The sequence below is a fragment of the Tardiphaga sp. genome (genome assembly GCF_028290785.1).
Lineage (GTDB): Bacteria > Pseudomonadota > Alphaproteobacteria > Rhizobiales > Xanthobacteraceae > Tardiphaga.
Map to the genome: position 1 here is coordinate 1 of NZ_JAQGJD010000001.1, position 40433 is coordinate 40433.

28 protein-coding genes and 1 pseudogene are annotated in these 40433 nt (G+C 62.9%); 20 read left to right on the plus strand and 9 right to left on the minus strand.

Translation table 11 applies throughout. The features are described 5' to 3' along the window. The 11 genes from JWR89_RS00005 to JWR89_RS00055 all read left to right on the plus strand — a co-directional run. On the plus strand, window positions 1-648 hold a 648-nt coding region (locus tag JWR89_RS00005; protein WP_299710164.1), incomplete at its 5' end, for an SPASM domain-containing protein. Then, window positions 638-1636, plus strand: a complete 999-nt coding sequence (pip, locus tag JWR89_RS00010) for a prolyl aminopeptidase (RefSeq protein ID WP_299710167.1) — start codon at window positions 638-640, stop codon at window positions 1634-1636. The genes JWR89_RS00005 and pip, both read left to right, overlap by 11 nt. A 1-nt stretch (window position 1637) precedes the next feature. Continuing rightward, the gene (locus JWR89_RS00015) at window positions 1638-2306 is read left to right on the plus strand and encodes a DUF4286 family protein (RefSeq protein ID WP_299710169.1); all 669 of its coding nucleotides are present in this window, start codon (window positions 1638-1640) and stop codon (window positions 2304-2306) included. A 122-nt stretch (window positions 2307-2428) separates the two neighbouring features. Beyond that, on the plus strand, window positions 2429-3055 hold the full coding sequence (locus JWR89_RS00020) for a hypothetical protein (RefSeq protein WP_299710172.1): 627 nt from the start codon (window positions 2429-2431) through the stop codon (window positions 3053-3055). An 11-nt stretch (window positions 3056-3066) separates the two neighbouring features. Continuing rightward, on the plus strand, window positions 3067-3519 hold the full coding sequence (locus JWR89_RS00025) for a DsrE family protein (protein ID WP_299710174.1): 453 nt from the start codon (window positions 3067-3069) through the stop codon (window positions 3517-3519). Window positions 3520-3765: 246 nt separating this feature from the next. Then, on the plus strand, window positions 3766-6618 hold the full coding sequence (locus JWR89_RS00030; protein ID WP_299710176.1) for a bifunctional transaldolase/phosoglucose isomerase: 2853 nt from the start codon (window positions 3766-3768) through the stop codon (window positions 6616-6618). 17 nt (window positions 6619-6635) lie between these two features. Continuing rightward, window positions 6636-7664, plus strand: coding sequence for a phosphogluconate dehydrogenase (NAD(+)-dependent, decarboxylating) (gene gnd / locus JWR89_RS00035; protein WP_299710179.1), 1029 nt, complete (start codon window positions 6636-6638; stop codon window positions 7662-7664). A gap of 6 nt (window positions 7665-7670) precedes the next feature. After that, a complete protein-coding gene (zwf, locus tag JWR89_RS00040) occupies window positions 7671-9182 on the plus strand; it encodes a glucose-6-phosphate dehydrogenase (RefSeq protein ID WP_299710181.1) in 1512 nt (503 codons plus the stop codon). A gap of 2 nt (window positions 9183-9184) precedes the next feature. Then, window positions 9185-9925 (plus strand): 6-phosphogluconolactonase, encoded by a 741-nt coding sequence (gene pgl / locus JWR89_RS00045; RefSeq protein WP_299710184.1) that lies wholly within the window; start codon window positions 9185-9187, stop codon window positions 9923-9925. A gap of 19 nt (window positions 9926-9944) precedes the next feature. Then, the gene (locus tag JWR89_RS00050; protein ID WP_299710232.1) at window positions 9945-10436 is read left to right on the plus strand and encodes a gluconokinase; all 492 of its coding nucleotides are present in this window, start codon (window positions 9945-9947) and stop codon (window positions 10434-10436) included. Further along, the gene (locus JWR89_RS00055; protein ID WP_299710186.1) at window positions 10433-11245 is read left to right on the plus strand and encodes an HAD family hydrolase; all 813 of its coding nucleotides are present in this window, start codon (window positions 10433-10435) and stop codon (window positions 11243-11245) included. Before JWR89_RS00050 ends, JWR89_RS00055 begins: the two co-directional genes overlap by 4 nt. 42 nt (window positions 11246-11287) lie before the next feature. Here the strand turns inward: JWR89_RS00055 and JWR89_RS00060 are convergent, their stop codons facing one another. Together JWR89_RS00060 and malQ are read right to left on the minus strand one after the other, a co-directional pair. Further along, window positions 11288-13090 (minus strand): glycoside hydrolase family 15 protein, encoded by a 1803-nt coding sequence (locus JWR89_RS00060; RefSeq protein ID WP_299710189.1) that lies wholly within the window; start codon window positions 13088-13090, stop codon window positions 11288-11290. 3 nt (window positions 13091-13093) lie between these two features. After that, on the minus strand, window positions 13094-15040 hold the full coding sequence (malQ, locus tag JWR89_RS00065) for a 4-alpha-glucanotransferase (RefSeq protein ID WP_299710191.1): 1947 nt from the start codon (window positions 15038-15040) through the stop codon (window positions 13094-13096). Window positions 15041-15241: 201 nt separating this feature from the next. Here malQ and JWR89_RS00070 point away from each other — a divergent pair, with 201 nt between their 5' ends. Genes JWR89_RS00070 through treY form a run of 6 tightly spaced genes read left to right on the plus strand, consistent with a single transcriptional unit; the run spans window position 15242 to window position 29288 of the window. Continuing rightward, window positions 15242-17191, plus strand: coding sequence for an alpha-1,4-glucan--maltose-1-phosphate maltosyltransferase (locus JWR89_RS00070; protein ID WP_299710194.1), 1950 nt, complete (start codon window positions 15242-15244; stop codon window positions 17189-17191). Between the two features lie 11 nt (window positions 17192-17202). Continuing rightward, on the plus strand, window positions 17203-20505 hold the full coding sequence (gene treS, locus JWR89_RS00075; RefSeq protein WP_299710196.1) for a maltose alpha-D-glucosyltransferase: 3303 nt from the start codon (window positions 17203-17205) through the stop codon (window positions 20503-20505). Continuing rightward, window positions 20502-22649: a 1,4-alpha-glucan branching protein GlgB gene (glgB, locus tag JWR89_RS00080; RefSeq protein ID WP_299710199.1), complete on the plus strand. Its 2148-nt coding sequence runs from the start codon at window positions 20502-20504 to the stop codon at window positions 22647-22649. The genes treS and glgB overlap by 4 nt, the downstream gene beginning before the upstream one ends. 2 nt (window positions 22650-22651) lie before the next feature. Continuing rightward, on the plus strand, window positions 22652-24730 hold the full coding sequence (gene glgX / locus JWR89_RS00085; protein ID WP_299710202.1) for a glycogen debranching protein GlgX: 2079 nt from the start codon (window positions 22652-22654) through the stop codon (window positions 24728-24730). After that, entirely contained in the window at window positions 24727-26496 is a 1770-nt protein-coding gene (treZ, locus tag JWR89_RS00090; protein ID WP_299710204.1) for a malto-oligosyltrehalose trehalohydrolase, read from the plus strand. The genes glgX and treZ overlap by 4 nt, the downstream gene beginning before the upstream one ends. Next, window positions 26493-29288 carry a malto-oligosyltrehalose synthase gene (treY, locus tag JWR89_RS00095; protein ID WP_299710206.1) on the plus strand — a complete coding sequence of 932 codons (2796 nt, stop codon included), beginning with the start codon at window positions 26493-26495 and terminating at the stop codon, window positions 29286-29288. The genes treZ and treY overlap by 4 nt, the downstream gene beginning before the upstream one ends. Before the next feature lie 253 nt (window positions 29289-29541). Here treY and JWR89_RS00100 read toward each other — a convergent pair whose 3' ends face one another. Then, on the minus strand, window positions 29542-29853 hold the full coding sequence (locus JWR89_RS00100) for a polyhydroxyalkanoic acid system family protein (protein WP_299710207.1): 312 nt from the start codon (window positions 29851-29853) through the stop codon (window positions 29542-29544). Between the two features lie 165 nt (window positions 29854-30018). On the opposite strand from JWR89_RS00100, the gene JWR89_RS00105 reads away from it, so the two are divergent. Continuing rightward, complete coding sequence (locus JWR89_RS00105; protein WP_299710209.1) at window positions 30019-30183, plus strand: DUF3309 family protein; 165 nt, start codon at window positions 30019-30021, stop codon at window positions 30181-30183. Window positions 30184-30288: 105 nt separating this feature from the next. Here the strand turns inward: JWR89_RS00105 and ligD are convergent, their stop codons facing one another. Further along, complete coding sequence (gene ligD, locus JWR89_RS00110) at window positions 30289-32994, minus strand: DNA ligase D (RefSeq protein WP_299710211.1); 2706 nt, start codon at window positions 32992-32994, stop codon at window positions 30289-30291. Window positions 32995-33136: 142 nt separating this feature from the next. On the opposite strand from ligD, the gene JWR89_RS00115 reads away from it, so the two are divergent. Further along, the gene (locus tag JWR89_RS00115) at window positions 33137-34024 is read left to right on the plus strand and encodes a Ku protein (RefSeq protein ID WP_299710214.1); all 888 of its coding nucleotides are present in this window, start codon (window positions 33137-33139) and stop codon (window positions 34022-34024) included. Window position 34025: 1 nt separating this feature from the next. After that, entirely contained in the window at window positions 34026-34280 is a 255-nt protein-coding gene (locus tag JWR89_RS00120; protein WP_299710217.1) for a hypothetical protein, read from the plus strand. Between the two features lie 56 nt (window positions 34281-34336). On the opposite strand, the pseudogene JWR89_RS00125 reads toward JWR89_RS00120, so the two are convergent. The 5 genes and pseudogenes from JWR89_RS00125 to kdpB form a co-directional block, all read right to left on the minus strand. Next, window positions 34337-34585: pseudogene (locus JWR89_RS00125) on the minus strand (DUF6496 domain-containing protein); the annotation flags it as partial. A gap of 108 nt (window positions 34586-34693) precedes the next feature. Next, window positions 34694-35383: a response regulator transcription factor gene (locus JWR89_RS00130; protein WP_299710222.1), complete on the minus strand. Its 690-nt coding sequence runs from the start codon at window positions 35381-35383 to the stop codon at window positions 34694-34696. Next, window positions 35380-38100 carry a sensor histidine kinase KdpD gene (locus JWR89_RS00135; protein WP_299710224.1) on the minus strand — a complete coding sequence of 907 codons (2721 nt, stop codon included), beginning with the start codon at window positions 38098-38100 and terminating at the stop codon, window positions 35380-35382. The genes JWR89_RS00130 and JWR89_RS00135 overlap by 4 nt, the downstream gene beginning before the upstream one ends. A 160-nt stretch (window positions 38101-38260) precedes the next feature. Further along, a complete protein-coding gene (locus tag JWR89_RS00140; RefSeq protein WP_299710227.1) occupies window positions 38261-38866 on the minus strand; it encodes a K(+)-transporting ATPase subunit C in 606 nt (201 codons plus the stop codon). A gap of 11 nt (window positions 38867-38877) precedes the next feature. Continuing rightward, window positions 38878-40433, minus strand: a 1556-nt coding sequence (kdpB, locus tag JWR89_RS00145; protein WP_299710229.1) for a potassium-transporting ATPase subunit KdpB, incomplete at its 5' end; no start/stop codon positions are given.

A 40433-nucleotide genomic window follows, 5' to 3' on the forward strand; every position in this document is an offset into this window, starting at 1 on the left:
AACCTGCACCAGCTTGCCGACATCATCCAGATGGCGGTCGATCTCGATGCCGACCGGCTCGAAGTCGCCAATGTGCAGTATTACGGCTGGGCACTGAAGAACCGCGCCGCCCTGATGCCGACCATCGAGCAGATCGAGGAGACCAGCCGCATCGTCGAGGACGCTACCGTGCGCCTGAAGGGCATTCTCGACATCGACTACGTGGTGCCGGATTACTATGCGCTGCGGCCGAAGAAATGCATGGGCGGCTGGGGCCGGCAGTTCTTCAACATCTCGCCGGCCGGCAAGATCCTGCCGTGCCATGCGGCGGAGACCATCACCGGGCTGGAATTCGAATCGGTGCGCTCGAACCATTCCATCGCCTGGATCTGGCAGAACTCCGAAGCGTTCAACCGCTATCGCGGCACCGGCTGGATGCCCGAACCCTGCGCCAGCTGCGCCTTCAAGGAGATCGATTTCGGCGGTTGCCGCTGCCAGGCCTTTGCGCTGACCGGCGACGCGGCTAATACCGACCCCGCCTGCACGCTATCGCCGCGGCACGAGGAAATCTTCAAGATGGCCGAGACCGAATCCGCGCACGGCGAGAGCCGTTTCATCTACCGCAACTTTGCCGGCGGCACGCTGGAAGCGGACGATCATGGCGCCTGACGCCGATGCCGGCAAAGCCGCTGCAAGTGCCGATCCCTTCGCGCCGCTGACCTCCGAACACCTCGATGTCGGCGACGGCCACGAAATCTACGTGGAGAGCGTCGGCCGCATCGACGGCGTCGCTGCCGTGTATCTCCATGGCGGGCCCGGCAGCGGCTGCCAGCCCGACCATCGCCGGCTGTTCGATCCGCAACGTTTCCATACCGTGCTGTTCGACCAGCGTGGTGCCGGCCGCAGCAAACCGCGGGGTTTTCGCGAGGCCAATACCACCGCTCATCTGATTGCCGACATGGAACTGGTCCGCGAAAAATTCGGCTTCGACAGATGGCTGGTGGTCGGCGGCTCCTGGGGGGCGACGCTGGCGCTGGCCTATGCGCAGGCGCATCCCGACCACGTCAGCGGCATCGTGCTGCGCGCGACGTTTCTCGGCACGCGGGAAGAGCTCGACGGCGCCTTCCTCGACGTTCTGCCGCGGCATTATCCCGGCCTGTACGAGGACTTTCTCGGCGCACTGCCCGCCGGTGAACGCGCATCGCCATTGCCAAACTACTATCGCCGCATCCTGGATTCCGATGCGGCCGTCCACACCTCCGCAGCGCGGGCCTGGGGCGGTACCGAGAGCATCCTTTCAGAACACGCGCCGAAGCGGACGCGGCTCGATGTGGCAGAGCTCGCCAATACCTCCAAGCCGATGCCTGCCACGCCGTTCATGGAAGCGCACTACTTCCAGCACGATTGCTTCATGAAGCCCGGGCAATTGCTCGCGGAAGCCGGCACGCTGCAAGGCATTCCCGGCATCATCGTGCAGGGCCGCTTCGATTTCCTCTGCCCACCCGCGACGTCGCATGCGCTGGCGGCGGTCTGGATCGACGCCGAAATCCGCATTGTTGAAGGCGCCGGCCATTCGCTGTACGACCCCGGCGTCCGCGATGCGGTGATGAAAGCCATCGCTGACGTTGCCTCGAAACTGAAATCACAGGACTGCTAAAATGCCGATGGCCGGAACGGGCATGCTGATGACGTCGATGGATATCGACGCCGCCCATGAGCGCGAATTCAATGCCTGGTACGATCGCGAACACCTTGCCGAGCGCGTCGCCATCGAGGGTTTTCTGGAAGCCCGGCGCTATGTCGCGGTGGATGCCGCGCCAAAATATCTCGGGCTGTATTCGACCGCAAACTTCGACGTGCTCGACAGCGTCGCCTATCGCACCGCGCTGGCGAACCAGACCGCGTGGTCGAAGGCCAATATCGGCAGATTCCGGAACATGCTGCGCTCGGTGGCGCGGATCACGGCCAGCCGCGGCCAGGGCCGAGGCGCGGCGCTTGGCCTGGTGCGAATCCGTCCGCCGGAGACGGGTGCCCCCGCGCTGCGCGAAGGCATCGTGGCGCAGCTCGATCCCGGCACGCTGGACGGCATCATCTCGATGCATCTGATGGAAAGCGACCCGCGGCTGTCGAAGCCCCTGACCGACGATCCCGCCGCGCCGAATCCCGCGGCGCGCGACTGGTATGTGATGATCGACGGCACTGACGTGGAAGCCGTGGCTGCCGTGATGCAAGGCCGCTTCGACGCCGCGATCGCCGCCGCCTCCGCGACACTAATTTCTGCCGGCACCTACCGGCTGATGTGGGACCTGGCGAAGTCGGATCTCTGAGGCATCCTGTCGTAGACGCAGCGCTGCTCCGCGCCAGGGCACGAGAGATTTGAACGCATCCGGCCACTGCCGCGACCCATGTGAAACCGGCCGACACCGGCCTTTCACCTTCGGATGCCGCCATGTCCCGCGTTTCCTCGATCGCCGCTGCCGCCCTCCTCATCGCCGTAGCTACCACGGTTGCCCGCGCCGAGGATGAACCGCGCAAGGTCGATGCGGCCGCGTCCGCCAGCCTCGACACCAAACTGTTTGCCCAGCCGATGGACGCCGACACGACCTATGCCTGCTTCAACCGGCGCTACGATGCCGCCCATCTGGCGCGGCATTCCCGGCAGAAGGTCGGCGCCATGAAGGTGCTGGTCATCGCGCGAAAACCGTCGCCGGAAAATCGCGAACCCTACTCGTTCAAGCTCGGCTTCAAATACCGCGACCGCAAGGGCGATTGGGATTCCAGCGGCTACTGCAACCACGCACAAAACGAAGAAACCGATGGCGAATTGCGGATGAGCTGCAGCGTCGAGTGCGACGGCGGCGGCATCAGCGTCGGCCTGCCCAAGGATGGCGACGGCGCGGTGGTTCGGATCGAACGCGTCCGCATCTGGCAGAACAGCAAGCCCGATGACGAAACCAGCCCGGCACTGGAAGGCGGCAGCGACGACAAAGTCTTCCGGCTGCAGCGCACCGCGCTGAAGGACTGCGAGTCGCTGGTCGAAGACCCCGACCAGCGCATCGCGATGCGGACCAAGTAGCGGAGCCGGCCATGAACCGACGAAGCATGTTATGGGCGGCCGTATCGTCGATCGGTGCAGGCCTTGCCGGGGCGCGGACAGCCGCGGCGTTGGCGGACGAGAGCCCGTCGCCAAAGCTGAAGGTGGTCTATCACCTCAACGATCTCGACCGCGTCCAATTCGTGCTTGGCAATATCCAGGACCATTATGACGGCGTCGGCGGTCCCGACAACGTGACCATCGCGCTGGTGATCCATGGCCCGGCGCTGCGCGCCTTCCATCTGGCATCGGCCAACCCCGACTTCACATCGCGTTTCAGCCATCTCTCGAAAGCAGGACTGCAACCAGCCGCCTGCGGCAATACGATGAAAGCGCAGAACGTCAGGCTGGCGGAGCTGCAGCCCGGCTTCGTCAGCGCGGACCGCGGCGGCGTGGTGCTGATCGCGGAGCTGCAGTCGCAGGGCTATCTCTACCTGCGGCCGTGAGTTGGTCTGCCTGTGCTCGCAGTGCTGAGACCAACAACAGTGCCGTTTTTTGGGCAGCTCCGTCATCCAACGAACACGAAAACGCGATAGTCTGACCGGGCGCCAAAAGGAACCCTTTGTCTTGCAAGACGTAGGGGTTTGGGGCGATCATCAGATCGGACAGCAGGCGCGTGTGCCGGTGCAGTCCCCGGCTCGCCGTCGCCCGATGGCTGTCGCGCGCACCCGGATCGAACAGAACAAGGCATCATGAATCCTGTCAAAGCACTTGAATCTCATGGTCAGGCCGTCTGGCTGGACTTTCTGGCCCGCGGCTTTATTGCCAAGGGCGACCTCAAGAAGCTGATCGACAGCGACGCGGTCAAAGGCGTCACCTCGAACCCATCGATCTTCGAAAAGGCGATCGGCAGTTCGGACGAATACGATGCGCCGATCTCCAAGGCGCTGCAGTCCGGCGACCTCCCGGTGGCGGACCTGTTCGAGACGCTGGCCATCGAGGATATCCAGCATGCCGCCGACGTGCTGAAGCCGGTCTATGACAGCCTCAAGGGCGCCGACGGTTTTGTCAGCCTGGAGGTCTCGCCCTACCTGGCGCTGAGCACCAAGGGCACCGTCGTCGAGGCGCAGCGGCTCTGGAAGAACGTAGCGCGAAAAAACCTGATGGTGAAGGTACCGGCCACCGACGAAGGCCTGCCCGCCATCGAGCAGCTAATCGGCGAAGGCATCAGCATCAATGTTACGCTTTTGTTCGCGCAGCAGACCTACCGCGACGTCGCCGAGGCCTACATCGCCGGGCTTGAAAAATATGTTGCCGGCTGCGGCGATCCGTCCCATGTGGCCAGCGTCGCTTCCTTTTTCGTCAGCCGCATCGACGCGCAGGTTGACAAGCAGCTCGACGAAAAAATTGCCAAGGCCAACGATCCAACCGAGAAGGCCCGGCTTGCAGCGCTCAAGGGCAAGGTCGCGATCGCCAACGCCAAGCTGGCCTATCAGGATTACAAAAAATTGTTTGCCGGCGCACGCTGGGAAAAACTGGTCGCGAAGGGCGCAAAGCCGCAGCGGCTGCTGTGGGCCTCTACCGGGGTGAAGAGCAAGGACTACCGCGACACGCTGTATGTCGAAGAGCTGATCGGCAAGGACACCGTCAATACCGTACCGCCGGCGACGCTGGATGCCTTCCGCGACCACGGCGAAGTGCGCGACAGCCTAGAAGAGAATGTCGATGCAGCGAAGCAGGTGCTGGCAGATCTCGAAAACACCGGCATTTCGCTGGACAAGATCACTGCAGACCTGGTGAAGGACGGCGTCAAGCAGTTCGCCGATGCCGCCGACAAGCTGTATGGCGCGGTGGCGCACAAGCGCGCGACGTCCATGGCCGGCAGCCTCGACGGGCAGAAGCTTGCGCTTGGCACCGTCATCGCGAAGTCGGTCGAGACCCACACCGAGGAGTGGCGCGCCTCCGCCAAAATTCGGCGTTTGTGGCAGAAGGACAAGTCGGTCTGGTCCGGTCAGGACGAAGACAAGTGGCTGGGCTGGCTGAACAGCCCCGCCGGCGAGAAGGCCAAACTGGCTGATTATGCCGGCTTCGCGGAGTGGGTAAAGGCGCAGGGCTTCACCGACGCCGTGGTGCTCGGCATGGGCGGCTCGAGCCTCGGGCCCGAAGTGCTGGCGCAGACTTTTGCGAAAGTCTCGGGTTTCCCGAAACTGCACGTGCTGGATTCCACCGACCCGGCGCAGGTCCGCGCCATGGGGGCCGCGGTCAACATCGCCAAGACGCTGTTCATCGTGTCCAGCAAATCCGGCGGCACGACCGAACCGAACGTGATGAAGAACTACTTCTTCGCGCAGGTGAGTGAAGCAGTCGGCGCCGACAAGGCCGGCGGCCACTTCGTCGCCGTGACCGATCCCGGCTCGTCGCTGGAGAAGGTTGCCAAGGCGCAGAAGTTTGCGCGCATCTTCCATGGCGACCCCACCATTGGTGGACGCTATTCGGTGCTGTCGCCGTTCGGCCTGGTGCCGGCTGCTGCCGCGGGCATCGATCTCACAAACTTGCTTGATCTGACGCTGTCGATGGTGCGCTCGTGCGGCCCTGACGTGCCGCCGTCGGAGAATCCCGGCGTGCAACTCGGTCTTGCGATGGGCGCTGCCGGCCTCGACGGCCGCGACAAGGTCACCATCCTGTCATCGAAGAAGGTCGCCGATTTTGGCGCCTGGGCCGAACAGCTGATCGCTGAATCCACCGGCAAGGACGGACGCGGCCTGATCCCAATCGACGGCGAGACGCTGGGAGCGCCTGAAGTCTACGGCACCGATCGCTTCTTCATCGATCTGCGCACCGACGGCGAGAACGACGCGTCGCATGACGCCAAGCTCGACGCGCTGGAAGAGGCCGGTCATCCGGTGGCACGTATCGTGATGAAATCCATTGACCATCTCGGCCAGGAATTTTTCCGCTTCGAAATGGCCACCGCGGTGGCCGGCTCGCTCCTCGGCATCAACCCGTTCAACCAGCCCGACGTCGAGGCCGCCAAGATCAAGACGCGGGAATTGACGGAATCCTTCGAGAAGACCGGCTCGCTACCGCCGGAGACGCCTGTAATCTCGACGCCAGCCGCCGATCTCTACACGGACGACATCAATGCCGCGGCCCTGCGCAAGGCCGGCGCCAACGGCGATTTGGCGTCCTGGCTGAAGGCTCATTTCGCCCGCGCCGGCGGCGGCTACTATGTCGCGCTGCTCGGCTATGTCGAACGCGATGCCGCCAATATCGCCACCCTGCAGCATATCCGGATGGCGGTGCGCGACACCAAGCATGTGGCGACCTGCGCCGAATTCGGCCCGCGCTTCCTGCATTCCACGGGACAGGCCTACAAGGGCGGCCCCGCCAGCGGCGTGTTCCTGCAGATCACCACCGACGACGCACAGGATCTGCCGATCCCCGACTACCGCGCCTCGTTCGGCGTGATAAAGGCGGCGCAGGCGCGCGGCGATTTCGGCGTGCTCACCGACCGCGGCCGTCGTGCGCTGCGCGTGCATCTCAAGGGCGATCTCAAGGCGGGCCTCGCTGACCTCGACAAGGCGATCCTCGCCGCCCTCAACTGACAACAAGGATTTCCCAGATGCAGCTCGGCATGATCGGCCTCGGCCGGATGGGTGGCAATATTGTCCGCCGCCTGATGAAAAACGGCCACACCTCCGTGGTCTACGACAAAGACTCGAAGGCTGTGGCGGCGCTCGTCGGTGAGGGTTCGGTTGGCGGCGCTTCGCTGGAAGAATTCGTCAGCAAGCTCAGCAAGCCGCGGACGGTTTGGGTGATGCTGCCGGCCGGCCGGATTACCGAGACCACCATCGACGCGCTCTCGAAACTGCTGGAGCCGGACGATGTCATCATCGACGGCGGCAACACGTTCTGGCAGGACGATGTCCGCCGCGGCAAGGCGCTGCAAGAAAAGGGCCTGCATTACATCGACGTCGGCACCTCCGGCGGCGTGTGGGGTTTTGAGCGCGGCTACTGCATGATGATCGGCGGCGACAAGGCCGTGGTCGATCGGCTCGACCCGATCTTTGCGACCCTGGCGCCAGGGATCGGTGACATCCCGCTCACCCCCGGCCGCGACGGCCGCGATCCGCGCATCGAGCAGGGCTACATCCACGCCGGCCCGGTCGGCGCCGGGCACTTCGTCAAGATGGTCCATAACGGCATCGAATACGGGTTGATGCAGGCCTATGCCGAGGGTTTCGACATTCTCAAGAATGCCGATCTCGAAGTCCTTCCGGAGGCGCATCGCTTCACGCTCAACCTGCCCGACATCGCCGAAGTCTGGCGCCGCGGCAGCGTGATCCCGTCATGGTTGCTCGATCTCACCTCCTCCGCGCTGGCCAAGAACGAGACGCTCGATACCTATTCCGGCTATGTCGAGGATTCCGGCGAAGGCCGCTGGACGGTGAACGCTGCGATTGATGAATCGGTGCCAGCCGAGGTGCTGACCGCCGCGCTGTTCGCGCGATTCAGGTCGCGCAAGGAGCACACCTTTGCCGAAAAAATCCTGTCGGCGATGCGTGCCGGCTTCGGCGGCCACAAGGAGCCGGAGCAGCATCCCCATCCGGTCAAGCAGGCTGCACCTGAAATCGTCAAGCCGAAAGGTTGATTGCCAGTGACCGATGCGAAGCCCGCCACCAAGATCCCCGACCCCTGCTCCTTCGTGATCTTCGGCGTCACCGGCGATCTCGCCCACCGGCTGGTGATTCCGGCGCTGTACAATCTCGCAGCCACGCATCTGCTGCCGGAGAAATTCTGCGTCGTCGGCGTCGCCCGCGGTACGATGTCGAACGAGGAACTGCGCGACGACATGATGAAGGGCCTGAAGCAGTTCGCAACCCGTCCTGTGGATGACGCGATTGCACAGCGGCTGCTAGAATGCGTCACCTTCATCGAGGCCGATCCCAAGGAGCCGGCATCGTTCGACAAGATGCGCGAAGACCTCGACAAGCTTGAGGCACGGCGCGAGACCACCGGCAACCGGCTGTTCTACATGGCGACGCCGCCCAGCGCCTTCGCGCCGATCGCGCGCCAGCTTGGCCGCACCGGCATGCTGAAGGAGAACGGCTCGTGGCGGCGCTTGGTGGTGGAGAAACCGTTCGGCACCGATCTGGAGTCGGCCAAAGCGCTGAACGTAGAGTTGCTCAGTATCGTCGAAGAGAAGCAGATCTACCGGATCGATCACTACCTCGGCAAGGAAACCGTCCAAAACATCCTGGTGCTGCGCTTCGCCAACGGCATGTTCGAGCCGTTCTGGAATCGCAACCACATCGATCACGTCCAGATCACCGTCGATGAAAAACTCGGCGTCGGCCACCGCGGCAGCTTCTACGACGCCACCGGCGCGCTACGCGATATGGTGCCAAACCATCTGTTCCAGCTACTGTCACTGGTGGCCATGGAGCCACCCGCCAAGTTCGAGGCGCACGCCGTGCGTTCGGAGAAAGCCGAGGTGCTCGGCGCCATCAGCATCCAGACCGAGGCCGAGGCGCTGCAGAACTCGGTGCGCGGGCAATATCTCGGCGGCAAGATCGGCGACACCGAGATCGAGGACTATCTCAAATCCAAAGACGTCAAGCCGGACTCGACCATCGAGACCTATGCGGCGCTGAAACTGACTATCGACAACTGGCGCTGGGCCGGCGTGCCGTTCTATCTCCGCACCGGCAAGGCCCTCGGCATCAAGCGCACCGAAGTGGCCATCAAGTTCAAGCAGGCCCCGTTCGCCATGTTCCGCGACACCGCGGTGGAGAAGCTGTCTCAAAACTATTTGGTGATCGGCGTTGAACCGACCGAGGGCATCGCGCTGCAGTTCAACACCAAGATTCCGGGGCCCTCGATCCAGATCGACGGCGTCGAGATGAAGTTTCGCTACAAGGACTACTTCAAGGCCGAACCATCGACCGGCTACGAGACGCTGATCTATGACTGCATGATCGGCGACAACATCCTGTTCCAGCGCGCCGACGGCGTCGAAGCCGGCTGGCGCGCGGTGCAGCCGTTCCTCGACGCCTGGAAGAAAGCCGGCTCCGACGGGCTGAAAAACTATGAGGCCGGTAGTGAAGGCCCGGTCGAGGCGGAGGAGCTGATGACGCGCGACGGCCGCAGTTGGCGGAAGTTGAGCTGACGATGGGGCTGGGTCGCAAAATTATCGTGGTGGACGATGCGGCGGCACTTGCAGTCGCCGCAGCCGATCGCGTTGTCGCCCGGATCGACAGCAATCCGGGCCGGATCGCGATCTGCCTGACCGGCGGCTCCAGTCCGAAGCAGCTCTATGACGTGCTCGGCAAGGAACCGTACCGGAGCCAAATTCCGTGGGATCGCGTGCACTGGTTCATCGGCGACGACCGCTTTGTCAAAACCGGCGATCCGCTGAACAATATGAGCATGGCGCGAGGCATCTTCCTCGATCGTTGCGCCCCGGCCGCCAATATTCACCCGATCCCCACCGAGGCCCACAGCCCCTACGAGGCCGCGCGTCTCTATGAAGAGCAACTGAAGAGCTTTTACGGCGCCAACGTGCTCGATCCGCCGCAACCGCTGTTCGACCTGGTGCTGCTTGGCGTCGGCCCCGACGGCCACATCGCGTCGCTGTTTCCGGGCTATCCGGCCATCGAGGTCACCGACGAGTGGGTGGTTGGAGTGTCCGAAGCCCATGTGGCGCCGTTCGTGCCGCGGGTCAGCCTAACCCTGCCGGCGCTGGGTTCGTGCCACGAGATGCTGTTCGAACTGAGCGGCGCCGACAAGCGCGCCATCATGACGCGGGTGCTGGCGGGCAAGGACTTGCCCGCCAACCGCGCCCGTTCCTATGAGGGCGAAACCGTGTGGCTGTGCGACCGCGCGGCGCTTCCGGAGAATTTTCGTGCCTGACGCGCGCGCGCTGGTCGTGATGGGCGTGTCCGGCTCCGGCAAGAGCACCATTGCAGAAAAACTCGCCGCACGGCTCGACTGGGCGTTTGCAGACGGCGATAGTTTCCATCCCGCCTGCAACGTCGCGAAAATGAGCGCCGGCCATCCCCTCTCCGACGAAGACCGCTGGCCATGGCTGCAGGCGATTGCCGATGAGATCGACCGCGTCATCGATGCAGGCGGCCATGTGGTGGTCGCCTGCTCGGCGCTGAAGCGCGCCTATCGTGACGTGCTGGTGCACGGCCGCGATGACGTCCGCATCGTCTATCTCGACGGCAGCCCGGAGCTGATCGCGTCGCGCATGGCCGCGCGCAAAGGCCACTTCATGCCGCCCGGTCTGCTCGACAGCCAGTTCGCCACGCTGCAGCCGCCCGGCGCGGATGAAAACCCGATCGCAGTATCAATTGACGCCTCCGTCGAGGCGATCATCGATGCTATCCTTGCGCAAATACCCAACAGGAAGATCTCATGACCCGCATTGCCCTCGTTGTCTCCGATGTCGATGGCACCATGGTGACCAAGGACAAGATCCTGACGGAGGGGGCCAAAGCCGCTGTGCAGAAGCTGCACGATGCCGGCATTGGCTTCACCATCACCTCCAGCCGGCCGCCGGTCGGAATGCGGTTTCTGGTCGAGCCGCTAGGGATCACGCTGCCGATCGGGCCGTTCAACGGAAGTTCGATGGTCGATGGCCGTTTGAAGGCGATCGAGCAGCATTTGATTCCGGAAGCAGCCGCGAAACGCAGCGTCGAGGTGCTCACGGAATACGGCGTCGATATCTGGCTGTTCACCAACGAGGAGTGGCTGATCAAGCGCGACGATGGCAAATACGTGCCGCACGAGCAGAACACCATTCAGCACGACCCGGTGATCGTCGATGACTTCACGCCGTTCCTGGCGAAGGCCTGCAAGATCGTGGGCGCCAGCGCCGACTTCCCGCTGCTGGAGCGCTGCGAAGCCGCGACGCAAGCGGCTCTCGGCGATCAGGCCGTCGCGGTGCGCTCGCAGAACTACTATCTCGACATCACCCCGCCGGGCCAGAACAAGGGTACGTTCGTGACGGCGATGGCCAAGCGGCTCGGGATTTCACTCGAAGCGATCGCCACCATCGGCGACATGCAGAACGACCTGCCTATGTTCAAGGTGAGCGGCATGTCGGTGGCGATGGGCAACGCGACGGACGCGGTGAAAGCGCTGGCGACGGATGTGACGACGTCGAATGAAGAAGACGGATTTTCAGGCGCGGTAGAAATGATCTTGCGAAGGAATGCGGGTGGCTAAGCCTCTTGCTTCCTTCGCCCACAAGGAGATGGAAGACGAAGTCTATTTGGATCGCTGCATCACCGGTTTTTCCGCGGAGCGCTTGGCGTCACAGAGATTGTGCGCGGTGTTGATCAGCGCGATGTGGGTTAGCGCTTGCGGGAAGTTGCCGGTCTGGCGTTTGGCAATCGAATCGTATTCCTCAGCCAGCAGCCCGACATCGTTGGCGATACCCACTACCCGGTCGAACAAATCCTGCGCCTTGCCAATCTCGCCGGCCAGGATGTAGACGTCCGCCAGCCATAGGCTGCAGGCCAGGAACGCGCCTTCGATCGGTTGTTTTTCGCCGGTCTGTTCGCGCGGATCGTGTCGCAGCACAAAGCCATCCCGCATCAGGTATTTCTCGGTCGCGGCAATCGTACCCCGTACGCGCGGATCCGAGGCCGGCAGGAAGCCCACCGCCGGCAGCAGCAGCACGCTGGCATCGAGCACGTCGGCGCCGTAATATTCGACGAAAGCGTTCAGCGCTGGATTGAAGCCCTTGTCGCAGACATTGCGGTGGATCGTGTCGCGCAGGGCTCGCCAGTCGTCCAGCGGCGCCTCGAGGCCGTAGGCCTCGGCGCTCTTGATGCCGCGATCAAACGCCACCCAGCACATCACTTTCGAGAACACGTAATGCGCGCCGTCGCCGCGGCGCTCCCAGATGCCGTGGTCGGGCTGGTCCCACATCGAAGCGAGGTGTTCGAGCACCTGGCGCTCCACCGCCCAGGTCTCGCCATCCAGTTCGAGGTGGGCCATCCGCGACTGATGAAAGGCGTCGATCAACTCGCCATAGACATCGAGTTGCAATTGCGCGTGCGCGGCATTGCCGACGCGCACGGGCTGCGCGCCTTCGTAGCCCGGCAGCCAGTCGGCCTCCCATTCCAGGAGCCGGCGCTGACCCATGATACCGTACATGATCTGCATGTCCGCCGGCGAGCCGGCCGCGGCGCGCAGCAGCCAGTTGTGCCACGCCAGCGCTTCCTCGGTGTAGCCTGAATTCATCAGGACCAGCAGCGTGAAGGTCGCGTCGCGCAGCCAGCAGAAGCGGTAGTCCCAGTTACGGGCGCCTCCGAGCTTCTCGGGCAGCGACATGGTGGGTGCCGCAACGATGCCGCCGGACGGCGCATAGGTCAGTGCCTTCAGCGTGATCAGCGAGCGCATCACCAGATCGCAATTTTCGCCGTCATAGGTGCAGCGACCGCTCCATTCCGACCAGAATTCCTCGGTGTCTTTCAAGGCCTGGTTGGGGTCGATCGGTGCCGGCACTTTCAGGTGCGACGGGCCGTAGGTCAGCACGAACGGCACGCTGTCGCCGGCATTGACCTCGAACTCCGCGACCGTGGTCAGATTCTCGCCGTGGGTCTCGACGGGCGTGCGCAGCACCGCCATGTCGGGGCCGCAGATGCCGAGCAGCGCCCCGTCCTCGGTGCGCCGGACCCATGGAATGGCCACGCCGAAACCGAAACGGATCACCAGGTTCATTCGCAGTTTCACGCGGCCGGTCTCGCCGCGCACGATGCGAACGACATCGGAGGCTGCACCGCGCGGCGGCATGAAGTCGATCAAGGTGATAGCGCCCTCGGCGGTTTCCAGCCGGGTCTCCAGTATGAGCGTATCGCCGCGATAGCGCCGCGAACATTTCGTCACTTCAGCCGCGGGCGCGATCTTCCAATGACCGTGTGTCTCGTCGCCGAGCAAAGCCGTAAAACACGCATCGGAATCGAATGCCGGCCAGCACAGCCAATCGATCGAGCCGTTGCGATTGACCAGCGCCGCGGTCTCGCAGTCCCCGATCAAGGCGTAGTCTTCGATCAGGCCAGTCACGGCTCAAGCCACTTCGGAGCGGTCGGCGGTAGCGATATGCAGCGCCACCAGATCGACAGCGCCGGCGATCTCATCAACCGCCACGGGCAGCCGCTGCCGCCAGTTAGGATGCTCGTCGATAGTGCCGGGGATGTTCGGCTGGTCGATCACCCCCAGCAAATCCTCCAGGGCGATCGCCAGCAGCCGGGTACGGGTCCGGGCGAGAAACTGCGTCACCGCGTAGAGGTCGTCAGTGGCGATCGATTGATGCCGCAGCGCTTCGCTCAGCATGTCGATAGCGTAGCGCCGGGCGTCGTCGCTTTCGCCGGGATCGATGCCCAACCCGCGCTTCATCACCAGATCGGCGTAGCTGCGCCAGCCCGCATAGGTCGGCAGGTCGTGGGTGTTGAAGGTAACCAGCGCATCGGGTGCGTAGTAATCGATGCCGCGAAACGCGCCACGATCATCGCGCTCGAACATCATCACCAGATATGACCAGATGCCCCAGTCGCGAAGTTCGTCGCGAAATCCGTCCGGCACGGTGCCCAGGTCCTCGCCGATCACCACGCAGCGGCTGGCGATACTTTCCTGTGCGGTTACAGCCAACAGCGCCTGCAGCGGCATCTTCACATAGGCGCCGTTGTCGGCGGCGTAGCCGTGCGGCACGACATAGAGCCGGTTGAGGCCGAGCACGTGATCGAGGCGAATGGCACCGGCGTAGCGCATCGAGGCGCGCAGCATGTCCTTGAACGGCGCAAAGGATTGCACTTCGAGACCGCTGCCATTGAAGCCGGCGAGACCCCAGTTCTGGCCGGCGGGCTGCAACAAATCCGGCGGCGCACCGATCGACAGGTGCCGCGACACTGCAATCTGCTCGTTCCAGGCGTCGAAGCCACCACTCTGGACGCCGACGGCGACGTCGAGATAGAGCCCGACCTTCATCCCCAGTTTGGCGGTGAGATCGTAACAGGCCTTGAGCTGCAGGTCGGCATTCCACTGCACGTATTCGATGAACACCACTTCCTTGCCGTCGGGGCCGGCCCGGAGTACGGCGCATGCCTTATCGTCGGGGTGCTGGAGTTCTTCCGGCCACTCCCACCACGCGGTCTGCAATCGGTGCCGCAGCACCTCGAAGCAGGCGAAGCGCGTCAGCAGCGGCGCGCGCTCGGCGCGAAATGCCGCGAAGGCCTGCTGCCGCTTGGAGGCCGGATTGGCGTAGAATTCCTCGAACGCGGCGCGCAGGGCGGCCGTTTTTGCTGCGGCGACGGCGACGTAGTCAACCACCGGCGCGGCGCGTAGCTTCGCCAGCGCGTCGCCGCTGTCGTGAGCGGAAAATTCCGGCAGCGCCTCGACGTCGATGTAGAGCGGGTTGAGAAACAGTCGGCTGTTGGGCGAATACGGGCTGCATTCGGCCGGGCGATCGTCGAACAGCGCATGCAGCGGGTTGAGGCCGACACCGCCGGCGCCGAGGCTGGCAGCCACTTCGATCAGTTTCCGCAAGTCCGTAAAGTCGCCGATGCCCCAGTTGCGGTCCGAGCGCAGGCCGTACAGCTGCACCGCCAGAATCCAGGAGCGGTCGAAGTCACCGCGAAATGCCTTGTCCGGAGCCACGATGACCGCGGTTTCCTCGGAGAACAGCGACGCATCGGTCAGTTGCAGGCGCCAGACCCCTATCGGCAGATCAAGCGGCCACAGGATATTGCGGTCGCCCGTTTCGCCCTTGGCGATAACCTTAACGCCATCGACGATTTTCCACTTCAGAGGGAACGTGGCAGCGTCGCTGAGGTAGGTCCGCTCAGCCCGCCCGGCCCGCACCACCACGGTATGGTCGAGAAACCGGTCCTGCGTGCGAACCGGCATGGCATCGATAATGAGCTTGAGGGCGACGGCGTCCGTGGTGTGCCACTGCCCCTGTCCATCATGAAAGCCTGTCTGGATTCCGAGTTCGGCAGCTTTTTCAAAAAGGTCCATACGGCACGCTGTTTGCAACGCAGCAACATGACATTACTGCGAAATTTGTGAATTTTAGGAAGAGGATAGCCGTTTTCAACGCTTCGATCTAAGCTCGGTTCCTGATGGAACCATCCCCAGCTACGGGGCTTTGTATATGATCGCACCGTCTCTTTTCCGCAACTCGAAACGGGACGACATTCTCATGTCGATGGCATCACTGTGAACAAAACCACTCAGATCGTGGAAAGGGTCGCCGCTGGCGCATTTCACATCGAAAACATCTATCCGATTATCGATGGCGGTCGCTTTCCCATCAAACGGATTGTCGGCGAGCCTATCGAGATTTTCGCTGATCTGTACCGCGATGGTCACGAGATCATCGCCGCCGCCATCGTCTGGCGCCGCGAGCAAGATCGCGACTGGAATCGCGCCCCCATGGCGCTGGAAGTCAACGACCGCTGGGGCGGCTCGTTCACGCCGGACAGCATCGGCCGTTACGTCTATGCCATCGAAGCATGGACCGACGAATTCGCCACCTGGCAGCACGGCTTCGAGCTGAAGCTGAAGGCTGGTCAGGACGTGACGCTGGACGCGCTGGAAGGCGCCGGGCTGATGACCAAGGCGCAATCCGGCGGCCCGGAGGCGTCGGCCGTCATCGTCAAGCAATGCGAAGATTTCCTGAAAACCGGCGATACCCAACCGCTGCTGGCCCCTGAATTGCGGGCTGCCATGGCCGAGGCGCAGTCGCGTCCGGACCTGACGCGCTCGGCCCTGCTGCCGCTGATGATCGACCGCGAGCGCGCCCGCAACGGCGCCTGGTACGAGATGGTGCCGCGCAGCCAGAGCCCGGTGCCCGGACAGCACGGCACGTTCCGCGACTGCATCGCCCGGCTGCCCGATGTGGCGGCGATGGGCTTTGACGTCGTGTATTTCACCCCGATCCATCCGATCGGCGTCAAAAACCGCAAGGGCAAGAACAATTCGCTCTCCGCCCAACCGGGCGATGTCGGCAGCCCCTACGCCATTGGCGGCAAGGAAGGCGGACACGACGCCATCCATCCCGAGCTCGGCACCATGGAAGACTTCCAGGCCTTCATCACGGCTGCCAAGGCCGTCGATATGGAAGTCGCCATTGACGTCGCGGTGCAGTGCTCGCCGGACCATCCGTGGATCACCGAGCATCCGGACTGGTTCAAGCGTCGGCCCGACGGCACCATGAAATATGCCGAGAATCCGCCGAAGCGTTACGAGGATATCCATAATCCCGATTTCACCTGCGACGACGCGGGCTCGCTGTGGAATGCGCTGCGCGATGTGATCTTGTTTTGGGCAGAGCACGGCGTGAAGATTTTCCGGATCGACAATCCCCACACCAAGCCGCTCCGGTTCTGGGAGTGGATGATCCACGAGGTGCAGGTCAAGCACCCGGATGCGCTGTTTCTCGCGGAAGCTTTTACCAAGCCAAAGCTGATGAAGGGCCTCGCCAAGCTTGGTTTCTCGCAGTCCTACACGTATTTCACGTGGCGGACGGAAAAGTGGGAGATCGAGCAGTACCTCAACGAGCTGTGCGGCTATCCGGAGCGCGAATTCTACCGGCCGAACTTTTTCGTCAACACGCCGGACATTCTGCCGTTTCACCTGCAGTCGGGCGAAGCCTGGATGTTCAAGGCACGCGTTGCGCTGGCCGCGACGCTGTCGTCCACCTACGGCATCTACAACGGTTTCGAGTTGCTTGAGCACGAGCCGATTCCAGGCAAGGAAGAATATTTGAACTCGGAGAAATACGAGATCCGGACCCGAAACTGGGATCAGCCGGGTAACATCAAGCCGTATATCCACGACCTCAACCTGGCCCGCCGCGCCAACAAGGCGCTGCAGCAGACCAGCAATTTGCGCTTCATGGCGGTGGATGACGTCAACGTCATCGGCTTCGTCAAGGAGTCGGTTGATCATTCCAACATGGTCGCCGGCGCGATCTCGTTGTCGCGCGACGTTCATGAAGTTTGGCTGCCGATCAACAGCCAGGTGATGGTCGATGGCGAACGCCGCGACATCGCGGCGGTCGAGAATATCATTACCGGGGAGCGTTATCCCGTTGAATGGGGGGGTCTACGCGTGCGCATCGACCCCATGCGCGACCCCGCCATCTTCTTCCGCTGTCTCGCCTGAAAGCGCCCCAAATGAACGTGTTACCGAATATCGACTCGACTGTGACGCCGGGCGCGAAAGACGATCATCTGTGGTACAAAGACGCCATCATCTATCAGTTGCATGTCAAAGCCTTCGCGGACAGCAACAATGACGGCATCGGTGACTTCGCCGGGCTGACCGACAAGCTGGACTACCTGCAGGATCTTGGCGTCACCGCGATCTGGTTGATGCCGTTCTATCCGTCACCCGGGCGCGACGATGGCTACGACATCGCCGACTACGGCTCGATCCACCCCGACTTTGGCACCATGAAGGATTTCCGCCGCTTCATTCATGAGGCGAAGCGGCGCGGCCTGCGTGTGATCACCGAACTGGTCATCAACCACACCTCAGACCAGCATGACTGGTTCAAGCGGGCCCGGCGCAGTCCCGCCGGCTCCAGCGCCCGTGACTGGTATGTCTGGAGCGATACCGACAAGAAATATGACGGCACCCGGATCATTTTCACGGATACCGAAAAGTCGAACTGGACCTGGGACACCGAGGCCAAGGCCTATTACTGGCACCGCTTCTTCTCACACCAGCCCGACCTGAACTTCGACAACCCGCGCGTTGTCAGCGCGGTGGTACAGGTGATGAAGCGCTGGCTCGATGCCGGCGTTGACGGATTCCGCCTCGACGCAATCCCGTATCTGGTGGAGCGCGACGGGTCCAATAACGAGAATCTTCCCGAGACCCACAAGATCATCAAGCATCTGCGCGCGGAGCTGGATGCCTATGCGCCCGGAAAACTGCTGCTGGCCGAGGCCAACCAGTGGCCGGAAGACGTGCAGCAGTATTTCGGCGACAGCGACGAATGCCACATGGCATATCATTTCCCACTGATGCCGCGCATGTACATGGCGATCGCCCAGGAAGATCGTTTCCCGATCACCGACATCATGCGCCAGACCCCGGATATCCCCCAGGACTGCCAGTGGGCCATGTTCCTGCGCAACCATGACGAGCTGACGCTGGAAATGGTCACCGACGTCGAGCGCGACTATTTGTGGTCGACCTATGCCAACGACCCGCGCGCCCGCATCAATGTCGGCATCCGCCGCCGCCTAGCGCCGCTGATGGAGAACGACCGCCGGAAAATCGAGCTGATGAACTCGATGCTGATGTCGTTCCCCGGCACGCCGATCATCTATTACGGCGACGAGATCGGCATGGGCGACAACATCTATCTAGGCGACCGCAACGGCGTACGCACGCCGATGCAGTGGACGCCGGACCGCAATGGCGGTTTCTCGCGCGCCGACCCTGCCCGGCTCTATGCCCCGACCATCATGGATCCGGTGTACGGCTACGAGTCCGTCAATGTGGAAGCGCAGTCGCGCAGCCTGTCGTCGCAGCTCTCGGCCACCAAGCGGCTGATGGCCGTGCGCAAATCGACGCTGGCCTTCGGCCGCGGCACCATGACCTTCATCCGCCCGACCAACCGTTCTGTACTGAGCTACGTCCGACAGTTCGGCGACGAGGTGATCCTCTGCGTCGCAAACCTGTCGCGCTCGGCGCAGGCCACCGAACTCGATCTGTCGCCGTGGAAGGAGCGCGTGCCGCTGGAAATGCTCGGCCGCACCAAGTTCCCGCCGATCGGCGAACTGCCCTACATGATCACGCTGGCACCCTACGGCTTCTACTGGTTCCTGTTGCAGGAACGCGACATATCCGAACATATGGCGCCGACGGCGGTACCGGAATTCGAAACCCTGGTGGTGCCGCTCGGCGCCACCTGGATGTCGCTGGAACGAACCCGTGGCGTTTTCGAGCGCGAGGTTCTGCCGGCGCATCTGGCGCGTACGCGCTGGTATCCGGAACGCTCGCCCAAGGCGATCCAGGCGCGGTTGACGTCGGCAGTTCCGTTCGCCGAGATCGGCGACAATCGGCCGTGGCTGGCGTTCTTCGAAACCACGCAACGCGGCGTGACCACGCGCTATGTGCTGCCGATGCAGATCGAATGGGTCCGCTTCGACCGCGAGCGCTATAACCCGCGGGCTTTCGCCGCGGTCCGCCAGGGCGCCCGCGAAGGCACCTTGCTGGACGTCGCGAGCGACCCGATCTTCATCGCATTGCTGCTGCACAACCTGCGCAGTTCGCTGTCGGTAGCGAACGAAGACGAAAGCGCGCGACTGGAATTCCGGCCGACAACGAAGCTTGCAGACAAGCCGTTTGAACAGCCCACCCATATTCGCGCGGTCGAAACCGAGCAGTCCAACAGCACCGCACTGGTCGATAGCGACTACGTCGTGAAACTGTACCGCAAGCTGCAGACCGGCATCAATCCGGAGATCGAACTTGGTCGCTTCCTCACCGACGTTGCCGGCTTTGCCAACACACCGGCGCTGCTTGGCAGCGTCGAACTGATCGAGGGTGAGCAGACCAGCGCGATCGCGATCGTCCATGCCTTCGTGCAGAATCAGGGCGACGCCTGGACCGTAACCTCCGCCTATCTCGACCGCTTCGTCGATGAGCAGAAGCTGCTCGCCAACGGCGACGACGTCGGCCACAGCGACGAGCAGGTCCCCTACCTGCGCTACATGTCGCAGACCGGCCGCCGGGTCGCCGAAATGCACATGGCGCTCGCCAGTCGCGACGACATCGAGGACTTCAAGCCGGAGCCGGTGTCGCCCGAAGATATCACGATGTGGATCGGCGAGATCGTGGATCGGGCGGAACTGGTATTCGAGGCTCTGCGGCCTCGACTGAACACGGCCAAGGAGGCCGATCGCGCTTTGATCGAGCGGGTGCTGGCGTTACGCAGCGGCTTGCGCGAGCGTCTGCTGGACCTCCTTCCGCCCAACACCGACGGGTTGAATATCCGGCATCACGGCGATTTCCATCTTGGCCAGATGCTGGTCGTCAAGGATGACATCTACATCATCGACTTCGAGGGTGAACCGCGCCGTCCGATTGCCGAGCGCCGCCGTAAGGCGCCGGCGGCCCGCGATGTTGCCGGCCTGATCCGCTCGATCGACTATTCGGCGACGGCGGCACTGGAACGCGCGCTGATGGTCGCGCCTGACGAAACCGGCAAGCTCGCTGCGGCCCTCGAAGGTTGGCGGGAACGGGCGACGGCGGCGTTCGTTGGTTCATATCGCGATACCCTGACCGATGCCCGGCTGTGGCCTGCCGATTCAGCAGCAGCGGAGGGAATGTTGAATTTCTTCCTGCTGGAAAAGGCCTTCTACGAAATCGAATACGAACTCGCGCATCGCCCGGACTGGCTGCGAGTGCCGCTCGCTGGCACGCTGCGCATTTTGAAACCGTACTCTGAGGAGGTCAAATGACCAAATTACCCGCGGAGGCTTACGCGATCGTCGAAGGCCGCCATTCCGATCCGTTTCACTATCTCGGCCCCCATAAGGAGGCTGACAAGACCATCGTGCGCGCATTCCTGCCGGAGGCGATCAATGTCGATGCCATCGACGATCATGGCGCGGCAACCGCGCTGGAGCGTGTCCATGACGCCGGCCTGTTCGTCGGCGCGTTGGCCAACGGTTCGACCAATTATCAGCTGCGCGCACGCTATGGCGACGGCACCGTCGATCTCGACGATCCCTATCGCTTCCCGCCGATCCTAACCGACTTCGATCTTTACCTGCTCGGCGAAGGCACCCATCAGCGGCTCTACGACAAACTTGGCGCCCACCCGATGACGCTGGAAGGCGTCAAGGGCGTCGGCTTTGTCGTGTTCGCACCCAACGCCCAGCGCGTCAGCGTGGTTGGCGATTTCAATTTCTGGGATCCGCGGCGGCATCCGATGCGGGTGCGCGGCGTCGGCTATTGGGAGCTGTTCGTTCCGGCCGCGGCCGCCGGCGACCACTACAAGTTCGCCATCACTGGCCCGCAGGGCCAGCAACTGGCGCTGAAGTCCGATCCGATGGCATTTGCAGCGGAGCGGCGTCCCAGCACCGCCTCGATCGTGCTCGACGAAACGGAGGTGCCTCTTCCGCGCCCCGCCCCCGCCAATATCAACGCGCTGAACAAGCCGATGTCGATTTACGAGGTCCATCTGGGCTCGTGGCGCCGCAAGGGCGAGGACAACGTATGGCTGACCTACCGCGAACTGGCGGAGATGCTGCCGCGCTACGCTCGCGACCTCGGCTTCACCCACGTGGAATTCCTGCCGGTCAACGAACATCCGTTCGACGGTTCGTGGGGCTATCAGCCCACTGGCATGTTCGCGCCGACCAGCCGCTTCGGCACTCCCCAGGATTTTGCCGCGCTGATCGACGCTTGCCACGCCGAAGGCCTCGCCGTGCTGCTGGACTGGGTGCCCGGGCATTTCCCGGATGACGCCCATGGCCTCGGCGTGTTCGACGGTACCGCGCTCTATGAGCATGCCAACCCGCTGCAGGGCCGGCACATGGACTGGGGCACGCTGATCTACAATTACGGCCGCACTGAAGTGGTGAACTTCCTGGTGTCGAACGCGCTATTCTGGCTGGAGCGCTACAACATCGACGGGCTGCGCGTCGATGCAGTGGCCTCGATGCTGTATCTCGATTATAGCCGCAACGCCGGAGCCTGGATTCCAAACAAGTATGGCGGTCGCGAAAATCTTGAGGCGGTGTCGTTCCTGCGTCGCTTCAACAGCGAGGTCTATGCCAAATTCCCCAACGCCATGACGGCTGCGGAAGAGTCGACGGCCTGGCCGCAAGTATCGCGTCCGGTCGAATATGGCGGGCTCGGCTTCGGCTACAAGTGGAACATGGGCTGGATGCACGACACGCTGAACTACATCAGCCAGGACCCGATCTACCGCAAATATCACCACGGCTCGATACTGTTCGGCCTGCAATATGCGTTCTCGGAAAACTTTGTGCTGCCGCTCTCCCATGACGAGGTGGTGCACGGCAAGAAGTCACTGATCGGCCGGATGCCCGGCGATGACTGGCAGCGCTTTGCCAACTTGCGGGCGTATTACGCCTTCATGTTCGGTCATCCCGGCAAGAAGCTGATGTTCATGGGCTGCGAATTTGCCCAGGAGCGTGAATGGAATCACGACCGTTCGCTGGACTGGCACCTGCTGGAGCAGCCGAAACATGCGGGCATTCAGTCTCTCGTTCGCGATCTCAACGAGCTGTACCGCAACCAGCCTGCATTGCACGAGCTTGATTGCGATCCGGCTGGTTTTGAATGGGTGATCACCGAGGATGCGGCCAGTAACGTGTTCGCGTGGCTGCGCAAGGGCGCCAGTCCGCGGGCGCAGTGCCTGGTGGTGGTGAACTTCTCGCCTAACGTCTACCGCGACTACAAGGTGCGTGTGCCATTCCCCGGCAAGTGGCGTGAGGCGCTGAATTCCGACGCCGGAATCTATGGCGGCAGCAATGTCGGCAATGCGGGCGAAGTGCAAACAACCGGGCTGGTGCCCGAGCTCAACCTGACGCTGCCGCCGCTGGCCGCTATCTTTCTCGTACCGGAATTCTAGGCATGCGCGTAACGACCGGCACTCACTCTCGCCTCGGTGCAAGCTGGGACGGCAGAGGGACCAACTTTGCCCTGTTCTCGGCAACCGCTCAGAAGGTCGAGCTTTGCCTATTCGACAGTCAGGGCCGCCGCGAGCTGGAGCGCATCGAATTGCCGGAGCGTAACGAGGACGTCTGGCACGGTTATCTAAACGACATCTCGCCGGGGCAGCTGTATGGCTACAGGGTGCACGGGCCCTATGAACCGGAGCATGGCCACCGCTTCAACGCACACAAGCTGCTGCTCGACCCCTACGCCAAGAAGATGGCGGGGCGTCTCGTATGGAGCGATGCGCATTTCGGCTACCGCACCGGCAGTGCCCGCGAGGACCTCTCCTTCGACCGGCGCGACAATGCGCGCGGCATGCCGAAGGCCGTCGTCGTCGATGAGACCTTCAATTGGGGCCGCAAGGAAGCGCGTCCGAGCGTGCCGTGGGAAGACACGATCATCTACGAGGCCCACGTCAAGGGCCTGACCCAGGGCCGCAAGGACGTTCCGCCGGGACTCCGCGGCACCTACCGCGGGCTGTCGTCGCCAGCGATGATCGACCATCTGAAGCGGCTCGGCGTCACCACCGTCGAATTGCTGCCGGTGCAGAGCTTTGTCGATGACCGCCGGCTGGTTGAGCTCAAGCTTGCCAACTACTGGGGCTATAATTCGCTGTCGTTCTTCGCGCCGGAAGCGCGCTACGGCCAGGACAATCCGCTGGATTCATTCCGCACCACCGTGGCGCGGCTGCACGACGCCGGCATCGAGGTGATCCTCGACGTGGTCTATAATCACACCGCCGAAGGCAATCACCTCGGCCCGACGCTGAGCTACCGCGGCATCGACAATTCCTCCTATTACTGGCTGATGCCCGACAACCCGCGCTACTACGACGACTTCACGGGTTGCGGAAGTTCGGTGAACTTGACCCATCCCCGCGTGCTGCAGATGGTGATGGATTCGCTGCGCTACTGGGTCGAGGTCTGTCATGTCGATGGCTTTCGCTTCGACCTCGCAACCACGCTGGCGCGCACGCCGAACGGCTATGACCGCAACAGCGCCTTTCTCACGGCCGTGCGGCAGGACCCCGTGCTGGCCTCGGTCAAGATGGTCGCCGAACCCTGGGATCTCGGGATGGGCGGCTATCAGGTCGGCGCCTTTCCGTCGCAATGGTCAGAATGGAACGACAAGTATCGCAGTGCCATGCGGCGCTACTGGAGCGGCGAAGGCAGCCTGATCGGCGAAGTCTCGAGCCGCATGACAGGCTCCTCCGACGTGTTCAATCATGACGGCCGCAAGCAGCGCGCCGGCATCAACCACGTCACCGTGCATGACGGTTTCACGCTGGCCGATCTGTTCGCCTATAATGAGAAGCACAACGAGGCCAATGGCGAGGACAACCGCGACGGCTCCAGTGACAACCTCAGCAACAACTTCGGCGTCGAAGGTCCGACCGACGATCCGGTCTTGCTGGCCTTGCGCCGGCAGCTGCGCAAGAATCAGCTGGCGTGCCTGATGCTGGCGCAGGGCGTGCCATTGCTCCTGGCTGGCGACGAGGTCGGCAATACCCAGGATGGCAACAACAACGCCTATTGCCAGGACAATGAAATCGGCTGGGTCGGCTGGGGCAACCTCGGCCACAAGGAAGACGATCTCACCGACTTCATCGGCTACATGTCGCAACTCCGGCAGCGCTTCCCGCAGATCCGCGCGCAACGCTGGCTCGACGGTCGCCGCGCTGATGGAACGTATGGCGTGCTGTGGCTAACGCCGGCCGCTGAGGAGATGACCGAGCAGGACTGGGCATTTCCGGACGGGCGCTTCCTGGCTTATGTGCTGAGCCCCAGCGACGACAACCAGAACCCGATCTTCATCGTTCTGAATTCGGCTCCGGAAGGCATTCCATTCAAGCTGCCGAGGATGCCGGAATACAGACATTGGCGGCAGATTCTCAACACCGCCAGCGACCAGCTCTCGATCGCGATCCTGCCATCCGGCAGCGACGTCGATGCGCCGCCGCGTTCCGTTCTCGCATTTGCAGGTTCAGTTTCATGAGCGAGCGAAGCTTTGGGCCACGCCTGACCAAGACAGGCGTAATCTTCCGGCTGTGGGCGCCGGCCGCCAATCGCGTCGATGTGATGCTCGACAAACTCTATCCGCTGACGCGTGGCGAGGATGGCTGGTTCTCCGCGGAGATTCCGGATGTGAAAGCCGGCGCTACCTACCGTTTCCACATCGACGGCGCCGACAACGTGCCTGATCCTGGTTCGGCGTTCCAGCCTGGCGATATCGCCGGCCCCAGCGAAGTAATCGACCACGACGCCTATGCCTGGCGCGCCACCGAATGGAAGGGGCGGCCCTGGGAAGAAACCGTGCTGATCGAGACCCATGTCGGCAGTTTCACGCCGGAGGGCACTTACCGCGCCATGATCGACAAACTCGATCATCTGGTCGAAACCGGCATTACCGCGCTCGAACTGATGCCGCTGGCGGACTTCGCCGGTCGCCATAACTGGGGCTATGACGGCGTACTGTGGTATGCGCCGGATTGCATGTTCGGCCGCCCGGAGGATCTGAAAGCGCTGATCGACGAGGCACATCTGCGCGGCATCATGGTGTTTCTCGACGTGGTCTATAATCACTTCGGGCCGGAAGGAAATTACCTTGGCAGCTACGCGCCGGACTTCTTTGGCGATGCGCACACGCCGTGGGGTTCAGCGATCAACTACAATCTGCCGCAGGTCCGCGCTTATGCCATCGAGAACGCCGTGGCGTGGCTGCGCGATTACCGATTCGACGGGCTTCGGCTCGATGCGGTGCACGCGATCCCCGAGCAGGGCGAGATCCCGATGCTGCACGAACTCAGCCGCGAGGTCGGCAAGTTGGCCGCCGACACCAGCCGCTCGATTCATCTGGTATTGGAGAACGACGATAACAAAGCGGCGTTGCTCGACCCCGACACTAATCCCTCGCGCGGCAAATACCGCGCGCAGTGGAACGACGATTATCACCACGCCTGGCACGTGCTGCTGACCGGCGAGGACAAGGGCTACTACAGCGACTACGCGCCACGGCCCATCGACCATATTGTTCAGGCGCTGGCCTCCGGCTTCGCCTATCAGGGCGAGCCTTCAGCGCACCGCGACGGCACGCCGCGCGGCGAGCCCAGCGGCGCGCTGCCGCCTTCCGCCTTCGTCAACTTCCTGCAGAACCACGACCAGATCGGTAACCGCGCGCTCGGCGACCGGCTCGAAGCCATCGCCAAGCCGAAGGCGATTGAAGCGGCGCTGGCGATTACGCTGCTGGCGCCGATGGTACCGATGCTGTTCATGGGCGACGAATGGGGCTCCAAGGCGCCGTTTCCGTTCTTTTGCGATTTCAAGGGAGATCTGGCCGAAGCCGTGCGCCAGGGCCGCAAGAAGGAATTCGCCAGCGCCTATGAAAAATATGGCGATGAAATTCCCGATCCGCTCGATGAATCGACATTCCGGTCGGCGGTGCTCGACTGGAAAAATCGTGAGGCGGCGGCTTGTCAGCAACGGCTGAAGCTGGTTCGCGAACTACTGGCCTTGCGCAAAGATTACGTCATGCCGCGGCTCAAGGGCGCCCATTTCGGCACGGCCAAAGCCGATGACAACGGCATTCTCAGTGTTCACTGGAAAATGGGCGACGGCGCCATGCTTCACCTTGCAGCGAATCTTACGGATCATGACGTAACGCGGGAACAGCGTTCGGCGTCAGGCGTCGTGATCTGGGGCGATTTTTCCTCCGACAGCTTCGCACCTTGGTCGGTGCGATGGCGAATGGAACAAGCATCATGAGTTCGGCAATTCCCGTCGCGACCTATCGTATCCAGCTGACGGGCGATTTCACGTTCGACCACGCCGCGAAGATCGTGCCCTATCTGAAGTCGCTGGGCATCACCCATCTCTACGCTTCGCCGTTCCTAAAGGCGCGCGCCGGCAGCACCCACGGCTACGACATCGTGGATCATACCCAATTCAACCCCGAACTCGGCGGCGAAGCGGGCTTCGAGCGGCTCAGCGCCGAGTTGAAGAAGAACGACATCGGCCTGATCCTGGATTTCGTACCGAACCACGTCGGCGTGCATTTTGCCGACAACCCGTGGTGGCTGAGCGTGCTGGAATGGGGCCCCGCGTCACCCCATGCGGTCTCGTTCGACATCGACTGGGACACCCTGCCTTACCGCGCCCGCGGCGGCGTGCTGCTGCCGATTATCGGCACATCCTACGGCCAGGCGCTGGACAGCGGCGAGATCGAGCTGAAGTTCGATGCGGCGGAGGGCAGCTTCTCCGCATGGTATTTAGAGCACCGCCTGCCGATCGCGCCGGAGCGTTACAGCGAGATATTGCGTGCCGTCGTCAAGGAAGCCGACGCTGCCGGCACCCCTGCCGGCAAGGCGATCCTCGACCTCGCCTCGCGCTACAAGGGCCTGCGCCATCCTAATCTGGCCGAAGCCCCGGGCTTCAAAAAGGAATTGGCTGCGGTGGCCGGCGGCGCCGAACTGATCGCGAAAGGGCTCGATGCCTACCGGGCCGGGCCGGATCGTGCGTCGCAGATCCAGACGCTGCACAACCTGCTGGAGCGCCAGCACTACAAACTCGGCCAGTGGCGCCTAGCCTCAAGCGAGATCAACTACCGCCGCTTCTTCGACGTCAATACGCTGGCCGGCCTGCGCGTCGAGGATGCAGGCACCTTTGACGCGATCCACAGCCTGGTGAAGCGGCTGATCGCAGAGGACAAGCTGCAGGGCCTGCGGCTGGACCATATCGACGGGCTGCGCGACCCCGCACAGTATTTTCAGCGGCTTCGGCGGCTGATCCGCGAGGCGCAGGTCGACAAGTCGAAGCCGTTCTACGTGGTGATTGAAAAGATTCTCGGCGAAGACGAGAAACTGGTGCAACTCACTGGCGTGCACGGTACCACCGGCTACGAATGGCTCAACACCATCACCCAGGTGCTGGTCGAGGAGAAGGGTTTGGAGCCGCTCGACGAGATCTGGCGCCAGGTCAGCAATACCTCACCCAAATTCGCCCCCTTGCTGCGCGAAGCCAAGCTCCGCGTCCTGGAAACCCTCTTGCTCAGCGAATTCACCGTGTTGACGCGGCTGCTGGCGCGGATCGCCGGCGGGCATTATTCGACGCGGGATTTTTCCGCCGACACGTTACGGCAGGCGTTCGAACTCTACGTCCTGCACTTTCCGGTCTATCGCACCTACCTCACGGCGGCCGGCCCTTCTGCGCTGGACCGCGAGCTGATCTCAAGCACCATTGAAAAAGCGCGCGCGGACTGGTTCGGCGCCGACGAGGGCCTGTTCGACTTCTTGCGCGATGCGCTGACGCTCGACCTGCTGAAACCCGGCCGCGCGGCACACAGCAAGCCTCGCGTGCGGCGCTTTGCGCTCAAGGTGCAGCAGTTCACCGGACCGACCATGGCGAAGTCGCTGGAGGACACCGCGTTCTATCGCTACCACCGGCTGCTGGCGCTCAACGAGGTAGGCGGCGATCCGGCCGCCCACGCCATGCCGCTGGCCACGTTCCACGCCATGATGGCGGAGCGCGCCAAGGACTGGCCGCACGGCCTGACATCGACTGCCACCCACGACACCAAGCGCGGCGAGGACGCCCGTGCGCGGCAGCTTGCGCTGGCCGAACTGCCGGGCGAATGGGCCACCGCGGTCAGCCGCTGGAAGATTCTCAACGCGCCGCACCTCGTCATCGACGGCGAGATGCGTTCGCCCTCGGCGTCTTTTGAATACATGCTGTACCAGGCCCTGCTCGGCGCCTGGCCGCTCGGTACCCGCGATGGCACATTCCTGGAGCGGATGCAGGCTTACGCCCTCAAGGCTGCGCGCGAAGGCAAGCAGGAGACCAGCTGGCTCAATCCCAACGACGCCTATGAGAAAGGGCTGCATCTCTTTCTCGAACGACTCCTCGACCCCGCGCAATCCCGGGAATTCCTGGAAGCACTGGAGACCTTTGCCAAGCGAACCTCGCTGCTTGGCGTGCTGAACTCGTTGAGCCAGATTACCCTGAAGGCGACGCTGCCCGGCGTGCCGGATTTCTACCAGGGCACCGAGTTCTGGGATTTCTCGCTGGTCGATCCCGACAACCGCCGCCCCGTGGATTTTGTTGAACGCGCCGATGTGCTGGTGAAATTGCAGCAACCGGACTGGACCACCCTCGCGCAAGACTGGAGCAACGGCCATATCAAGCTGGCCTGGACCCGCGAACTGATCCGACGCCGCACTGAGATGGCCGACGTCTTTGCCCATGGCGATTATGAGCTGCTGGAAGTAACAGGCCCACACAGCGACCATATCATCGCGTTTGCGCGGCGGCTTCAGCGCGATGCCGCCATCGTGGTCCTCGGCCGCTCGTTCGCGACGCTGACGCAGGGCGGACGTTCCTGGCCCGCGCCTGCAGCCTTCGACGCTACCGTCCTCACGCCGGGCTATGTCATCGAAGGTGCCGCGCAAACCAAGGACGCCAGCGGGCTGGTGGTCGCCGAACTGTTCAAGGATTTGCCGGTGACGATCATCAATGCCCGGACTGCAACACCGGTGCGCGCGCGTTCGACGCGCCTGCAATAACCCACCCAACGAAAAGGCCGCCCGGGATCGACGGCCGGGCGGCCAAGCGGACTTCGTGCCGATTCGCAGATGTTCGGTTCCCGTCCTCCGCGCCACTCAAAATTCGCATCAAACTGTTTTCAATTGGTTGATAGTGAAATCCAAGAAATCGTTTTCCGCAGTGCAATTTTTGATGCTGCAAGGCAATATTTCTTGCTGTGCCAGTCGATGTTCCTGACCGTTTCGATGGCTTGGCGCTCGCAATAGCGATCGCCTACCCCTTCTTCGTCAGCAGCAAGTTTCCGCGTGCCTTGATCGCGGCCTGCGCGACTTCGGCGAAGCGCTGCAACAACCACGGCAGCGTCACCTCCACAGTGACGTGATCTTCCGCCACATCCACATGACCGGACGCAGCCTGCCCCATCGCGCGGACGCGAAAGATCATCCTGTCGCCTTCCCAGCGTTCTTCATCGACTTTCAGGACTGGCACGCTGGTGGCGGCCTTGGTCAGACCGGTCTTGAGCCGGCGGCAGGCCTCCTCGCGACTGAGGCGATGCGGAATGGAGACGACGAGCGGTGCGGCCATGGCAATTCCTGCGGTTCGGGAGCTACTCAACGCATGTAAGCGCGCGCGGTGCCGAAAAAAGTCCGGCTGCGATCGGGTTTCGCCATTGGAACTTTACCGTAAATAGGGCGTTTTTGTCGCATGAAGGCAGAGGGAATTGCCGGCTGCCAGGCTGAGGAGAACTACATGTCCATCGGAACAATCATTCTAATCATTCTCGTCATCGCCCTGCTCGGTGGTTTCTCGGGCGTTGGCGGCGGTCCGTTCTACGGCACCGGGTACTACGGCGGTGGCGGTCTTGGCCTGATCGTAGTGATCCTGCTGATCCTCTTGCTGCTCGGCAAGCTGTAAGCTTTTCGCAGAAAATTAAAGCGCGCGGTCCAGCGACGGATCGCGCGTTTTTGCGTTGCTCGATGCGCCACATGCGCCTTGGCCCTTATTCACGGGCAAGCCGCGTTATTGCCCTCTCAGTTTCTTGATCGCCGGCTTCAACGACGCTGCGGCTTCGTCATACCCCTCCCATGCCTTCGTCTTCTTTAGCAATGCGGGCACCGTCCGGATCGTGAATTTCTTCGGATCGAGGTCGGCGCGCAGTTGCGCCCAGGTCAACGGCATCGACACCGTGGCGCCTTCGCGAGCGCGGGGTGAAAGCACCGCCACCGCCGTCGACATCCGGTCGTTGCGCAGATAATCGAGAAAAATCTTTCCGCCCCGCAGCTTCTTAGACATGTTGATGAGATAGCGCCCGGGATCGTCATCGACCATCGCCTGGCAGACTCCCTGCGCAAAGGCTTTTGCGATTTTCCAATCGACCTTGTCCTTTGCTCCATAGAGGAGTGGCGTTACTACATGCAGGCCCTTTCCGCCGGTGGTCTTGCAAAAACTCTCCAGCCCAAGGGCCATCAGCCGCTCGCGCAACTCGCGGGCGGCGTCCATCACGGCGCCAAATTCGACGTCGGGCGCAGGATCGAGATCGAATACCAGCCGTCCAGGCACTTCCGGTAGGTCGGGCGCACAATTCCACGGATGTAGTTCCAGCCCACCGATCTGCGCCACCGCGGCGAGGCCTTCGACGCGGTCGATCTGCAAGTACGGTTTGCGGTCGCCGGAGACCTTCACCAGTTCGAGCAGGTTCGAGCTGCCGGGCATGGCGTGACGCTGGAAGAAGATCTGGTGGCCCTTAATACCATCCGGCGCGCGGACGATCGAGCATGGGCGGCCTTTGAGATGTCCCATCGCCCAGTCTCCGACCGCCTCGAAATACTGCGCGAGATCGAGCTTGGTGACCGGTTCGCCGTCGCCGGCATCCGGCCACAGCGCTTTGTCGGGCTTCGAGATCGACACACCCATCACCGTCGATGGGCCGGACGCGGCTTTTGGTGATACGACCGCCTTGCCGATCGCCTTCTTCGCGCCACGTGCCGGCGTCGGCTTGGCGAGTTCGGTTTTCTTCGGCGTCTCGGCCTCGACCTCCTTAGCCGGCTTGTCCTGGCGCAGGCCCTTGAACGAGGCCTGCCGCACCATGCCGGCCCCGGTAAAACCGGCGAATTCGATCTCTGCCACCAGTTCCGGCTTCAGCCAATGCACCTCGCGGCCGCCAGGCGGCGTCTCCTTGCCGCCGAACGGGCTGGCCTTGGCCGCCGCCTTTTTCAGCGCCGGCATGATGGCTTTCACCTTGTCCGCGCCGAAACCGGTGCCGACCACGCCGACATAGGCCAGGAGATCGCCTTTGTTCACGCCGACCATCAACGATCGGAATTTGCCGGCATTGCTCTTCCACGCGCCGATCACGACCTCATGGCCGGCGCGGCATTTTGCTTTGGTCCAGTTTTCCGAGCGGCCAGAGTTGTAAGGTGCCAACAGCTTCTTGGAGACGATGCCTTCCAGAGACAACTTGCAGGCCGACTGTAGAATGGCGTCGCCGCCGGTTTCGAAGTGATCGACATAGCGGATCAGGCTTTCTTTCCGTCTGCCGCGCGCAGCTTGCAGCAGTTCCTTCAGTCGCGCCTTGCGTTCTGACAACGGCAATCTGCGCAGGTCCTCGTCGCCGGCGAACAGCAGGTCGAAGACGAAAAAAATCAGCGCGTCCGTTTTTCCGTCGGACAGGGCTGCCTGCAACGCCGCGAAATCCGGCGCGCCATGCGCGTCGAGGCCGACGATCTCGCCATCGATGATCGCGTCCGGTAGGTTCGCAGCCTCCTTCGCGATGGCCGGGAATTTTTCGGTCCAGTCCAAGCCCTTTCGGGTCTTCAGCGTGACCTCGCCGTCCTCGACACGGAGTTGCACGCGGTAGCCATCGAATTTGATTTCATGGGCCCATCCGGCGGCCGAAGGCGGGCGATCCACGGAGGTGCAAAGTTGCGGCGTGACGAAACCCGGCAAGATCGCGACCTTCTTCGGTTTCGAGGCAGTCTTCCTGGCAACCTTGCTGGTTGACGCTTTGGCTTTCTTTGTCACGCCCGCCTTTGTCTTTACGGTTTTGCCGGCCCGCTCTTCTGCGGCCAGGCCATGGTTGGAATCCCATACCGCGTCGGGCTTGGTCTTGCCGGTCTTGCCTACCATGAACGGTTTCGGCGCGCGGCCCTCGCCTGCGGCGATGTCGGCCATCGAGCGGCCGGACGCCACCGAGGCGTCTGCGTCCAGGACCTTGTTGGACTTGCCTTCTTTTACGAACTCGTCGCGGTGCTTGATCAGCAGCCAGTTGGTGCGTTTGCCGCCATTGCGGTCATGCCGCATCCGTACCAGCACAAAACCGCCATGCAGCTTCTCACCTTCCAGCGTGAACTTGAGGTCGCCGTTCTTGAAGCCTTTTTCGGGATCGTCGGACTCCCAATAGCCGCGGTCCCATAGCTGCACGGTGCCGCCACCATACTGGCCCTTGGGAATGGTGCCTTCAAAATCGCCGTAGTCGAGTGGATGGTCCTCGACCTCGACCGCCAGCCGCTTGTCGGCCGGGTCGAGGGACGGACCGCGCGTCACCGCCCAGGATTTGAAGACGCCGTTGAATTCCAGCCGTAGGTCGTAATGCAGTCGTGTCGCATCGTGCTTCTGGATGACGAAGCGCCGCCGCTTCGACGGCGCCACCACCGCGTCGCCGGAGGGCTCCGCCGTTTGCTCGAAATCGCGCTTCTTTCTGTAAATCGATAGCTGCTTGTCGGCCACGGCGACCCCCTTGCTCCCTGACCGAGCGTTCCGGCCTTGGAACCAAAACCAACAATTGCCGTTGAAGTTCCCACAATCCCTCGCTGGTGCAAGACGTTGCGCTAGCGGCGGCGTTCCGAGTACCCGAGTTGGAGGACGACTGATGGCCCCGCCCCGCGCTTACTGGAAAGGCTCCCTGAAGCTTTCCCTCGTCACTTGCCCGGTCGTGCTTTATCCGGCTTCTACTACGGTAGAAAAGACCCGCTTCCACATGATCAACACCGAGACCGGCAACCGGCTGAAGCAGCAGATGGTCGATGCCGAGACGGGGGATATCGTCGAGAAGGAACAGAAGGGCCGCGGCTACGAGGTCAGCAAGGGCGAGTTCATCCCGATCGAAAAGGAGGAGCTTGAGGCGGTTCAGATCGAGAGCAATCACACCATCGACATCGACAACTTCGTACCGCGCGACGAGATAGACCGGCGTTATCTCAACAACCCCTATTACATCGCTCCCGATGGCAAGGCCGGCATGGACGCCTTCGCAGTCATACGCGACGCCATGAAGGACAAGGACCGCGTCGCGCTGGCGCGCATCGTACTGACCAACCGCGAGCATGTCATTGCCATCGAGCCGCTCGGCAAGGGACTGCTCGGCACCACGCTGCGCTACCCCTACGAGTTGCGTGATGAAGAAGACTACTTCGACGATATCAAGAGCCCGAAGATCTCCAAGGACATGATCGACCTCGCGGCTCATATCCTCGACAGCAAGGCGGCGCATTTCGATCCCTCGAAATTCGAGGACCAGTACGAAACCGCGCTGAAGAAACTGGTGGAGCGCAAGGCCGCCGGCAAGCCGGTCAAGGCGGCGGAGAAGGAAGCCAAGTCAGACAATGTCATCAGCCTGATGGACGCCCTGCAGCAGAGCCTGAAGGGTGGCAAGGGCACGAAGGCTGCGCCCACGAAACGCGCCGCTGAACCGCGCGCGGCGCGGGCGCGACCGGCCAAGAAGGCACATCGCTCCGCTGCGCGTCGCAAGGCGAGTTGAGGTGATGAGGGCCCTTCTACTCATCGCCAGCATCGGTGCATTGACGACCACGGCTTCACTTGCGCAGAACCTGGAAGCCCGGGAATGCAATGCGGCCAACATCGGCAGCACGGCTGAAACCATTGCCAAGATGAAGGACGGCAAACAGAAAGCCACCGCCTCGGTGGAGATTGGCGCCGCTAGTGAGGCGTTGGCGCTGGGCAAGCCGGATGACTGCAAGGACCATTTGATGAAGGCGATCCTGCAAACGAAATAGACCGGGGATCAACGGCCGCCCGTTTCACGCGGTACACCTGACAATTAGCGTTTGGCCTTCTTGGCGGTCTTCTCTTTCGTCGCCTTTTTCTTTGTCGTCTTCTTGGCAGCTTTCTTCGCTGTCTTCTTGGCCGCCTTTTTCGGCACCTTCTTGCCTTCGGCGCGAGCCTCTGACAGTCCGATCGCAATCGCCTGCTTCTTGCTCTTCACGGCTTCTCCGGAACGTCCGCTCTTCAGCGTACCTGCCTTACGTTTCTTCATTGCGCGCTCGACCTTGGCCGAGACCTTCTTGGAATATTTTGCCATGAACCGCTTTCTCCCGTTGCGTGAGAAATAATATTTTTGGGAGATGATAGTTCCGGACGGAGATACCGCCTCTCTTCCCCACTCCCTCCAGAGAAGGGTAAGTAAAAATTACTCCGCCGCCCGCAACCGATAGCCGATCCCCGTTTCCGTCAGCACGAATTGCGGGCGCTCGGGATCAAGTTCGATTTTCTGCCGGAGCTGCCGCACATAGACGCGCAGATACTGCGCGTCGGTGAGTTCGTCCCATAGTTCCTTCAGCAGGAAGCGATGCGTCAGCACCTTGCCAGCGTGCTGCACCAGTACGCGCAGCAGCTCATATTCTTTCGGCGAAAGCTTGACGTCCTTGTCGCCGACCTTCACCAACCGCCGCACCAGATCAACTGACAGTTCGCCGGTGCGAAACACCGGTCGCTCGCCTTGCACCTGCAACTGATGGCGCAGCGCCGCGCGCATCCGTGCCAGCAACTCGTCCATGCCGAACGGCTTGGTGAGATAATCGTCGGCACCAAGGTCCAGTGCCTGCACTTTGCCGGCTTCGTCGCCGCGGCTCGACAGCACTACGATGGGAACATGATCGTTGCGGGCACGGATCATACGTAGGAGATCGTGACCCTGGATGTCCGGCAGGCCGAGATCGAGGATAATCAGCGCCGGATCCTGCGCCAGCAGTTCAAGCGCGATCTTGCCGTTGCTGGCCTCGAGGATGTCGTAGCCCTGCGTGCTCAACCCCATGCGCAGCAGCTTACGGATCGGCGGCTCGTCGTCGATGACGAGGACCTTGATGGCGGCAGCGTTCATGCGGCGGTGTCCAAGGCTTCGGTGGCCGGCGGGATCGGCAGGCGGATCGTCAGCACGGCGCCGGGGCGGTCGGCGCGGTTGGCGGCGGAGATGGTGCCATGCATGGCCTCGATGAAGCCGCGCGAAATGGCGAGGCCGAGGCCGGTGCCGGCGCGAACGTGATCGCCCTTCTGTGCACGAAAGAACTTGTCGAAGACGTTCTCTAGGTCGGCAGCCGGAATCCCGGCGCCTTCGTCGATGACCTGCAAGCACACCGAATCCTTGTCGCGCCACGCCCTGATCGCGATGGCGGTGTCGTTCGCCGCATATTTCGCGGCATTGTCGAGCAGGTTGAACAGCACCTGCTCGAACAACACGGCGTCGAGCTGCAGCATCGGTAGGTCCGGCGCCAGGTCGAGTTTCACCGGATGCCGCGTCAAAATCTTGCCGGCGCGGCGCAGCGCGCTGCCGACGATCTCTCCCGGATCCTGCAACGATGCATTCGGCACCACGGCGCCGGATTCGAGCTTGGTCATGTCCAGCAAGTTGGCGATGAACCGGTTAAGTCGCTCGGATTCGTCGATCACGGTAGTCAACAGGTCCGTCTTCTCCGCCTCGCTGAGTTTCGGAGATAGATCCCGCATGGTGCTGGCCGCGCCCAGCACCGAGGCGAGTGGCGTCTTCAGGTCATGCGAGATCGAGGTCAGCAACGCCGCCCGTAGCCGATCGGATTCGATGCTGCGCTGGGCGCGGTCCATGTCCTCGACCAGTTGCACGCGCTCGATGGCCAGCGCGCTTTGATCGACAAGCGCGTCCAGCAGCCGGCGCTGGTCCGGCGTGAGCAGCGGCCCGGTGCGGTCGTCGTCGATGCCAATCACGCCGATCGGCCCGCGACCGGTCCGCATCGGCAAAAACAGCCGCTTCGCTCCGGGCAACGTATCGGAGCCGCGGCCGGCCGGGCGGTCGTTGCTCCAGGCCCAGTTGGCGGCGGCGAGATCGGCCTTGTCGAGTTCGTCCTCCGGGGGATAGCCGGCCTTGACGGTGATAACGCCCTGCTCCGGCAGCAGCAGCACCACCCGCACCCTGAGCATCAGCGCGATCTGGTAGGCCGTCGCCCACAGCACGTCGTCGAGCGTCGCCGTGCCGGCCAGCTTGCGGCTGAACGCGTACAGCGATTCCGTGGTCCGCACCCGGCCGAACGCCGATACTGCCTGCGTGCGGACGCGCGCGGCGACGTTGGACACCAGGATCGCGATCACCATGAAGAAGAAGAACGCCGCGATATTGGTCGGGTCCGTGATGGTGAAGGTGTAGACCGGCGGCAGGAAGAAGAAATTGTAGCTGAGCGACGCCACCACGCTGGCCAGCAACGACGGCCACAGTCCGAAGCGCACCGCAACGCTCACCACCGCGGTGAGAAACACCAGATCGACATTCTCGATCCCGAATACAGGCCGAATCAACTTGGCGACACCAAGCGCCAGCGCAATGACGGCCAAAGCCGCGAGATACGGCCGGCCATCGAACGGTTCGGCGCGCACCGCGGCCTGCACCGATTTCTTCGCCGGCTCGGCGGCCAGCGCGTCGCCGGCGATGACGTGGACGCTGATATTGCCCGAGCGCCTGACCAGATCGTGTACCACCGAGCCGCGCAGCAATTCGAACCACCATGAGCGCGACGCCTTGCCGATCACGATCTGGGTGACATTGTTGCCATGCGCGTAGCGCAGCAGGTCGTCGGCAATGCGACGGCCCGCGCCCGGGATCGTCAGCGCCTCGCCGCCCAGCGCCTCCGCCAGCCGTAGCGTGTCGGCGAGGCGGTCGCGCTGCTCCTCAGTGAGCTGCAGGCTGCGCCGGGTCTCGATGCTGACCGCCGTCCACGGTGCGTGTAGCCGGTCGGCGAGGCGCTTGGTGTAGCGCACAAGGCCGGCCGAGCGCGGGTCGTCGCTGATGCAGACCAGAATGCGTTCGCCGGCGGCCCACGGGCCGGCAATGGCATTGGCCTGCATGTGGTTGAGCAACTGCTCGTCGACCCGCTCGGCGGTGCGACGCAGCGCCAATTCGCGCAGCGCGGTCAGGTTGCCCGGCGAAAAATAATGCTCCAGGGCTCGTTCGGCCTGTTTGGGGACGTAGACCTTGCCCTCGCGCAGGCGCTGGATCAGGTCGTCCGGGGTGAGGTCGATCAGTTCGATGGCGTCGGCGCCATCGAACACCGAGTCCGGTACGGTCTCGCGCACCCGCACATGGGTGATCTGGGCAACGACGTCGTTCAGGCTCTCGATATGCTGGATGTTGACGGCGGTGTAGACGTCGATGCCGTGGCTGAGCAGTTCGGCGACATCAAGGTAGCGTTTCGGGTGCCGGCTGCCGGGCGCGTTGGTGTGAGCGAGCTCATCGACCAGCGCGATCTGGGGATGGCGGGCGATCAGCGCATCGAGGTCCATCTCCTCAAGGCTCTGGTCCTTGTAGGCAAACCGCCGTCGCGGGATCACTTCCAGCCCCGCCAGCAATGCCTCGGTCTCGACGCGGCCATGGGTCTCGACGACGCCGACCACCACGTCCATGCCCGCCTTGCGGCGGGCATGGGCGCTTTGCAGCATCTCGTAGGTTTTGCCGACGCCGGGCGCGGCGCCGACGAATATCTTCAGCCGCCCCGCGCGGTTTTCCTCCCGCCGGGCCGCTTCGAGAAGCGCTTCGGGCGAGGGTCTCCGTTCAAGATCGCGGTGCTGATTTGCCATACGGCAATATAGTCTCCGCTGTGGCGAGAGCCTAGTTCGATCCGTCATCCGTAAGGTGGGCACAGGCGCCCTTGCGCCGTGCCCACCATAACCCGCACCGCTTGAAATGGCGGGCACGCCCTCGTGCGCTATGCGCGCAACGGCTTTGCCCACCCTACAACTACTTCGGGGCCGCCGCGTCCAGCGCCAGGTTGAGCGCCAGCACGTTGACCCGGGGCTCGCCCAGCAAGCCGATGAACCGGCCTTCGGTCTTCTCGGCCACCAACTGGCGGACGCGCTCCTCGGTCAGCTTCCGCGCCTTGGCCACGCGCGGCACCTGAAACAGAGCGCCTTCCGGCGAGATATTGGGATCCAAGCCGCTGCCCGAGCTGGTGACCAGGTCGATCGGCACCGGCATCGCCGGATTTTCCGCCTTCAGCTTGTCGGTGTCCTCGGTGACCCGGTCGATCAGCGCCTTACTGGTCGGGCCGAGATTCGAGCCCATCGAATTGATCGCGTTATAGGGTTGCGGCACCGTCTTGGTGGCATCCTTCGGGTCCGGCCCCAGGGTTGCCGACGGGCGGCTATGGAAATACCCGTCGGTGGTGAATTCCTGCCCGATCAGCGACGAGCCGATCACCTTGCCGTCGCGCTCGATCAAGCTGCCTTCGGCCTGAGTCGGAAAGATCAGCGCTGACACCGCGGTCATCCCGAGCGGATAGATGACGCCGGTAATGACCGTGAGGCCGAGCAGCAGGACGATAGCCGGGCGAATTTCTTTCAACATGTTGTGTCTCCTTAAACGAGATGCAGGGCGGTGACCGCGAGGTCAATCGCCTTGATGCCGATGAACGGAATGATGATGCCGCCGACGCCGTAGATCAACAGGTTGCGGCTGAGCAGCGCGCCGGCGCCGATCGGGCGGTAGGCGACGCCGCGCAGCGCCAGCGGGATCAGTGCGATGATGATGATCGCGTTGAAGATGATCGCCGACAGGATCGCGCTCTGCGGGCTGTGCAGCCGCATGATGTTGAGCGTCTCCAGTTGCGGATAAAAGGCGAGGAAGATCGCCGGGATGATGGCGAAATACTTCGCCACGTCATTGGCGATCGAGAACGTGGTCAGCGCGCCCCTCGTCATCAGCAGTTGCTTGCCGATTTCGACGATCTCGATCAGCTTGGTCGGGTTGGAATCAAGATCGACCATGTTGCCGGCCTCGCGGGCCGCCTGCGTGCCGGTGTTCATGGCGACGCCGACATCGGCCTGCGCGAGCGCCGGCGCGTCATTGGTGCCGTCACCGCACATCGCCACCAGCTTTCCCTTGGCCTGCTCGTCGCGGATGAGCTGCAGCTTGTCTTCGGGGGTCGCCTGCGCCAGGAAGTCATCGACGCCGGCCTCGGCGGCGATGGCCGCGGCGGTCATCGGGTTGTCGCCGGTGATCATCACGGTGCGAATACCCATCCGGCGCAGCTCGGCGAAACGTTCGCGGATGCCGCCCTTGACGATATCCTTGAGGTGGACGACGCCGAGCAGCTTGCCGTCGCGGGCCACCGCCAGCGGCGTGCCGCCGCCCTTGGCAATCTCGTCGGAAATCGCCTGGATTTCCCGCGCGGTGTCCGACATCTGGGCGGGTTGAATCGCTCGCGCGGTGTTGCCCGAGGAGACGGCAAAGGTGGCGCCGCCATTGACGTAAGTCAGAATCGAATCCACCGCGCCCTTGCGTACCGAAGAGCCTGACGCATCGACGCCGCTCATGCGGGTCTGTGCCGTGAACGGTACGAAGGTGGCACCGAGTTCAGCCATGTCGCGGCCGCGGATGTTGTACTTCTCCTTGGCGAGGACGACGATGGAACGACCTTCCGGCGTCTCGTCGGCCAGCGAGGCCAACTGCGCCGCATCGGCCAGCTCCTGCTCGGTGACGCCGCGCACTGGACGGAACGCCGTCGCCTGGCGATTGCCGAGCGTGATGGTGCCGGTCTTGTCGAGTAGCAAGGTATCGACGTCGCCGGCGGCTTCCACCGCGCGGCCGGACATCGCCAGCACATTGAAGCGCACCAGACGGTCCATGCCGGCAATGCCGATGGCCGACAGCAGCGCGCCGATAGTGGTCGGGATCAGCGTCACGAACAGCGCCACCAGCACGACGACGGAGATCGAACCGCCGGCGTAAGCCGCATAACTCGGGATCGTCACGGTGGCGAACACGAAGATGATCGTGAGGCCGACGAGCAGGATGTTGAGCGCGATCTCGTTCGGCGTCTTCTGGCGTTCGGCGCCTTCCACCAGCTTGATCATGCGGTCGATGAAGGTCGATCCTTGCGCCGCGGTGATGCGGACGCGGATCCAGTCGGACA

What these genes read in the sequence shown, in the direction of transcription:
- pip (WP_299710167.1), top strand. Translation starts at nt 638, where the DNA reads ATGGCGCCTGACGCCGATGCCGGCAAAGCCGCTGCAAGTGCCGATCCC.
- JWR89_RS00015 (WP_299710169.1), top strand. Translation starts at nt 1,638, where the DNA reads ATGCCGATGGCCGGAACGGGCATGCTGATGACGTCGATGGATATCGAC.
- JWR89_RS00020 (WP_299710172.1), top strand. Translation starts at nt 2,429, where the DNA reads ATGTCCCGCGTTTCCTCGATCGCCGCTGCCGCCCTCCTCATCGCCGTA.
- JWR89_RS00025 (WP_299710174.1), top strand. Translation starts at nt 3,067, where the DNA reads ATGAACCGACGAAGCATGTTATGGGCGGCCGTATCGTCGATCGGTGCA.
- JWR89_RS00030 (WP_299710176.1), top strand. Translation starts at nt 3,766, where the DNA reads ATGAATCCTGTCAAAGCACTTGAATCTCATGGTCAGGCCGTCTGGCTG.
- gnd (WP_299710179.1), top strand. Translation starts at nt 6,636, where the DNA reads ATGCAGCTCGGCATGATCGGCCTCGGCCGGATGGGTGGCAATATTGTC.
- pgl (WP_299710184.1), top strand. Translation starts at nt 9,185, where the DNA reads ATGGGGCTGGGTCGCAAAATTATCGTGGTGGACGATGCGGCGGCACTT.
- JWR89_RS00050 (WP_299710232.1), top strand. Translation starts at nt 9,945, where the DNA reads ATGGGCGTGTCCGGCTCCGGCAAGAGCACCATTGCAGAAAAACTCGCC.
- JWR89_RS00055 (WP_299710186.1), top strand. Translation starts at nt 10,433, where the DNA reads ATGACCCGCATTGCCCTCGTTGTCTCCGATGTCGATGGCACCATGGTG.
- malQ (WP_299710191.1), bottom strand. Translation starts at nt 15,040, where the DNA reads ATGGACCTTTTTGAAAAAGCTGCCGAACTCGGAATCCAGACAGGCTTT.
- treS (WP_299710196.1), top strand. Translation starts at nt 17,203, where the DNA reads ATGAACGTGTTACCGAATATCGACTCGACTGTGACGCCGGGCGCGAAA.
- glgB (WP_299710199.1), top strand. Translation starts at nt 20,502, where the DNA reads ATGACCAAATTACCCGCGGAGGCTTACGCGATCGTCGAAGGCCGCCAT.
- glgX (WP_299710202.1), top strand. Translation starts at nt 22,652, where the DNA reads ATGCGCGTAACGACCGGCACTCACTCTCGCCTCGGTGCAAGCTGGGAC.
- treZ (WP_299710204.1), top strand. Translation starts at nt 24,727, where the DNA reads ATGAGCGAGCGAAGCTTTGGGCCACGCCTGACCAAGACAGGCGTAATC.
- treY (WP_299710206.1), top strand. Translation starts at nt 26,493, where the DNA reads ATGAGTTCGGCAATTCCCGTCGCGACCTATCGTATCCAGCTGACGGGC.
- JWR89_RS00100 (WP_299710207.1), bottom strand. Translation starts at nt 29,853, where the DNA reads ATGGCCGCACCGCTCGTCGTCTCCATTCCGCATCGCCTCAGTCGCGAG.
- JWR89_RS00105 (WP_299710209.1), top strand. Translation starts at nt 30,019, where the DNA reads ATGTCCATCGGAACAATCATTCTAATCATTCTCGTCATCGCCCTGCTC.
- JWR89_RS00115 (WP_299710214.1), top strand. Translation starts at nt 33,137, where the DNA reads ATGGCCCCGCCCCGCGCTTACTGGAAAGGCTCCCTGAAGCTTTCCCTC.
- JWR89_RS00130 (WP_299710222.1), bottom strand. Translation starts at nt 35,383, where the DNA reads ATGAACGCTGCCGCCATCAAGGTCCTCGTCATCGACGACGAGCCGCCG.
- JWR89_RS00135 (WP_299710224.1), bottom strand. Translation starts at nt 38,100, where the DNA reads ATGGCAAATCAGCACCGCGATCTTGAACGGAGACCCTCGCCCGAAGCG.
- JWR89_RS00140 (WP_299710227.1), bottom strand. Translation starts at nt 38,866, where the DNA reads ATGTTGAAAGAAATTCGCCCGGCTATCGTCCTGCTGCTCGGCCTCACG.